Raw genomic sequence first — 54,314 nt, forward strand, 5'->3', positions numbered from 1 at the left:
GCTGGTTGCCTGAACACGCAACCAACGCCAGCAATGGTGGCTTTAGCCCGGGTGTTCACCTCTTCCCATTCCGAACAGAGTCGTTAAGCCCCGGTGCGCCTATGGTACTGCCTTCACCGGTGGGAGAGTCGGTCGCCGCCAGCCTTTTTCAGTAGACCCTATTTGTGTTGCTTTTACCAGCGACCAAATAGGGTTTATTATAAAATTAAATATTTGCCATTGGTTCTGTAGCTCAGCTGGTAGAGCAGTACACTTTTAATGTACGGGTCCTGGGTTCGAATCCCAGCGGAGCCACGAAAGGGCCATACTCTTGAAAGAGTATGGCCCTTTTCTTATTCTGTACGCTCCTGAATCGAGCGTAAATTATGAGTAATGAAAGGAGGAACTTTCATTAGACTACACTGGATTCAGTCCGGTAAGCTGACGCAACAGGCCAATAATAAACGCTTCAACGTTTTCTTTCGTCGCGAGTTGCTCGATACCCACCTGTTTCGCTCGCTGGCCCATCGGTAATTCCTAAGTGAGTGGATGCACAATTACAATACTTAACAGCCCCAATAGGCCTGGAATTTCATGACGTTCATCGACTTTAAGTAAGCTGGTTAATATCTGATAACTAATAACTTGCCGAACGGAAAGGCGTATAAAGGCACTTCTGGCGTTTGGGATGGGTGGATAATACTGAGGCCTCAAGTTAATTTGACTGCGTGCTACGAAGCTGAAGCTACTGAGCGAGCCAGCGGCGAATAAACCGTAAGCTGGTAGTGGTAGAATGAGTGAAGCGAAGTTGGGGGCGGGTGGGCCGTACATCCGCCGCCCGTAAGATGGTGGTAGTAAAATGAGTGAGCCGGCGCGGAGCTCAGTCGAATGGCTAAGGCACGAAAAAATAATTTGCTGGAGATTTCGGTTTATATTAAAATCATTATTATGATTTTAATATTTAGTTTGAATATTAGAATAAAATGAATCATGTGTGTTGAATCAGCTTGGTAGTGTGCAAATTCTTAATTGTAAAGGCACTCACCAAACTGTTAGTCTGGTTTCGCTATGTTATTGTGCAATAAAAAAGTTTTGCGAACAAGATAAATAATTGTGGTAGTGATTATTAAGTTAGAATAATGCTGCTACACGGTTGTAAGCTATCCTGGTAGCACGGTCGAATTTCGACCCTTTTTAACGCGATAAGAGGTATGAAAACCAGCTTTTGGAGGCGTGATGGGGTATGGCTATAGCTGCAAGGGCCCGTCCAGACGGATAAAGCTCAGCTAATCAAAGCAGGTAGTTTATTGTTACACGGCTGTGCTTTAACTTTATACCTTTTCTGGCTATCTATATTATACATTAGCTATGATGTCTACTCCTGCTTCATTGCTACCTCCTAATGAAAATAAGCGCCTGGAAACGCTACGGGCCTATGACATTCTGCACTCGTTAAAAGAGCCGCTTTTTACCAGTGTGGTGGAGGTAATTGCTACCCTATTTAATGTGCCTATTTCACTGATTGCCCTTGTAGATGCTGACGAAGTGGTGTATAAGGCTACCCACGGCCTACCCGACCTGCGCCGCCAGCCTCGCGCCGAGGCTATTTGTTCGATGGCCGTGGGGCGGCAGGAGGCGGTAGTGTTTAGCGACCTGCGCCATACTCGCTCGCTAACGCCGGAGGCTAAAGCCGCTGCACAAGCCAAGGGACTGTTATTTTACGCCGGTGTGCCTCTGTGCATGCCCAGCCGCCACTGTATTGGCACGCTTTGTATTATCGACCACGCGCCACGGGCGTTTAGCGCGCCCGAGCAGGAGGTGCTGGAGCAGTTTGCGCACGTAGTCGAGCGCCTTATCGCCGTGCGCCAATATTGCGGAGCTGGCCAAGCCCGTAGCTCAGACCATTGGAGTGTGGTTTGTGCCGAGCTAGTGCAACAGGTGCAGGCTGTGATGAAGCTGGTGCAGCAGCGCGATAGCACCGGCGTGAGCAGCCAAGTGCCTGCCGACTTGCTGGAGATAGTTGACCAGCACCTCACGGCGCTACGCTGGATGTTGGCCGACTATTGCAGCGGCCCGCTTTAGGCAGGTGCGGGGTACTAGTACATGCCCACCGCGTGCCTGAGAAAAGCCGGCAGTTGCCAAAGGCACTTTATTACTGCGGCCCGTCGTTGTAGATGGGCAGCGCATTACTAAGCGTGTGCTCGGTTAATATATTTTTACTTATTCTGCGGCCTTTTTTGAGGAGGTTAGCCGGTGCTATTTTTTAATCTGAAAACACCAGCGTAGCGCATTTAATAGCAAGATGCGTAGCGCTTTTTGGATTTAATAGCTTCCAGCATTGCCAAAACAGCAAACGGCGCAAGCCTCAGGCCGTATATAACTTGAGTCCAATAACCCGCCCTCTGCATGAAGAGCAGCGGGGTGGTTGCTAAATAGTATTATTTACGCTACATTAGCAGCCGTTATGGTCTTTTGCTATAACGTTTTCCATAAGTTGGAGAGCTGCATAGCTCGTTCTGTCGTCATCCATTCCCACCCACTAGTACTATGTACAAGATTCAACCAACAGGCTGCGCCTGGGTGCTGCTTGGTCAATCGTTGGTGCTTTTGCTTCCCATTCTTAAGCTGCTGCAAGTGCCAGGCATCGCCGACTGGCCTTGGCTAGGCGTGCTGACCCCAGTGTGGGGGCCCGGCATTTTGCTAGCGTTAATTTTGGGGGTCGAACACCTAATTAGCTCCATCAAGAAGGTGCATGTTCGTTACCCTAAGCAGGCTATCGCACAAGAGCTGCATAACGCCTGATAGGTGTCGGCTCTGCTATAACTGAAATGCCCGTGGCTAGGCGGCGTGCTGGTAGCTCGCCGCCTAGCCACGGGCATTTTATATGGGTTTAGACGAAAAGGTGGCCGCAAAAGCCTTAGTGCTCGCGGTGCACGGTGGTCGGGCTGAAAGCCGGCACGCACACCGACCAGTATTCGCACTCCGCATCAAAGGGGTTGGAGTAGCGCACTCGCGCCCCGGCCCGGATGAGCAGCGACTCGCCGGCCTGGAGCTCCACTACGTCGCCGTCGATTTCGAAGCGCTTGCGCCCACGCACCACAATAGTTATTTCGTCAAACTCGGGGCGCTGGTGCGGCTCGCTCCATTGCGGCGGCGCTACCATGTGGGCCACGCTATACTGACCGGTGCCGGTGCTGGCCAGCCCCACGTGCTCTTCGATGAGCTTGCCATCAGTGGTGGGCACCTGAAACGGATACAAATTGCGGAAGTAGTTTTTGGCAGAAGGCATACGCTGAGGAGGTTAGGGGGCAGCCGTAGGGCACGGGCCACTGGTGTAGCTGCGCACGCCCGCATTGCGAGCCACGCAGGGGTTGGAGTAGGTCTGGCCGTTGCAGCCGCACACAGGGTTGTAGTCCATGGTGCAGATGCCGTTGGGGTTGACCTTGGTCGGGTCGATGCAATCGCTGGTGATGGCAGTAGCGGGGGCCGTGCGCTGGCAGCCGCTGCCCAGCCCACTACCTACGCACAAGAGTAGCAGAGTCGCTCGGGATAAATAAGCCATAAGCTAAAAAGAAGGTAACGGGCAAGTAAACGGCGAGGAGTAGGAAATGGCTGCGCAAACCGAAAATTTATCCGGCCCGCCCAACCCGTAAATGCTCGCCCCGTATAGCTGCCTATACAATGGGCCGAGGGGCACCCTCAGCCTCACCTTTCAACACCTCATCACCTTTCTTTTACTTCTCATGGCTTACCGCGAAGAAGATAATAACGCAGGCAAAATCGTTCTCGCCGCCCTCGCTGGCGCTAGCGCTGGCATCTTGGCTGGCATTTTGCTCGCTCCCGATAAAGGCTCGGTTACCCTCGAAAACTGGAAAAGCACCGCCAAAGACTACGGCACCAAGCTAGGCGACCAGTACAAAGAATACAGCGCCGAGCTGGAAATCAAGTTCAAAGGCCTCACCGACAAGCTCGAAGACCTCGGCATCACGTCGGGCGGTAGCCTCAACATTGGCGGTAACTGGGACGAAATCAAAGGCAAGCTGAAGCAGCAATATGCCTCGCTGACCGACGAAGACCTGACCTACGCCGAAGGCAAAGGCGACGAGCTTGTGGGCAAGCTGCAAGAAAAACTGGGCAAAGGCAAAGCAGAGGTTACCAAAATTATCAACGACCTGACCGGCAAAGGCAATGATTTGGCTAGCAAAGCCAAAGATGCCGTGCGCGATGGCGCCGACAAAGCAAAAGATGCCGCCGACAAAGGCGCTGATGCTGCTAAAGACGCCGTGAGCTAAGTTTAGCCACCGACTTACTACTCAAAAGCCTCGTGCCGCCCGGCACGGGGCTTTTTCGCGTCGGGCCCTAACCACCAGTGGCTTTTCGCCGTTAGCCAGCTGCTATCTTCCTTCACTTTTAAACGTATTTCACTCATGCCCAAAGACAACGGAAAAGTCATCTTGTCGCTGCTGGCCGGCGCTACGGCCGGCATCGTAACGGGCCTGCTGCTGGCCCCCGAAACCGGCGAAGACCTGCGCAAAAGCCTGCGCGAAGCGGCCGGCAAGTGGGGCGGTAGCTTCGGCAAGCTAGCCCAGGATGCATTAGGTAAGCTGCAACACGACCAGCCCGGCCACACCAACCCCGACGCAGCCGTGAGCGAAGACCGCAATGCTGCCGATGCGCTTTTCAACTCGATGAGTGCTGAAAACACCGAGCCCGGCGACCTCGCCACCAGCGCTACCGGCAACGGCCGCTCGATAGGGGGCGACGCCCACCCCGCTGAGCACAACAGCCTCGACTATGACGGCGATGGTAGTGACGGTCGCCATCGGGGTCTTGGGACTGTATAGCAAGTAGTTGTCAAAAGGGCGCGAAAATAATTGAATTATTTTCGCGCCCTTTGTAACCCCCAATGCCTCGCACCGTTAAAGACTATACAAACGGCTTAAGATTCAGACCTTAGGACGTTGGTCGTAAAATTGCCGACTATAGGAGCTTCTGCTGGTAAGTGGTTTAACATGCCAGTCGTAAAATCAGATAGTCCATCGCAAGCTTCTGCCAACTAGCTCTGGTTTAGACTTGGTTAGCTGTTTCAAAGAAAAGCCCGGTACTTTTGGTACCGGGCTTTTCGACTTTTAGGACTAATCATAAGTAGTAGCGCGAACTTTATAGGTCGCGTTTGCCAGCGGCCAGCTAGCTAAACGCGACCTATAAAGTTTGCGCTACTACTTATAGTACTTCCGGCCGCATTTGCGGGAAGAAGAGCACGTCCTGAATTGAATTGGAATTGGTCATAATCATGCTCAGGCGGTCGATGCCGATGCCCAGGCCCGCCGTGGGCGGCATACCATACTCCAGGGCGCGCAGGAAGTCATCGTCGAGCACCATGGCTTCGGTGTCGCCGCGCTTGCCGAGCTCCAGCTGGTCCTCGAAGCGCTGGCGCTGGTCGATAGGGTCGTTGAGCTCCGAGAAGGCGTTGCAGATTTCCTTGCCGTTGCAGATGGCCTCAAAGCGCTCGACGAGGCCGGGGCGGTCGCGGTGCTTCTTAGCCAGCGGCGACATCTCGACGGGGTAGTCGGTGATGAAGGTGGGCTGGATGAGCTTGGGCTCAACGTGCTCGCCGAAGATTTCATCGATAATTTTGGCTTTGCCCATGCTGGGGTCGAGGTGCACGTTGAGCTTGGTAGCGGTTTCGCGCAGCGCCGCCTCGTCCATCTCGCCGATGGCCACGCCGGTGTACTTCTCGATGGCCTCAAACATAGTATAGCGCTGCCAGGGCCGCTGAAAATTGATGAGGTTGGCACCCACCTGCACTTCGGTTTTGCCGTGCAAAGCCATGGCCACGCGCTCTACCATTTCCTCCACCAGGTCCATCATCCAGGCGTAGTCTTTGTAGGCCACATAGAGCTCCATCTGGGTGAACTCGGGGTTGTGGAAGCGCGACATGCCCTCGTTGCGGAAATCCTTCGAGAACTCGTACACGCCATCAAACCCTCCCACAATCAGGCGCTTGAGGTACAGCTCGTTGGCAATGCGCAAATACAGCGTCATGTCCAGCGTGTTGTGGTGCGTCTTGAATGGCCGCGCCGCCGCGCCGCCGTACAGCGGCTGCAAGATGGGCGTTTCTACCTCCAGGTAACCTTTGTCATTCAAGTAGTTGCGCATGGCCTGCACCAGCTGCGTGCGCTTGATGAACGTCTCACGCACGTGCGGGTTCACTACCAGGTCCACGTAGCGCTGGCGGTAGCGTAGTTCGGGGTCGGTAAAGGCGTCGTAGGTAACTTCTTCACCGGTAGTTTCATCCTTTACGCGGCGCACCACCGGCAGCGGGCGTAGCGACTTGGCCAGCAGCTTCAGCTCGGTTACGTGTATCGACGTTTCGCCGACCTGCGTCTTAAACACGTGGCCTTTCACGCCGATGAAGTCGCCGAGGTCGAGTAGCTTCTTGAAAACGGTGTTGTACAGCGTCTTGTCTTCGCCGGGACAAATCTCGTCGCGGTTGACGTAAATCTGAATGCGCCCCGACGAGTCCATGAGTTCGGCAAAGGCAGCCTTACCCATGATGCGTACCGACATCAGGCGGCCGGCCAGCGCTACCTCCTGAAAGTTATTCAGCTCGGGGTGGTAATTGTCGAGAATTTCCTGCGCGTAGAAATTTACGTCGAACAGTTCCGACGGATACGGCTCAACGCCAAGCTCTTGCAGTTGCGTCAGCTTCTGGCGGCGCAGCTGCTCTTGTTCGCTTAAATGGACCACAGATTCAAACGGATTTTTAGGATTTAACGGATACGCCCGCCTGCGGCGGGCTGGCTAAGCCAGGCTCATGGCGGAAATGAAGGCACAGCCTGTTAGCATCCTTTTTAACAACCAGTGAGTAAGTACTGCCCACGGCGGAGATGAGATGCGATAGCAGCGCAAAAGTAAGCCCAAAAAAAGGCCGCTCCGAAAGGGAGCGGCCTTTTAACCAACCCAACTAGCCAGCCCGCATAGCGGGCGTATCCGTTAAATCCTAAAAATCCGTTGGAATCTGCGGTCTAGGCGGCCATTTTGAGTTCGCGCTCGGGCTCGGCACCGAGCAGCGTGGGCTGCACCCGCGTGCGCAGGCGCTCCTGCACGAATGTACCCTGCAAGTGGCTGGGCAGCTCGCGCACCAGCTGCTCGTAGCGCTCCAGGCCCAGGGCCTTGGCCACGTAGGTTTCGTGCACGCCGTTGAGGTAGCTCACGATGTTGAGCAGCGAACTGTGGAACAGGCGGAAATCAATGTCAGCCTCCACGTAGCGCTCAATCTCGCGGCTGCTTTGCGAGATGCGCAGGCGTCCCAGCAGGTCGAAGATGGTAGTGTAGCCCAGGCGCCAGGTAATCTGCTGCCAGTGGGCGGCGGTCCACTTGTCGAGCGGGCGGCCGGTTTTCTGGCTGCGGATGGCCGTGTTGGGGTTAGCCTGCACATGCTGGCGCACCGCGATGGCCTTCTGCTTGCGCGTGGTGCGTAGAAACTGGCCAATCTGGGCCTGCGCGTCAATCTCCTGCGAAGCAATGTGCAGGCCGGCTTTGTAGCCCGCCAGCGGCAGGCGGTGGATGTTAAAGTCGCCATACGCCCCAGCGGCGTAAAACGAAACCGGGCGCGGGTAGGCGTTCTTCACTACCAGGCGGCCCACTTCGCGGCTGATAACCTGCGCGTTAGTAGAACGCACGCCGGTAGTGTACAGAAAGGCTTGCAGGCCCGACAAAATGGTGTGGTAGGCCTGCGGAAACGTCCAATGCAGGGCATTACGCAGGAAGGCTTCGTCACCGAGTTCGGCAGTGGCGCGCAAGGCATACTCGGTGCTCCAGCAGGTGTGCAGCAGTTTGGTGAGGGCCGCCGTATCGGCCTCGGTCAGCTCGGCCTGGTGCTGGCGGAAATAGGGTAGGTGCTGTAAGCCCCCCAGCGGGCCATCGCCCTCCTGCAAGTGGTAGTTAATAGCAAAAAAGTAGTTGAGAAACACCTGCGCCGGAATCGAGCGGCGCCAGGTTTCGTCGGCTACGCGCTGCTGCTCCTGCTCTTCGGGCGTGAGCACGGCTTCGGCAGCTGAAATGGTCATCGGAGCCTGATAAGGCTCGGTAGGGATGAGCGGGATAATGCGGGCTTCGGCTTTCATTGTCATACCAGATAAACTAAAGGCCAATAAAATTAGTTGCCATTTGCTAAAAATAATCGCTGATTTTTGCTGATTTAGCAGATGACGCTGATTCAGGCATGGAAATGACTTCCAAAGGTCAAAAAGGCCATTTTAGGAACAGAAAAAGAGCCCGCGCCAGCCATAAGACTAACCAAAGCTACTGTTTCCAATCAACTGAGCCAGTAGGGCGATTTGCTAAAAATATAAGCAATAAAAAAGGCTGCCACCAGGCAGCCCTTCTCATAACAACTATACTCTTTCCTTAGCCAGCCCGCGCAGCGGGCGTATCCGTTAAATCCAACAAATCCGTTTGAATCTGCGGTCTACATCTGGTCTTTCAGCACGTTCACGGCTTCGCCGAGCGTGATGTCCTTGTTCAAGCCGCGCGTGAAGCGCATCGAGCGGTTTACCTTCACGGTATCGCCGGTCAGTGTTTTTGTGTCGGCGGCCAGCGGCTTGATAACGAGCGGCGTAGCCGTTTTCTGAATAGCCTCGTACTTGTCCGACTCCGCTTTCAGTAACTGCTGCTGCGCGCGGTAGTTGCTGAGTTTTAGCGAAACTACGGTTTCGTCTTTGCGCTTACGCAGGCTCTGCACTAGCTCGTTCATCTGCTTGAAGCTGGGGCTGGCGGCCACGCGTGTTTTGCTGGCGGCTTCGAGCTTGGTATAGTTGGGCTGCTGGTCCCAGGCGCGGAAGGCGGCGGGCTTTATTTCGTCCCACTTCAGCGGGTAGTCCATCTCCTTTTCGCCCTGGTCGAGGTAGGAGTACACGTCGGGCAGCACGATGTCGGAAGCCACGCCCTTAAACTGCGTCGAAGCACCGGTGATGCGGTAAAACTTCTGCATCGTGAACTTGAGCGAGCCGAAGGGCTTGAGCGAATTGAGCTCGGCGGGCAGCGTCTCGTCGAGGTCTACCACGCGCTGCACGGTGCCTTTGCCGTAGGTGCTGGTCGAGCCCATGATGATGCCGCGCTTGTAGTCCTGCACGGCAGCGGCCAGAATCTCGGAGGCCGAGGCGCTGTACTTGTTCACTAGCACCACGAGCGGGCCGGTGTACTGCACGCGCGGGTCTTTGTCGTTCAATACGTTGGTGACGCCGCGGCTGTCGTGCACCTGCACCATCGGGCCGCTGGGCATAAAGAGACCAGCCATCTCCACGGCATCGGTAAGCGAGCCGCCGCCGTTGGTGCGTAGGTCAAATACGATGCCCTGCACGCCCTCAGCGTTGAGCTTGGCGAGCTCCTTCTTCACGTCGTCGGCCGACGAGCGGCCGCCGTTGTTGTTGAAGTCGGCGTAGAAGCCGGGCAGGCGCAGGTAGCCTACTTTTTTGCCGCTCGGGTCGTTGATAACGGCCGACTGCGCGTAGGTTTCCTCGTTAATCACCACATCGCGGATGATAGGAATGACCTTAGTCGAGCCGTCAGGTTTTTTCACCGTCAGGCGTACCTCGGTGCCCTTTTTGCCCCGGATGAGCGTCACGGCTTTCGGCGTGTGCCAGCCCTCAATGCTCACGGGTTCGGCCGCGCCCTGCGCCACGCGCAGAATGGCGTCGCCCTTCTTGAGCTGGCCCTGGCGGAAGGAAGCCGAGCCGGGCACGATTTCCTCAATGTAAATCAAGCCATCCTTTTCGCGCAGCGTGGCGCCGATGCCTTCGAGCCGGCCCGTGAGCTGATAGTCAAACTCTTCCTTGTCCTTCGGTGCGAAGTACTCGGTGTGCGGGTCGTAGGTATTGGCGATGGTGTTGGCGTAGTTGGCCAGCGTATCGCTGGCGTTGGGCAGGTCGGCAAACTGCTCGTCGTAATACTTGAGCACACGCTTGCGGGCCTCTACCTCCATTTGGGCAGGGGTGCGGTCGGGCTCGGCGGTTACGGGCTCTTTAGCCTGGCTGGCAGTTTTGGCGCGGTCGTGGCGCTTGTCCTGCTCGTCCATCATCTCGGCCACGCGGGTCATGGTCTCGTACTTGAGCAGCTTGCGCCACTGCTCGCGCTGGTCGGCGGCGTTGGCGGGGAAGGTCGCCTTCTCGAAATCGGTCTGGAGCGTTTCGTCGGCGTCAAAGGTGAACGGCTGGGCCAGAATCTCGTGCGTGAGCGCCTGCACCTGTTTGGTACGCTCAGCCATGAGCTTGGTGCTCAAGTCCAGAAAGCCGTGGGTGCCGGCCTTTGTTTCGTCGTCAATCTTGGTTTCGTACTGGCGCAGCTGCGCCACGTCGGACTGCGTCAGAAACTTCTTGCGGTAGTCTATCCGCTTGAGATACAAATCAAATACCCGCTTGCTAAAGGCATCGTCGATGCGCTCGGGCTGGTAGTGGGCCGAGGAAAGGCCCTGCACCAGCGTGCCCACGAGTATCTGCTCTTTGCCGGGCAGCGCGGTAGGGTCGTTGTGCCGGTAGAAGCGGTACGAGGCCAGCCCAAACACGGCCCCGACTGCCCCCGCGTACATACCTATTTTAAAACGGGAGGAAAGCATCTAGAGAGAAACTAAAATAATGAAGAAGCCAAATGTAGGGGGCAGGCTCGAACCCGGCACTATTTACGGCAAAAACGCTGCCAGAGGCCGAAATAGTGCCGACGAAACGCTCAAATAACCCGCCCGGCTTTTGGGGGTTGCACGTGGGCGGCGGGCCAGGTTGCGGGCGTTTACTTTGCGGCGGTTATTTCGCTAAAGTTACCGCTGTGATGTCTGATTGCAATGCTCCCGCTTCGCCGCTCGCCGCTGCGGCCCGCGCCGCCTTGCTGGGCCTGGCCGTGGGCGACGCCCTGGGCGTGCCCGTCGAGTTTATCGGCCGCGAGGCCCGCCGCCGCGACCCCGTGGTGGACATGCGCGCCTATGGCACGCACCACCAGCCCGCCGGCACGTGGTCGGACGACTCGTCGCTCACGTTTTGCCTGGCCGAAACGCTGGCCCGGCCCGGCGGCCGCATCGGCACGCCCGACCTCGCCGACTTTGGCCGCCGAGCCATTAATTGGTTGGACATGAGCTACTGGACGGCCCACGGCGAGGTTTTCGACGTGGGCAATGCTACCCGCTATGCTATTCAGAACCTGCGGGCCGGCGTAGCGCCGACCAAGGCCGGCCCGCGCTCGGAAACCGATAACGGCAACGGCGCGCTGATGCGGATTCTACCACTTGTTTTCCACGAAACCTGGCGGGCTGAAAGCCTGGATTTAAACGCCGCCTGGGCACTGACGGAAGCCGTGGCCAGCGTGACGCACGGGCATCCGCGCTCGTCGCTGGGCTGCTTTTTGTACCTGCTGGTGGCGCGGGGGCTGTTGGCCGGGCTGTCGCCCATAGCGGCTTACAGCCAGATGCAAGAGTTGGCCACTCCTTGGCTGCAAAACGGCACTATCCCAGCCGTAGCGGAAGACAAGCACTACCAATGGTGGGTGCTTTCGGGGAAGCTGCCCGCGCAGCCAGAAGGCCATATAAAGTCCTCGGGCTACGTGGTGCATACCCTCGAAGCGGCGCTGTGGTGCCTGCTCACGCACGACACCTACGCCGCTACCGTGCTGGCTGCCGTAAACCTCGGCGACGATACCGACACCACCGGCGCGGTGGCCGGTGGCCTGGCCGGGCTGGCGTATGGCGAGGCCGCCATTCCGGCCGGGTGGCTGGCCGTGCTGGCCCGCCGCGCCGACATCGAAGACCTGGCCGCCCGTCTCGCGCGGTAAGCTTTAGCTTGTCGCTTATCAAAATCCCAAAAAGATGCCTGCCACCCAGCCCCGTCCGCTCCCTAATTCCTACTGGGCCACGCCGCACCTGCTGGCCTGCGAGTACCCCGGCGCGCCCACGCCCGCCGAGGCCATTCCCAAAATCGATGCCCTGCTGGCCGCCGGCATCCGCGATTTCTACGACCTCACCGAGGCCGGTGAGCTGGTACCCTACGAGGCGCTGCTGCGCGAGCGGGTCGCGCACGTCGGCCTCGACCCCACGGCCATTCACTACCAGCGCTTTGCGGTGCGCGACCTCGACCTGCCCACGCCCGAGCGCCTGGCCGAGGTGCTGGCGGCCATAGCCGCCAGCGAAGCCGCCGGACGCCCGGCGGCCGTGCATTGCTGGGGCGGCATTGGGCGCACGGGTACCGTAGTGGGCTGCCATTTGGTGCAGCAACATGGCCTGAGCGGGGCCGAAGCGCTGGCCTACATTGCCCGCGAGTGGCAAACGGTGGCCAAGCGCGCCCGCGCCCCGCGCTCGCCCGAAACGGGGGCACAACTTGCCTTCGTGCGCAACTACCAGCCGATGCAGCCGCCGCGCTAGAAGTCGCTGGCTGCCTTGCGGGGCTGGCGCACGGGCTCGGCGGGCACTACGAACGGCACGGGTTGCAGGGTCATGGCGGCCTGCAGGTCGGCTACCAGGCGGCGCGCGTCGCGGGTGGCGTCTACCTTGAGCTCGTCCCAGGGCTTGCGGCTGCCCAGGCCTGCGTAGCCAAACAGGCTGGCGTGGTCTTTTTCCAGTGCTCCTCCCGAGCGCAGGCTGGGTACGCCAGTGGCATCGTGCGTCAGGTTGGTGAGCACGTATTTGTAGCGGCCGTCTTTCACATAAATAGCCAAGGTGTGGTGCACTACGCCGGCGTAGCTGCCGCGCGGCACCCCGCCGTAGGTAGTGCGCAGCTGCACGATGCGCCGGCCCTGCACGTCGAGCTCGCCGGCGGCCGGCTGCGGCTTCACTTGGTCGGTGGCATTGTAGGTGCGCGCGGCCCAGGCGGCGGCGCGGGCGTACAGGTCGGCCTGGCTGACGCCTGCCACCGGCACCACGCCCTGGTAAGTAATGAGCTGCGTATCAGCATCAATGGGCAGCGGTGCGGCATCGCCCGCGTCGTAGTCGCTGAGCTTGCTGACCGGCGTAACGTACATAAAGCCCTCGCGCTTGACGACCACCCAGCGGGGCGAAAACCGGCCCACCACCACTACTTCCGACTGGCTCGGCAGCAGTAGGCTCGGCTGCCGCAAGGTGTCGAGGCCGCTGTAAAGCGGGGCCTTGGTCAGCCCCACGTGGTAGGTGATGGGCGGCAGCGTGGCAACCAGGCGCTGGGCCGGTGCCAGCAGCGGTAGCCCGAGCGCGCAGCAAAAAAGGGCAGCTTTCATGTAATTATTTTGGCAGAGGGTAGTCTTCGCGCTGGCCGTTACGCCATCTTATTTGAGGCGGCCCAGCAAAGCCATCGCAAATTACTACGCCGGCTGGCCCCGCCTGCACTGCTGCGGGTGCATAGGCACTACGGGCTTGCCTTGCTGGTGCCACCTCGGCGAGCTGGCCGAGGAACAAACGAATTATCTGCTGCTTTAAAAAGGAAAGCGGCTAAGCGAATTACCTGCTGAAACCAGGAAATCCGCAATTGCTCATAACTTTAAGAAGGACTATATAGCTAATGCGCCGCCAAGGCAGGATAGACATGAAAGAGAAGCTAATTACCTTGTCTTATCTCAATAGGTAGTTGTGATTAGAGCCGTGGTATCGTCGCCGGGGTAGCTAAAGCTGGCTTACTACTAAAGCAGCCCCGAAGAAATGATGCTGGTAATCGCTGCCATGTTACGCAGGGCATAGCGCACAAGGCAGCTCGCCGGCCCAGGCAAGCAGGTTGTAATGAATTAATTACCTTGGGTTAAAAGGAAGAAGAAAATCACTGATTTTATAAGTTAAGGCCAACTAAAAAGCCCGTTCGGTTAGGAATGGGCTTTCTAGAATTATTCGGTCTTACTTATTTGCTGCGGCCCGGCTTGTTCTTGGGCGTACCATCTTTTTTGCGGCCGTAAGGGGCTTCGGGGTCAACTTCAGCATTAGCTTCTGAAGCGGCGCGTGGCGTGCGGGCTTTGCGCTCTTTCGTGGTCGGCGTGTAGTCGTCGCTCATCATGGCTTCGGCATCTTCCAGTGCAGTTTGCAGATTGCCCAGCGCGGAAGACACTTTCTTCAACGCGCGTTTTACATCAGCTTTGAAAGCATCGGCTTTCTGCGCGCTGTCAATTACCTGCTGAAAATGGGTGAGGTCAATAGCCATTGGTGAAATTGGGAAAACAAAGGTGTAGGTGAATGATAAGACAAATTAACAAGCTACTTGTCTTGAAAGCAAATTACGTATTAAACTACCCGAAGGATACGGATGCCGCATCGTGGCGAATTACTAAAGTAAAGAGCCCGGTGCGGAATGAGCGCTAAGGAGTAAAGCAGCTTTTCAGGTAAATCGGATTACCGAAAAGCATCACTGAAAGCCGCTGGGCTAATTACTAAATAGTGTAGCGCTGACAGCGGCTGATGCGCGTAAGCAATAGCCTGCTACTGCTTTTTAGTGAAATCAAGGTTATAGGATAAATTCAGCGTGAGGCCGTGGTTTAGCTCGACTACCGCCTGGCCGCTGGCGGGGTCGGGGTCGGCATGCGAGCGTATCTGGTAGAGGTAGTTGAGCTCGGCTTTGGCGTCGCTGGTTAGCTGAAAGCCCAGGCCGCCCGACAGCCGGTTCTGGTTGAAGACGTTCAGGCCTACGTTTTGCCCAAAGCTGATAAACAGCTCATCGAAACCGGCCAGGTAAAACTCGCCGTCGTCGAGGGTGGGGCCTTGCAGCGGGTAGGTCGCGGCCAGCTGGTAGCGAATGCGGTTCTGGTACTCCCACTGCTGCACCGGGCCCTGGCCATCGGCGGCGCGGGTGCCCAGCCAGCGCTGCTCGAGACGCAGGCGCTGCTGCAAGCCCAGGCGGCCCAGGCGGTCACGCAGCGTCAGGTCTTCGTAGAGGCGGTTTTCGGGCTCGGCGCGGCCGGGCACTTCAGCGTAGGTGCCGTAGCGATGGGTTTGCATATAGGTGTAGCCACCCGATACCCGCACCCGCTCGCTGAGCGTGTGCACCAGCCCGAGGCGCGCCATCTGCTGCTGCGGGGTGCGCAGCCAGTCTACCCGCCGCAGCTGGTACTCGGTGTGCACGGCCCATTTTGGAGCTACCCGGTGGTCGCCCACGTACACGAGCCAGCCCAGCGAGTGGGAGTCGCGCAGGCGGGGCAGCTGCCCGAAGCTGGAAGTACTTAGGAGGAAGAAGGCGCTGGTAATTAAAAATCTGGCCATGAAGAATGCCGCAAGAGAAAGCTGGCACGCTTGCAAAGGGCCAACTGGCCTTCATACGCTGAAAAAGCCGCCAAGGCGAAAGCCGGCTCTCAAATGACTCACCGACAGGCAGTATGCCGCCGAGAGGGGTATAAAAAAAGGCTCTGCAATTGCTTGCAGAGCCTTTTTAAACGGTGCGGTCTGGACGGGACTCGAACCCGCGACCTCCGCCGTGACAGGGCGGCATTCTAACCAACTGAACTACCAAACCGTTTGCCGAGGCGAAAGACCGTTGCCGTTTTCCGCTTTGGTGCTGCAAAGGTAGGGAAAAGTTTCTTGATTTCCCAAGCAGTTGGTAAAAATTTGGTAAAGTTTCAGAAAGAATAAATTAGCCGGTGGGGCAAGGCGGCGGCGATTTTTGACATACTGCCAATTATGGCTCATGTCGAATTTGAATTACTAACTAGTAGCCAGTGTTTTGCGTGTAGTTTGGGTTGACGGCTATTTGCTGGTTGGGAATGGGGTAGACGAGGTACTTGGGGTCGCTGCTGGTAGGCCCCTGCTGAATCGGCCCCAGAAAGGTGCTGAAGCGTACCATGTCCTGCCGCCGCCATTGCTCCAGGTATAGCTCACGACCTCTTTCATCATAAATGTTGGTCAGGTTGACGCTGGTGAGGGCGCTGGCCCCGCGCGAGGCATTAGTGCGAATAGCGTTGACCAGCGCCAGCGGCGTGCTACCATAGGTACCCGCCACCGTGCCAGTGCCGCCGCGCAAAATAGCCTCGGCTTTCATCAGCAGGATATCGGGTAGGCGTAGGTGCACCATGTCATTATCAATCGTACCGGCCCCGTTGTTGGTGAAGTCAGGCGGGTATTTCATCGGGCGAATACCCGTGCGCTCCAGCGTTTTAGGGTCGGTTTCGATAATATTGACGGCAGCGGTAAGAACCAGCGGCGCGCCGGTGCGGTCGACAAGCGGCGCATCGGTTTGCAGATTATACTGCTGGCCGATGAGGAAGCCCACGTTCACGCGGTTGCCGGGGTTGGCGGGCCCGTTGGTGTAGCGGTATACCTGGCCCCGGCGCAGGTCGCTGGTTTCAAACTTATTATAAAAATCTGACAGGGCAGTGGGTCCGTTATAGCCGGTTGGTGTCATGTTGTAGTGCGAGATAAAGCGCCACAAGTCGTACTGCGCTCCGCTGCTCACGCCACCCTGATTCAGCTCCGTAAAAATATTCTCCGTGCCAATGTTGCTGTTGTCGGGGGCAAAGTTGTCGAAGTAGTTGCTTGCGAACCGATAGCGCCCACTACTGATTATCTGGTCGGCCAGGCTGATAACCTGGTTCATATCGGCCGCTGCAAACGTGGGCGTCTGCCGGTTGGCGTACACGCCCCGGTTGAGGTAGCACTTCATGAGCAGGCCGCGGGCCGCGTCCTTGGTGGCCCGGTTTACCGGCGCGTCGGGCAAATTGCCTAGCACTGCGTTAACCTCGCTCATAATGTAGTCGAGCGCGGCCGTGCCTTTGCGCACGCGCGAAGCTTCAATCACGCTTTCGCCGGGGTCGCGGTAAGGTATCTGGTCGTAGAGGTCCAGAATCCAGTACATGGCCCAGGCGCGTAGAAAGCGGGCCTCGGCTTGCTGCTGCGTCGTAGGGTTGTAGCGCAGCATGTCGGTAGCGGCATACACGATGCCGTTCAGGTTGTTGAAGGCGTCGCGCACCTCCTGGTGGTCGGCGTCCCAGTTGTGCTGGTGCAGTTGGCGCCACTTACCGTTGTCGTCCCAGTCGCCCCCGCGGGTGGGCATCAGGCGCTCGTCGGTGCTCACTTCCGACAAGGCAAACACCTGCGTAGCGCCCTGAAACGGGCTGCGCATCGCATTGTACACCCCTTCGAGCAGGGCCGCCGTGTTGCCACCGCCGCTGCCGCCTACCTGGCTGGTGGTCAGGCTTCCCTGAAGGTCTTCGTTGATTTTGCAACCATTGGCTAGCTGAAGCACGGCCACCATAGCCGCCGCGTTAAGAATCTTTCTCATAAAAACAGACAAGCTAAAATAGAGGGGATTACAGCGAGAAATTGACGCCAAATGTGAATGTGCGCGCCGAGGGATAGCCGGTGTAGTCGATGCCCGCCGAGGGCACCCCGTTGAAGGCCTTGTTGGTGTTGATTTCGGGGTCGAAGCCCGAGTAGTTGGTGAGGACAAACAGGTTTTGCCCAATCGCGTAGAGGCTGGCCCCCTTGAAGATTTTACCAAAATCGCCCAACGCGTACGACAACGTCAGGTTGGTAAGCTTCACATAGTTGCCGCTCTCCAGAAAGCGGGAGGAGGCCGTCAGCGGGTTGGTCGTCGATTCCTTAATGGGCGACTCGTAGTTGGACAAGGCGATGTTTTTACCCGTCAGAATCTGGCCCACGTTAAGCACGCTATTGAGCGTGTTGTTGTAAATCACGTTGCCGAATACGCCGTTGAAATTGGCAATCAGCGACAGTTTCTGGAAGCGGAACGTAGTGCTGAGGCCCGCCAGGGTGCGAGGATTGGGATTGCCCGAGTAGAAGGTGGGCGAGCCATTGTCGGCGTACGAAGCCTGCCCGGTAGTGGGGTCGATGCCTTGGTACTGGCGGGTGAAGAAGCCGTTGATGGGGTAGCCGCTCTGAATGCGCTCGACCGTGACGCCCGACAAACCCTGGCCGCTGAGCGTGCCCGTGGGAATGGGGGCGGCCAGGCCCGACACGTTGTTGCGGATGAAGGTAGCGTTGGCGTTGAAGCTCAGGCCAAAGCGGGCGTTTTCTACGGCCGTTACGCCCAGCACCAGCTCCACGCCTTTGTTCACCACCGAGCCATCCAGGTTTATCCAGCGCACCACCGAGCCGGGAGGGGCGGGCTGAATGGGAAAGCTCGGAAACAGCAAATCGGTTGTTTTCTTGTAGAAGTAGTCGGCGGTCAGCGTCACGCGGTTGTTGAACAGCGACACGTCCACCCCCGCGTTATACTGCTCATCCGATTGCCACTTCAGATTGGGGTTGGGGTTATTGCTCTGGGCCAGCGTTCCGTTGTTGGAAAATACGTACTGCCCCTGGGCGGAGCCCGCCGGGAATTCCTGATTGCCGGTGCGGCCGTAGCCGACGCGTGCCTTCAGCTGGTTGATGGCTTCGACCTTGAAGAAGCTTTCCTGGCTGACGTCCCAGGCCGCCGAAGCTGAAGGGAAATAGCCATACTTGTTGTTAGCCCCAAACTTCGTGCTGCCATCGGCGCGCAGGGTGGTCGTCAGCAGGTAGCGGCCTTTATAATTGAGAATAGCCCGGCCAAAAACCGACTGGAGCTCGGTAACAGGGTCTACGAATGAAGTAACCGTGCGGGCCGAGGCATTGGAGAACTGGATGTAATTGGTGTAGTCCAGCCCAAAAGTGCCAAAGCCGTTGGGCGGCCCCAGCGCGCTGATGGTCGACCCCGAATTAGCAAACTTGGTATACTCGTAGCCCACCAGCGCGTTCAGGTTAAAATCGGCGCCGAGCTTCTTGTTGAAGTTCAGCGTGTGCGTCATCTGCTGGGTCAGCAGCTCATTATTGGAAATGGCGGCGTAGCCGCGCCCGAAGTAGTCTTCGATGTTGAGGCGCTGGTCGATGGAGGTGCGCCGGATGCCCGTGCTGTAGGTGGCCGCAAGCAGGACCCGGTATTCCAGCCAATCGGTAAACTTATAGTAAGGCGAAATCGAGGCCAAAGCGGTGCTCACCCGCGAGTTATCATTGTAGTAGGCCTGCTGGGCCACCGGGTTGATGATGGTGCCGCGCCGCACGAAGGGGCTACCGTCGCGGTTGTAAAGCGTATCGGTGGGGTTGTATTGTAGCGCCTGGCCGATGAGGCTGCCCCGGAAGTCGCCGTTGTTGCTGATAGGGGCCAGCTGCTCGCGAAACTGGCTGGCCGTGATATTCACGTCGACCCCCAGGCGCTTGCTTTCCAGAAACTTGACATTGGTAGAGAAATTAGCGCTGTACTTCTGGAAGCCGGTTTTTTTCACAATGCCCTTCTGGTCGAGGTAACCAATCGAGAGGCGGTAGCGGCCGTTTTCGCCGCCGCCGCTCACGGCGGCCGTGTAGTTTTGCAGCGGCCCGGTTTGCAAAATGGCATCCAGCGGATTGTTGCTGAGCCCCTTGTCGTTGGTTTGCGGCGCCCCGTAGTACGGCAGCGCCGCCCGAAACTGGTCGGCCGAGAGCACCTTAATGCGCCGCATAATGGTCGAAAAGCCCCCCGAGGCCCCGATATCGAGCCGGGGCTCACCGGTTTTGCCGCGCTTGGTGGTGATGAGTACGACCCCGTAGGCCGCCCGTGAGCCGTAGATAGCCGTGGCCGAGGCATCCTTCAGAATGTCGATGGACTCGATGTCGGCCGGATTCAAAAAGTTGAGCGGATTGCTATCGGGGCTGTCGCCAAGCGAAGTAGTGAGGCCGGGGCGGGCCGAGCGCCCGTCGAGCGGCACGCCGTCCACCACATACAGCGGCTGGCCGGTGCCCGTCACGGCCGAGTTGCCCCGAATGCGGATAGTAGAGGCTCCGCCCGGCTGCCCGCTGTTCTGCGTCACCTGTACCCCCGAGGCCCGGCCCTGCACGAGCTGCTCGGGCGAGGTGAAGGTGCCTTTGTTAAACTCTTTCGGGCCGAGGGCGCTCACGGCGCCCGTCAGGTCGCTTTTCTGTACGGTGCCGTAGCCCACTACCACCACATCGCCCAGCGCCTGGGCGTCGTCTTTCAGCGTCACTTGCACCGTGTTGCGGCCCGTTATGTCAACCGTTTGAGTGGCGTAGCCCACGAATGAGAACGAGAGCTTGGTGGCCGTAGCGGGCACCGTCAACTGGAAATTGCCGTTGCCGTCGGTGCCCGTGCCGTTGGTAGTGCCCGGCACGATAACCGTGACGCCGGGCAGGCCGCCGCCCGTGCCGTCGAGCACTCTACCCGTCACCTGCCGGGCCGTTTGCGCGTAGCCGGCGATAGGCAGAAAAAGGGTTAAGAGCAGTAGCTTACCACTTAGTGCAGACCGGGAGGCCGGCCGCTCAAAGGCGTAAGAACTTGAGTAATTGTGATTACGCATGGGTTAAAAATGAAGAGGTGGGAAAAATAGCGAGTAGTAAAAAGAGCTTATTAGCAGGCAAATGCGTTGCAATCGTTTCCGGAAAAAACGCCGATAATTTGGCAGCTTTTTGAGCGTAGCCATTGGCATTGAAAAGAGCTAATTCAGCGGCAGCACCACTGCCTGCCAGGGCTGCAAGGCCAGCACCGGGCCGGCCGCCAGGGTGGGGTAGTTGTTGAGCCAGGGCTGCCCGCTGGGCGTGAGGCCCGCCGGCACCGCCCACGAACGGGGTGCCGATGAGAAGTTGAGCACTACCAGCGCCCGCTCGCCGTCCAGCGTGCGGGTGTAGGCGTAGATGTGCGGGTTGGTCGCGTCGAGTAGCTCATACTGCCCGTAGGTCAGTACCTTATGCCGCTGCCGCACGGCCGTAGCCCGCCGAAAATGATGCAGCACCGAGCTGGAGTCATTTTCCTGCGCCGCCGCATTGATGGTGGTATAGTTCGGGTTCACCGCCAGCCAGGGCGTGCCCGTGGTAAAGCCCGCCTGGGCCGTAGCATCCCACTGAAAGGGCGTGCGGCTGTTGTCGCGCCCGAAGCGTGCCAGGCCGTGCATAAAAGCTGGCAGGTCGCCGCGCTGCTGCTGCACCAGCGCGTAGCCGTTGCGGGCGGCCACGTCCCGGTAGTCGGCGATGCCTTTGAAGGTGCTGTTGGTCATGCCCAGCTCGTCGCCGTTGTAGCAGTAGGGCGTGCCGCGCATGGTTAGTAGAAAGGTATTCAGTAGCTTAGCCGACGCGGCCCGGAAAGCCGGCCGGTCGTCGCCAAACTTGCTTACCATGCGCGGCTGGTCGTGGTTGCCGAGGTCGATGGCCTGCCAGCCTTTCTGGGCAAAGGCCTTGTCCCACTTCGTGAATACCTGCTTGAGCTCGGTGAGCTTATACGTATCGCTGCCGCTGCCCACGCCCACCCCCTCGAAGTGGTAGGTCATGTCGAGCTCCTGCCGCGCCGGGTCCACGAACAGCATGGCTTCCTGGGGGTTGCGGCCCGCGCCTTCGGCCACGGCCATCAGGTTGTACTTGCTCAGCACCTCACGGTTTATTTCGTGCAGGTAGTCGTGCAGGTGCGGGCCGTGGTTGTAGGCGTTGGCGTAGTTCTGCTCCGTGAGGCCCGGCATGGGCGGGAAGCTCGGGTCTTTGGCCACAAACTGAAAGGCATCCATGCGAAAGCCATCGATGCCCTTGTCGGCCCAAAAGCGCATCAGGCTATACACTTCCTGGCGCAGCTTGGGGTTGTTCCAGTTCAGGTCGGGCTGCTTTTTAGAGAAGTAATGCAGGTAGTAGCTCTTGGTGAGCGAGTCGTACTGCCAGGCATTCTTCTTGACGTCGAACGTACTATAACGCGCTGGCGGCGTGCCCTTTTCGGCGGGCCACCAGTAGTAGTAGTCGCGGTAGGGGCTGGTGCGCGAGCTGCGCGCCGCCTTAAACCACGGGTGCTCGTCGCTGCTGTGGTTCACCACCAAGTCCATGACCAGCTTGAGGCCGCGCGCGTGCATCCCGCGCAGCAGCTCATCAAAATCCTGCATCGTGCCAAACTCCGGCTGAATCTGGCGATAGTCGCTGATGTCGTAGCCGTTATCATCATTGGGCGAGGCGTAAATTGGGTTCAGCCACACCGTGCCCACGCCCAGCCTCTTGAGGTAGTCGAGCCGCCGGATGATGCCGCGCAGGTCGCCCACTCCGTCGCCATTGCTGTCCTGAAAGCTGCGCGGGTAGAGCTGGTACACGATGGTTTCTTTCCACCAGCCCGGCTTTTTGGCCAGGCCCGACGTGGCGGTATCGCCCTGGGGCGGCACCGCCGCTGCGCGCTTCTCAGTGGCGGTGGTGTTAGCCGCGCCGTCTTCTTGCTTAGCCGCTTGCTGGCAGGCCGCCAGCGAGCCGAGGGCTACTAGCACCAATGCCCGGCCAGTCAGTCGCCACCACGGCCCGGCCACCGGAGAGAGGCCAGGGGCGGCGGGCGAGGTAGCAACTGGGCAAGAGCGATACTGGGAGGAAAGATGTAGCATAAGTAGAAAAACAGGCCCCAGGCCGGCCAAATACCGAAATCGTTTGCAGGTGATTTTTGCAAAAGAATCTGCTACCTGAGCATTCCCCAAGACTATATGACAAGGCTCAGAAAAAATATCAATCTTATTTTTAGATAAGATATTGATGATTAAAATTTTGTGCATAAAAAATAGCTGTAAAATATAGCCTATTTATTAGGCATAAACTGGAATAAACCAAAGAATAGGTATGAAATTTCCGCTTTGCCAGGCCATACCTACCTGCCACAAACAAGAGCCAAAACGGCTCAAGCGTGCGCGGCTGCTGGCCCTTAGAAGACGCCTCTGGTAAGGCGCTGGTTATGAAACAGGCAGCCGCCGTATCTTGGCCTCATTAAAGCTGCACGCTTTTTCACTTCTGCTTTCCCACCCGTGCCTTTTCCTTTTTGCTGCCGCGTCGCCTGGCTGCTGGGTTTGTGTAGCCTACTGCTGCGTGGGCTGCCGGCCCTGGCGGCCCCTGGCGCGGCCGATAGCCTACTGCGGGTGCTCGACCAAACCCTTACGCAGCAACGCAACTACGACCAGCAGCGCTGCGCCCGCTTGGCCGGTTTCACGGCCGAGTTCCTGGCGGATAAGACCGACACGCCCGCCCGCTACCAAACAGCGCTGCGGATTTATGATGAATATCAGGTTTTTAAGTATGACTCTGCGTTTGCCTACAGCCTGCGGCTAGCCGCGCTGGCCCGCCGCCTGCACAGCCCCGCCCGGCTACAGGCCGCCCGCATCCGGCTGGCGTTCACGCTGCGCTCGGCGGGCTTGTTTAAAGAGGCGTTCGATACGCTCAACGTTATCAATCCCCGGCACCTGGCCGTGCCGGACAAGGCTGATTTCTATGAGATGTACAACATCGTGTGCATCGAGCTGGCTGAGTATGAGCCCAATGCCTATTACACGCCGCTGTATTTGAAGAAGGCCTACGCCTACGCCGACACGGCCGCGCGCTACTCGCGCCCCGGCACCTACGTGCAGCTGGCCCGGCTGCTACTTAAGGCCCGCGAGCAACACGACCTGGCCGCCGGCCGGGCCGCGTATGCCCGGCTGCGGCAACTGCCCCTCACCGCGCACCAGTTGGCTACTACCTCCTGCAACCTTGGCCGGCTCTACGAGTACGCCGGCCAGCCCGAAGCCGCCTTGCAGCTAATGGCGTTGGCGGCGATAAACGACTTGAAATCATCGACTAAGGAAGGCATTGCGCTGTACTTGGTAGCGCAGTACTGCTACGAGCGCGGCGACCTGGAGCGGGCGCACCGCTACATCGGTGAGGCCCGCCAGGCCGCTACTTTCTTCAACACCCGGCAGCGCCTGATGCAGATGGCCCCGCTGGCAGCACTGATTGACGGCCAAAAAATAGCCTCAGTAGAAAGCCAGCGCCAGCAAGCCCGGCGCTATACGCTGGTAGTTAGTGTGCTGGCCATGATGGTGTTGGGGTTTGCCTGCCTCAGCTACGTGCAGCTGCGGCGGCTGCGCCGGGCCGGTGCGCTGCTGACTGCCAGCAACCAGGAACTGCACAATAAAAACCGCAAGCTGCGGGTACTGAATGAGCAGCAGCAATTGCTAAACCAGAAGCTGAAAGAGCTGAACCAAGGCCTCAACGAAGCCAACCGCATCAAGGAAGAGTACATCGGCTACTATTTCAACAACACGGCGCGCTACATCGACAAGCTCGAAAGCCTGAAGAAAAAGCTGACCACTATGCTAGCCACCAAGCAAATAGCCGTGGCGCAGCGAATGGTTGAGGAAATTGATATCAAGTCGGAGCGCATCGACTTGTTTAAGGGCTTCGATACGGTATTCGTCCAGCTTTTTCCCAACTTCGTCACCGAGTTCAACGCCCTTTTCACCGAGGCCGACCGCATTCACCTGGCCGATACGCAACTGCTCAATACCGAGCTGCGAATCTTTGCGCTCATTCGGCTGGGGATAACTGACAGTGAGCAAATTAGCCGTATTCTGGGTTATTCCATCCACACGGTATACGCCTATAAGACGCGGGTCAAAAACCGCTCTTTCCTGCCCAATGAAGCCTTCGAGGCGCGGGTGCTTGCCATCCAGGCCAATTAAAACTGTAAAGCGGAGTGCCACTCCGTTTTACACTACCAGCTTTCCACTCTGCCATGTCCGTTTCCACCCGTCTCCAGCCAAAAGCTTGCCTTTGGGCGCTATTCCTGCTACTTACGCACTTGCCGCTGGCCGCCCAAACGCCGGACCCCTGGCGCATTACGGCCGCAAAAATTGACCCCAGCAACTACTACGGCGTAACCGTGGCCAATGGCATGATAGGGCTGGTGTCGTCGCCGGTGCCGTTTCAGCTGAAAAGCGTGGTGCTGGCCGGGGCCTACGACCAGTACGGCCGGGGCCGGGTCAGCAACTTCCTCAACAGCTTCAACCTGCTGAATATGTACCTGGAAGTGGACGGCCACCGCCTCAACGCGCAGGACGCGAGCAACTTCCGGCAGGAGCTGGATATGCAGCGGGCGGCCTTCACCACTACCTTCGACTACCAGGACAAGGCCAGTATCAGCTACACCTACTACGCCCTGCGGCACCTGCCCTACACGGTGCTGCTCGATGTCAGTATTACGGCCAAAAAAGACGTGGCCCTCACCGCCGCCAGCGTGTTGGAAACCCCCGACGCCCTGCGCGACGCCCAGAACTATTACAACGAAATCGACCGGCCGCACGCCACGCTGAGTTTGCTCACGTCGTCGGCTAAAAGTCCGACGGGCAAGCTGTTGCTGTGCGCCAGTACCAGCTTTTTATTTGCCGAGCCACACGGGCAGGAGCCACGCATTATCCATGAGATGTGGGACAATAACATGCACCTCATGAAGTTTGGCAAGGCGCTGAAGGCGTGGCAGACCTACGCCTACTCGGTGGCGGGCTCCAGCATCACCTCGGCCCACCACCCCGACCCGCTCAACGAGGCCGAGCGGCTTACCATTTTTGCCCGGCTGGAGGGCCGGCAGCGCCTGCTCGACTTTCACCAGAAAGCCTGGCAGGAGCTGTGGCAGAGCGATATAACCATAGCCGGCGACGCGCAGGCCCAGCAGGACGTGCATAGTATGCTGTACCACCTCTACAGCTTTTCGCGGGCCGGCACCGACTACTCGCCCTCGCCGATGGGCCTCTCGGGCCTGGGCTACAACGGCCACGTGTTCTGGGACAGCGACCTGTGGATGTTTCCGGCCCTGCTGGTACTGCACCCCGAGCTAGCTAAATCATTGATTGAGTACCGTTTACGGCGGCTCGACCTGGCGCGGCGCAATGCCTTTGCCCACGGCTACCAGGGGGCCATGTACCCCTGGGAAAGCGCCGACACCGGCGTGGAGGAAACGCCCGTGTGGGCCCTGAGTGGGCCATTTGAGCACCATGTATCGGCCTGCGTGGGCCTGGCCGCCTGGCAGTACTACTGCGTGACCCAGGACAAGGACTGGCTGCGCGAGAAAGGCTGGCCGATGCTCTCAGCCACGGCCGATTTTTGGGTTAGCCGCGTCGAGCGCAACGGCCCCGGTCACTACGATATCAAGAACGTGGTAGCGTCCGATGAATGGGCCGAAAACGTAGATAATGACGCCTTTACCAACGCCGCTGCCCAGGCCAACCTGCGCGCCGCCACCGCCGCCGCCAAGCTGCTCGGCCTGCGCGCCAACCCCGATTGGGCGGTGGTGGCCCAGAATATTCCCCTCCTGAAAATGCCCGACGGCGTGACCCGGGAGCACGCCACCTACCACGGTGAGGGCATCAAGCAGGGCGACGTGAACCTGCTGGCTTACCCGCTCGGCACCATCACCGACCCCACCCAAATCAAAAAAGACCTGGCCTACTACGAGACCCGCGTGCCCAACGAAGGCACGCCGGCCATGACCCAGGCCATTTTTGCCCTGCTCTACGCCCGCCTCGGCGACGGCGGCAAGGCGCAACACTTCTTCCAAGATGCCTATTTGCCCAATCTGCTGCCGCCCTTCCGCGTTATCGCCGAAACCAAGGGCGGCACCAATCCTTATTTCGCCACCGGCGCGGGCGGCGTGCTGCAAGCCGTACTCATGGGCTTCGGCGGGCTGGAAATCACGCCATTGGGTATTACGCAGCGCAAAACAACCTTGCCCACTGGCTGGCATTCGGTGAAAATAACCGGGGTAGGCGCGGGGCGGAAAACGTATTCAGTCGGCAAGTAGTGAAAGCAGCCAGACGGTAGGTTTGCCTAAAAAGTCTGTCATTGCGAGCGCAGCGAAGCAAGGACGGGCGTAGTTTAGAGCTATAGCTCAATAATTTACCATTTCATAAAGCACCGACTCAAAGGCACTCGCATCGACGCTGAACTCGCCTCGGAACGGATTGTCCATGGCGGCGGTGACGAACAGCAGCGCCCCGAGCAGCAGGGCAATGAGGCAGGTGAGGGCCGTTTGGTGAGTAGTGTCCTTGGCGAAGAAAAACCAGGAGATGGCCACGTTGATGGCCGCGCCCAGGATGAGTACCCACCACAGGAGATTGGGCAGGTTGGCCTGGTCGCCGCGCAGGCGCAGGCGGTGCGCCAGTAGCAACTCGTTTACTTGGTTGATAGCTTGGCCGTGTACTACTTGCAGGCGGGCGTCGGTCGGCACGAAGGCTAGGAAATCGTTCTTAAACAGACGTAGTAGCTTACTGCTTTCCTGCGGCACAATGCCCTGGTGGTGCTCGGGCCAGTCTACGTTAATCACGGCCCGCACGTAGGCTTTCAGCTCTTGCTGATAAAGCCGCCGGGCGGCCGGCGGATAGGTAGCCATGTCCTGGTACAGCGCCGCCGTGATGGTAGCCTCATTATCAACCTGGCCCGACAGCGCCTGTGAATTGCTCCAGACGCCGGCGGCTACCAGGCCTAGCAGGATGCCGTAGATGACGCCCGACACGCCCAAAAAGTAGCTAACCAGGTCGTTGTGCTCGGCCGAATCCTGCACGTGAGCGCGCACCCACGGCCGCAGCAGCACCATGCCTGCCAGTGAGAAAATCAGCGTGGCGCTGCAACAGGCCACGAAAAGAACCCAGTTGGGTACGGCGTAAATCCAATCCACGGCGCAGGAAAAAGCGCCGGCCCGGCGCAAGTACCGGGCGAAGGTAGGCTACGGCGCAGCTTTGGCGGGACAAGGGCTGCGCCAATCAGCGCCTAGCGCTATAGCTCGCGCACCCAGATGTTGCGGAAGCTCAGCGGTTCGCTTTTGTCGCCGTGCGCTTGCAGCTTGATGGGCGACGGGCCGTGCGCCTGTTGGTAGCTGGCCTTGCCGATGTATTGCGTGGGGCCATCGAGCGCCACGTTATTCTGCACCACCACGCCATTGAAGAGCACCGTGACGCGGGCCGGCGACTGCACCGCGCCATCGCTTTTGAAGACTGGGGCCGTCCAGACTACATCATACGTCTGCCACTCGCCGGGCTTGCGGATGGGGTTGGCCAGTGGGATGCGCTGCTTGTAGATGCTACCCGCCATGCCGTTGACGTAAGTCTTATTCTGGTAACTGTCAAGAATTTGTAGCTCGTAGCCCAGGTCGCCCTGGCCGATGGAAGCCAGAAAGACGCCGCTGTTGCCGCGCACCTGTCCAGTACCCGTAATGTTGGCCGGCACGCGCCATTCGAGGTGCAGCTGGTAGTTGGTGAAGGTGCGCTTGGTTTCGATGTTGCCTTGTGCCTTGTCCACGGTCAGCAGGCCGCCGGCCACTTTCCACTTGGCCGGCGCCTTGCGGTCGGCCACCGCTACCCACTCACTCAGGTCTTTGCCGTTGAACAGCACCACCGCGTCGGAGGGCGGCGCGCTGGGGGTGTAGGGGCCGGGCGTTACCGTTTTAGGCACTGGCTCATACACTTCGGTGTCTTCCGGCTTGCCGGTTTGCTGGGCGTGGGCCACGGAAAGGAGGATGAGCGAAAATAGGGTGGGGAGGAGGGCGCGTTTCATGAGTTTGGGTAGTTAGGGATTCAACTGTCATTGCGAGCGCAGCGAAGCAATCGCATCAGGACGGGCCGTTTGGGTGCCGCGCTGGTGCGATTGCTTCGCTGCGCGCGCAATGACAGCCATATTTCCTTATCAGACGTCGCACAGCTGCACCGCCTGGCGCAGTGAAGCCAGCTTATCGGCCTGGCGCGGCATAAATTCCTGCGCCACGAAGCCCTGAAAACCAGTGGCTTTGATGGCCCGCATGATAGCCGGGTAGTTAAGTTCCTGCGTATCATCGAGCTCGTGGCGGCCGGGCACGCCGGCCGTGTGGTAGTGCGCGATATACTGGTGATTATCCGTGATGGTGCGAATGACGTCGCCCTCGTCAATCTGCATGTGGTAGATGTCGTAGAGCAGTTTGAAGTGCTCGGAGCCCAGCTTTTTGGCCAGCGCCACGCCCCAGCTGGTGCGGTCGGCCTGATAGTCGTGGTGGTCGATTTTGCTGTTGAGCAGCTCCATTACGAGCACTACCTTGTGCTTTTCGGCCAGGGCCATTAGCGGTTGCAAGCCCTTCACGCTGTTGGCTAGGCCTACTTCGTCGCTCATGCCGCGGCGGCTGCCGCTAAAGCAAATGAGGTTGGTGTAGCCCGCCGCCGCCACCTTCGGAATCATCTCGGCGTACTGCTTTTGCAGCCGGGCGTGAAACTGCGGGTCGTTGAAGCCATCGGTGAGGTTGATTTCAGCCCCGTTGCACATGGGCGAGTCGAGGCCGTGCTTTTTGAGCGTGGGCCAGTCGGCCGGCCCCACGAGGTCGATGCCCCGGATGCCCATTTCCTTGGCCGCGATGCACAGCTTTTCCAGCGGCATATCCTGGAAGCACCAGCGGCATACCGATTGTTTGATATTGTTTTTCAAGGTCTTGGTTGCTTGAGCAGGCTTGTCGCCGGGCGCGTAGGCGCTGGCGAAACCCAGCGCGCCCACCGTGGCGGTGCTGGTGAGGATGGTTTTGAGGGCCGTGCGGCGGTTGTAAACAGGCATAAAAATAGAAGGCTAACCGGGCACTACGGTAGAAGCTTCGCCATACGGCACGGCGGCCGTAGGCGCGGCGGGCGAGGTAGTGCGCTCCCGAAAAAACAGCAGAAACAGCAGCAGTACCAGCGCCGCGATGCCGGCCGGAATCAGCCAAATCATGCGCCAGTCGTGGGTGCCGCCCGCCAGCTGGTACTGGTCGAAAATGCGCCCCGACAGCAGCGTACCGATTAGCATACCCACGCCATAGGTCGCCAAGGTAATGAAGCCCTGCGCCGCGCTCTTGAACTGCTCGCCAGCCAAGTTGTCGGTGTAAATCTGGCCCGTGACGAAGAAGAAATCGTAGCAAACGCCGTGCAGCACGATGCCCGCAATGAGCATCCAATAGCTGCTTGCGCCGTCGCCGTAGGCAAAAAACAGGTAGCGCAACACCCAAGCCGCCATGCCGATAGCCAGCATCTTCTTTACGCCCAGCTTCTTGAAAAACAGCGGAATGGCCAGCATGAACAGCAGCTCCGATACTTGCCCGAGGCTCTGCACACCAGCCGCCGCCTTCATGCCCACCTCGTTGAGAAAGGGGTTGGTGAAGCCGTAGTAAAACGCCAGCGGAATGCAAATGGCGATGGACGCCAGAAAGAAAATCAAATACGAGCGGTTGCGCAGCAGTCCGATGGCTTCGAGCCCCAGCATGTCGCCTACTGAGCTGCTTTGGCCGTGTTTCACGGGCGGGGTGGCGGGCAGCGTGAAGCTGAACACGCCCAGCAGCGCCGCCGCGCCGGCCGCCATCAAGAAGGTGGCTTGTAGGCCGTTGCTTTGCTCCCAATTCAGCCAGCCGATGGTGAGGCCCGCCACTATCCAGCCCAGCGTGCCCAGCACCCGAATGGGGGCAAATTCCTTCTGCGGGTCTCGCATTTGCCGGAAGGCGATGGAATTGACCAGCGCCAGCGTGGGCATGTACAAGACCATATAGGTCAAGATATTGGGGTAGAAGCTGTCGAAGTCGGTGGCCGTGCTGGCGTGCCACAGCAGCGCCGCGCCCGCCAGGTGTAGCACCCCGAGTATTTTCTGCGCCGAGAAAAAGCGGTCGGCAATCAGCCCGATAATAAACGGGGCCACGATGGCCCCGATGGACTGCGTGAGAAAGGCCACGCCCACCTGCGTGCCCGTCGCGTGCAGGTTGCGCAGCAAGTACGTGCCCAGCGTCACAAACCACGCACCCCAGATGAAAAACTCCAGGAACATCATGAGGGACAGCTTTATGCGAACGGCGGTAGTCATGCGGGTGGGAGAGTAGCGCGGGCTTTCAGCCCGCGAGTGAGACAGTTTGGATAGGCATTGAACGGCGTAGAGACGCAATATTTTGCGTCTGACGTCTGGTAACGTATCCTGACGCAAGACGCAAAATATTGCGTCTCTACACGTTGCTACGCTCAAAGCTAACTGCAACTACTTCAGTGTCAGAATATACTTCACCATTTCCTTGGCGTCCGATTCCGACAGCCCCGGGTGCGGCGTCATCGCAATGTCGCCCCAGTTGCCCTTGCCGCCGCTGATGACTTTCTTACCCAGCATAGCCACGTTGGCGGGCGTGTTAGGGTATTTCTCGGCAATGGCCACGTAGGCCGGGCCAAGCAGCTTCTCACGCTCGCGGTGGCAGCTGGCGCAGTCCGACGAGGCCATGAGCTTGGCACCCTGGCTGTTATCGGCTACGCCGGTGGGGGAGGTGCCGATTTTAGAAGTAGATGTATCGACTTGCAGCTGGTGAGCCTTGGCCGCCACGTTGGTAGCCGTTACGCTGTCGGGGGCCGAAGGGGCTTCGTTGGCCTGCTGGGCGGCTTTTGGGGCGTTTACCTGGTCGGGGCCGTCGGGCTTGTAGCCCGAGTCGCAGGCCGTGAGCAAGGTCGCCGCGCCGAGGTAGAGAACTAGCTTTTTCATGGGTGGGAAAATCGAAGGTTAAAGTCCTAGTAGCTTTCTATTCTGCGCGTTGTCGACGCCCGACGCCGCGAAGTCGTCAAACGTGCGGTCGGTGACGCGGATGAGGTGGTCCTTGATGAATTGCGCGCCTTCGCGGGCCCCGTCTTCGGGGTGCTTGAGGGCGCATTCCCACTCCAGCACCGCCCAGCCGGGGTAGTTGTACTGCGCCATCTTGCTGAACACGGCCTTGAAATCGACCTGCCCATCGCCCAGCGAGCGGAAGCGTCCGGCCCGCTCCAGCCAGGGCTGGTAGCCGCCGTACACGCCCTGCCGCCCGGTGGGGTTAAACTCGGCGTCCTTGACGTGAAACGCCCGGATGCGCTCGTGGTAAATATCTATATACGCCAAATAGTCAAGGCATTGTAGCACGAAGTGCGACGGGTCGTAAAGTAGGCAGGCGCGCGGATGGTCGTTTACTTCCGTCAAAAACCGCTCGTAGCTGATGCCGTCGTGCAGGTCTTCGCCGGCGTGGATTTCGTAGCACAAATCCACGCCTTGCGCGTCGAATTTATCCAGGATCGGCCGCCAGCGGCGGCCCAGCTCCGCGAAAGCTTCCTCTACCAGCCCGGCCGGGCGCTGCGGCCAGGGGTACACGTAGGGCCACGCGAGCGCCCCGCTGAAGGTGGCGTGCGCCGCCAGCCCCAGCCGCCGCGAGGCCTTGGCGGCGTACACCAACTGCTGCGTTGCCCACGCCTGCCGCGCCACCGGGTTGCCGCGCACCGCCTCGGGTGCAAAGCCGTCGAACAGCGTGTCGTACACGGGGTTTACGGCCACCAGCTGCCCCTGCAAGTGGGTCGATAGCTCGGTTATCTCCAGCCCCGCCGCCCGCACCGTGCCGCTGAGCTCGTCGGCGTAGGTCTGGCTTTCGGCCGCCAGCTTGAGGTCGATAAAGCGCGGGTCGAGGGTCGGCAGCTGCACGCCTTTATAGCCCAGGCTGGCCGCCCATTCGCAGCTGGCCTTCAAACCGTTGAAAGGTGCCTGGTCGCTGATAAACTGCGCCAGAAAAATACCGGGGCCTTTGATAGTTTTCATACTTGGTGCTTAGTGCTTGGTTGTTCGTACTTGGTATTAAAGTTTTGTATTGTTCAAAGACTTGATGTACATGCTTCTAAGCACCAAGCACTAAAACCTAAGCACTAAAAGCCGTCCATTTTTGCTCGCTACGGCCCGAGGCAATGACGCTTTCAATGAACGCCATTCCGCGCACGCCTTCCTCAATACCCGGAAAATCAAGCATTTTAGGCGAGGGCGTTTCGCCCGCCAGCTCGGCCTGCAAGGTCAAAGCGAAGTTGCGGTAGATGTTGGCGAAGGCTTCAATGTAGCCCTCGGGGTGGCCGGGGGGCACGCGGGCGTTGTGGCGGGCGGCGGCGCTGAGGTAGGGCGCGTTGGTGCGCAGGGTTTCGGTGGGGCGGTCCAGGTGCTTCAGCAGCAGCGTGTTGTTGTCGGCCTGCTGCCAGTCGAGGCCACCTTTTTCGCCGTACACGCGCAGGCGCAGGTTGTTTTCTTCGCCGGCCGCCACCTGCGTAGCTACCAGCACCCCACTAGCCCCGTTGCTGAGGCGCAGCAGCACCGCGCCATCGTCGTCGAGCTGCCGGCCGGGCACTACCGTATTGATGTCGGCGCAGAGCTTTTCTACTTGGAGGCCAGTAACATACTCCAGTAGGTTGAAAGCGTGGGTACCGATGTCGCCCATCGCGCCGGCTACGCCGCTGCGGGCGGGGTCGGTACGCCAGCCGGCCTGCTTGTTGTCGGCGTCACCTTCGGCGAAGGTACTCAGCCAGCCCTGCGGGTACTCTACGTACACCTTGCGGATGGAGCCGAGCGCGCCGTCGGCTACGCGCTGTCGGGCCTCCTTCACCATCGGGTAGCCGGTGTAGGTGTGCGTGAGGGCCAGGCGGCGGCCGGTGGCCTGCACCACGGCGGCCAGCTCCCTGGCCTCGGCCAGCGAGAAGGTCATGGGCTTGTCAACGATAACGTCGAAGCCGCTTTCGAGCGCTAGCTTGGCGGGCGCAAAATGCAGGTAGTTAGGCGTTACGATGCTCACGACCTGCACGCGCTCGGTTGCCGGCCGCGCCTTTTCCTGCTCAATCAACTCCTGGTACGAACCGTACACGCGCGCCGGGTTCAGACCTAATTGCTGCCCGGTGGCGTGCGAAGTTTCGGGGCGACTGCTGAAAGCGCCGGCCACCAGTTCGTAGTGGCCATCGAGGGCGGCAGCCAGCCGGTGTACCGCGCCGATAAAGGCACCCTGGCCGCCGCCAATCATACCGAGGCGTAGTTTCATGAAATTAGCTATTTGTAAATGATGCTACCCAAACGCGGGCGCCTCACCCCCCGGCCCCCTCTCCGAAAAGGAGAGGGGGAGCCTGACGACTACTCAGCGACTGCTTGCGTTGGCTTGCGGTCGGCTCCCCCTCTCGTTTTCGGAGAGGGGGCCGGGGGGTGAGGTGCCCGCGTTAAAGAGAAAATGCTTAGCTCGTAGCCCAGGCCTTGTCACCCTTTTTATACGGGACGTTCCCATCGTACCTACCCGGCACGGGCAGGTAGCGCAGCGCCTGCGTGGCCCCCACTTCCGACGTGAAAAAGCCCAGCAGCGTCAGCTCCTTTAGCATGCGGAAGTAGTGGTTGGGCTCCTCTACTTTCTTGGTTTTGCTGTACTGCTTCTGCTCGGCGTCGAGGGCCGTGAGCAGGGCCGTGCGCTGGGCCGGCGTGCTGTCCAGGAAGCCTTTGCCGTTCTGCTTCTGGCTGGCGGCTTCCAGTTTATCAAAACCTTCCATGAAGATTTTCTGGTCGGCGGGGGCGTAGCAGTCGCGCACCATCACGGCCATGAAGCTGCCGACTTTGGCGGCTTTCGCGCCGGGGCTTTTGGTGGGCGGCAAGATGGTGTCGCCCACTTCATCGAGGTAGGCTACTTGCTTCGCATCAAGCGGCTTAAAATCGCTGCCCGGCGCTTTCGTTTCGTCCTTAGCGGTGTCCTTATTAGAGGTAGAGGGGCCGCAGCCCGTCAGGAACACATCGGCCCCGATAACGGCCCCGCCCATGAGCAGCGCCACGCGGGTCAGGGCATCTCTTCTGTTCATCATATCCGTAAATACTAGGAAGTTAGACGTTCTGCTTTTTCAATTCGCTCACGGCGTGGTCCACGGCGCGGGCCGTGAGGGCGAGGTAGGTGAGCGAGGGATTCTGGCAGGCGGCCGAGGTCATAGCAGCCCCGTCGGTCACGTACACGTTGGGGGCGTCCCACACCTGGTTGTACTGGTTGAGGACCGACGTTTTGGGGTCGCGGCCCATGCGGGCGGTGCCCATCTCATGGATGCCGCCGCCCATGTTGTACGGGTTGTTGTAGGTCTTAACGTTTTGCAGGCCAGCGGCTTCGAGCATCTCCTTGGCGTCCTGCATCATGTCTACCCGCATCTTCAGCTCGTTGTCGCGGATGGTGGCGTCCATCGCCAGCACGGGCAGGCCCCATTTGTCTTTCTTGGTTTTGTCGAGCATGATGCGGTTGTCGTGGTAGGGCAGGGTTTCGCCGAAGCCCAGCAACCCCATCGACCAGCCGCCCGGCTCGGTCAGCGCGTCCTTGAAGTCGGCCCCAATGCTCATTTCCGCGATTTCGCGGCCCCAGCCCGCGCGGCCCGCGCTGCCCTGGTAGCCGAAGCCCCGCAGGTAGTCGCGCTTTTCGCCGTTCATGTTGCGGAAGCGCGGCACGTAGATGCCGTTGGCCCGCCGCCCGTACACGTACTTGTCCTCGTAGCCCGGCATTTCGCCCTGCGCGCCGGCCCGGAAGTGGTGGTCCATCACGTTGTGGCCCAGCTCGCCGCTGCTGCTGCCCAGGCCGTCGGGCCACACGTCGGTAGCCGAGTTCATCAAGACCCAGGCCGAATTCAGGGCCGAGGCGTTGAGGAAGATGATTTTGGCGAAGTACTCGTAGGTCTTATTCGTCTCCGCGTCAAGTACTTCCACGCCTTTGGCGCGCTTGGTGTCCTTGTCGTAAATGATTTTGGTAACGATGGAAAACGGCCGCAGCGTGAGTTTGCCCGTGGCCATGGCGGCCGGCAGCGTGGCCGACTGCGTGCTGAAATACGCCCCAAACGGGCAGCCCAGCCAGCACTTGTTGCGGTACTGGCAGTTCACGCGGTTGTTGTGCGGCTGCGTGATGTTGGCCGTGCGGCCAATGACCATGTGGCGGTCCTTGAAGTGCTTTTTGATGCGGGCGGCCACATCTTTTTCCACGATGTTCATCTCCATCGGGGGCATAAACTCGCCGTCGGGCAAATGCGCGATGCCGTCGCGGTTGCCGCTGATGCCCGCGAATTTTTCGGCGTGGCTGTACCACGGGGCCAGGTCTTTGTAGCGGATGGGCCAGTCCACGGCGATGCCTTCCTTGGCGTTGGCCTCAAAGTCGAGGTCGCTCCAGCGGTAGCTCTGGCGGCCCCACATCAGCGAGCGCCCGCCCACGTGGTAGCCCCGAAACCAGTCGAATGGCTTGGTTTCCACGTAAGGGCTTTCTTTCTCGTTAACCCAGTAGTCGAGGTTGGTTTCGTTGAGCGTGTAGTCGCGCCGCAGCACCGGGTAGTCGGCTATCATCTGCTGGGTTTTGCCGCCGCGATGCTCAAATTCCCAGGGGTTTTTGTTCGCATTCACGTAGCCCTTGATGTGCTCTATGTTGCGGCCCCGCTCCAGCATAATGGTTTTCAGGCCCTTCTCCGTCAGCTCCTTAGCGGCCATACCGCCCGAAATACCCGAGCCAATGACGATGGCGTCGTAGGTGTTAGTATCCATGATATAAGTTGGGTGGGAAATAGATGAGGGGTAGCGGATGACGCCCATCCGTCATGCTGAGCGGAGCGGAGTCGAAGCATCTCTACCGCTTCGTTGCTGACGCTAGGGGTTACTATGCTAAAGAGATGCTTCGACTTCGCTACGCTGCGCTCAGCATGACGGGCGTAACCAGGATTGGCGATTACAAACCAATACCTTTCAAGTAGCCGATGCTCTGCTTGATGCTCACAAACGGGTCGCCGGGCGTGCGGTCCTGCTCCACGAAGAAGTACTGCATGCCCGCCAGCTGCCGGGCGGCGAAGATTTTCTTGAAGTCAATGACCCCGTTGCCGACCTCCGTAAAATCCTTCTTCTCCGTCTTGTCCATGTCCTTGACGTGCCAGAGCGGGAAGCGGCCGGGGTGCGCCTTGAACAAAGCCAGCGGGTCGTGCCCGGCCTTGGTGACCCAGTACAGGTCGAGCTCCATTTTGAGCAGGTTCTTGTCGGTTTCCTTCAGCAGGATGTCGTAGGGCAACTGGCCGCCCTGAGCCGCAAACTCGAAGTCGTGGTTGTGGTAGCAAAGTTGGATACCCGCCTTTTGGCAGCGCTCGCCGGCTTTGTTGAGGTGGGCGGCTATCTGCTTGTAGTGGTCGAGACTGCCGCGCTCGCTGTCAAATAGATAAGCGCACACCATGTACTTGGCGCCCACCTGGGCCGCGTCGTCCACGGCCTTGTCCCAGCCGTGCAGAATGGTGCCTTGGGTGGGCTGGCCGTTATTCAGCGCCTCGCCCAGCACGTAGTGGCTGCTGGGCATGAGGAGGCCATGCTGCTTGAGCACCTTGGCGAAGGCAGCCGGCTCCATCCCGTAAAATTTCTGGCTGCCGGTGTAAGTCGCGCCTTCTACCGAGTTGTAGCCCAGCTGCGCCACCTTGGCCAGCGTGCCGGCCGGGTCTTGCTGCATGGCGTCGCGCACGGTGTAGAGCTGGAGGCCAATGTACTTTTTGGCTGGGGCGGCGAGGAGGGCGGGGCTAACCAGCGCGCCCGCCGAGAGCAGAGCAGCCGATTTGACGAAGGCGCGGCGAGAAGCCATAGGAACGGGAGTGGGTGGGAAAAGACGGGCCGGTAAATGGGCCGTAAGGTTGCTACCCGCTAAGGTATTGTAAAGGGCGGCTAATCTGAACAGGTTTGGGCGGCCGGCTTTCGCTGTGCCAGGTAGTCTGCTATACGCTTAAAGCACACGCCAACTTTCTGCTGAAGACCGCTGGCGCACCCTGCAAGGCACTTTAGGGAGAGTAGTTTCGTGTTAAAGAACAAGAAAAAATTGTATTTCGGCGGCTAACTATTTTTTCGGCGGCAGGCGATAAGCAGCCGTTAGCCGTTAGCGCATGGGCGGCGCGGCGCGCCTGGCGGGCCGGAAACCTCATTCTGGTCTGCGCGTTTCAGGCGGGGGGCGGGTGGCCACCCGTCTTTAGTAGCCTTCTCCACGGCTTTCTCTTTACTCTTTTCTCTTATCGCCGTGGATGCTCTTGCCCAGGCCTTTTTCGACCTTGCGCCCGCAGCCTTGCTGCTACGGCCCGTGTACGACGCGCGGGGCGAGCTCACCGACTTTGCCTGCGACCACCTGAATGCCGCCGCGCAACTGCTGCTGCGGCAGCCCGCGCGGCCGGGGCCGGCGTTCTGGCCGCTGCCCGCGCACCCGGCGGCAGTGGGCCTGCTGGCCTTTTACCGCGAGGCTTTTTTAGCGGCGGCCGACCGCCGCTGCCAGGCCGACTACCCCGACCACTCGGCGCGCTACCAGCTCAGTGCCCGGCGGGTCGGCGAGCAGTTGGTCGTGACCCTCGCTGCTGCGCCCGCCGCGCCTACGCTACCCGGGCAGCTGGCGCTGCTGAGCTTGATACTGGGGCAGGTGCCCGCCGCTATTGCCACGCTCAGCGGCCCCGAGCACCGCTTTTCGTTTGCCAATGCGCAGTACCAGCAGCTGGTGGGCCAGCGCGCCGAGCTGGGCCGCACGGTGGCCGAAACGATGCCCGAGGTGGGCGAGCAGGGCTTTATCGACCTGCTCGACCAGGTGTACGCCAGCGGCCAGCCCTACGTGGGCACCGAGATAACCCTGATGCTGACGCAGCCCGATGGCGCGTTTACGCAGCGGTATTTCAACTTCGTTTACCAGCCGCTTTTCAGCGGCCAGGGGCAGGTAGAAGGTATTCTGGTGTTTGCCCTCGAAGTGACCGAGCAGGTGCGCACCCGCCGCCAATCCGATACCCTGCAGGCGGCGCTGCTGGCGGTGGCCCAGCGCCAGGCCCGCGAGCGCCTCGAACTGCTACACATTTTTGAGCAGGCTCCGGTAGCCATTGCCCTGCTGCGCGAGCCGGAGCACCGCCTCGACTACGTGAATGCGTTGTTTAGCCATTTTTTACCGGCCGCGCAGCCCGGCCTCACCATTGCCGAGGCTTTCCCAGCTATAAAAACCAGGGTGCTGGCCCGGCTCGACCACGTGTTCAACACCGGCGAAACGCACCAGGAAGTGGAGCTGCGCCTGCCCGGCCCGGCCGCCGAGGCGCCGCGCTACGTCACGCTCACGTGCCAAGCCTACCGCGAGCAGGAGCACATTGTGGGGGTGGCCGTGCTGCTATACGACGTGACCGACCAAGTGCGGGCCGGCCGGCAGGTGCTGGCCCTCAATGCCGAGCTTACGGCCAGCAACCACCAACTGCTGCGCACCAACGCCGAGCTCGACAGCTTTGTGTACGCGGCCTCGCACGATTTGAAAGCGCCCATCGCTAACCTGGAAGGGCTGCTGCTGGCCCTGCGCCAGGACCTGCCCGCCGGGGTGCCCGCCGCGCCGCGCGTGGCGCACCTGCTGGGACTGGTGGACAACTCGATTGGCCGCTTCCGGCAAACCATCACGCAGCTGACCGACGTGGCGCGCCTCTCGCAGGATGCCGACACTCCGACTGAGCCGGTAGACCTGGCCGCGCTCGTCGAAAGCGTGCGCCAGGACCTGGCGGCCGAGCTAACCGAAACCGGCGCGCAGCTCACCGTAGAACTGGCCGCCGGGCCGCCGGTGCGGTTTGTGCCGGCGCAGCTGCGCTCCGTGGTTTACAACCTGCTCAGTAATGCCCTGCGCTACCGCGCCCCCGGGCGCGTGCCGCAGATAGCCCTGCGCACCAGCTACGCGGCCGGCCGCTTGGTGCTGGCGGTGCAAGACAATGGCCTGGGCCTCGATGCCGAGCAGCAGGGCAAGCTGTTTCGGCTGTTCAAACGCCTGCATCCGCACGTACAAGGCTCGGGCGTGAGCCTCTATGCCGTGAAGAAGGTAGTGGAAAATGCCGGCGGCACTATTGGCGTGCAAAGCGCTGTCGGCGTGGGCTCTACCTTTACGGTAACGCTGCCCCTGCGGCCGGGCGGAACGCCCGGCCGGTAAGCCGTTGTTTCAAATTCGTTATTCTCTTTTCTATCCCCATGACCAAGCCCTTCCGCGTGTTGCTCATCGACGATGATGCCACCAATAATTTTTTGACCGAACGACTTTTTCAGCGCCTGGGTGTGGCCGATGAGGTGCGCGTGGCCGAAACCGGCCAGCAAGCCCTCGACCTGCTGGCTGCCCCCGGCGCGCCCGTGCCCACGCTCGTGCTGCTCGACCTGAACATGCCCGGCTTGTCGGGGGCCGAGTTTTTGACCCGCTACCAGGCGCAGGAGCCCGAGGCGGCCGACCGGCCGGTTATCGTGGTGCTCACTACCTCCACCAATCAGCAAGACCTCACGCTCATCAAGCAGCTGCACATCGATGGGCTGGTAAACAAGCCCCTCACCGAAGAAAAGCTGGAGCACCTGTTGCAGCTGCACTTTCCGGCGCTGCTGCCTGCGCAGTCTTAGCATACCGCGCGCCCAGCTATGCCTGCCCGCTCTTCAGCCCCCGCGCCCAACCCCTTTGCCGCCGACGAGCGCCTGCGCTGGGTCGAGCGCGTGGCCCGGCTCATGGACAGCCAGTTTCAACTGCCCGGCACGCGCTTCCGCTTTGGCCTCGACCCGCTGCTGGGTTTGGTGCCCATCGTAGGCGACCTTTCCGCCACCGCCGTGTCGGTGGCCCTGTTGCTGACCATGCTACGGCACGGGGCCAGCGGCGCGGTGGTGGTGCGGATGGCGCTCAACATCCTGCTTGATACTGTGGTCGGGGCCATCCCGCTCATCGGCAACGTGTTCGACTTTGCCTACAAAAGCAACGAGCGCAACGTGGCCCTGCTGCGCCGCCACTACGCCGAGGGCCGCCACCCGGGCAGTGGCAAGGGTTTAATAGCGCTGGTGCTGCTGGGTTTTCTGGTGGTGGCCGGGCTGGTGGCCTGGGGCGGCCTCGCGCTGCTGGGCTGGCTGTGGCACCACTTGGCTGCCGCCTGGGCCAGCTAAGCGGTGCCACGCCCAACTGCGCTACTGCTTGGTGGGCGCTACCGGGGCAGCCGGCGCGGGCTTGCTGTCGCGCAGCATCTTCTGGCCGAGGGCCTCGGTGCTTTTTACCACTTTAGGGCCTTTGTAGGCAGCGGCGCGGCGGTCGGCGGTTTTGCGGGCGGTAGCGGCGGGGTCGGTGGTGTTCACCGGCTTGGCCGTGACCTTGGGCAGCGGCGAGGACTGGGCCTGGGCCGTGAGCAGCGGGGCGGTAGCCAGCAGGCCGCTGGCCAAAAGGAGGACAGTTTTCATGGGAATAAATGAAAAAGCAGTAGATGGCCTGCTAATACGTGCTAGGCGAAAAACCGGCTTGCTGGGTTACTATCCACAGGGCGCAAACCCGGAAGTCGGATATGAAAAAAGCCCTTCCTGCGAGCAGGAAGGGCTTTTTTAAACGGTTGCGGTCTGGACGGGACTCGAACCCGCGACCTCCGCCGTGACAGGGCGGCATTCTAACCAACTGAACTACCAAACCGTTTACCGAGGCGGAAGAGCGTTGCCGTTTTCCGTTTTGGTGTTGCAAAGGTAGCACCCCAAAAATGGCCCCTGCAAGCCCAGAGGCCAAAAAAGTGCCGATTGGCGCGGCCGGCGGGCGTTGCGGGTTGGCAATCAGGGCCATTATTTTTAGCCAGGGGCGCGGCCGGGGTTTGGCGCTACCTTTGCCGCCCGGCTTTGGCGGGCGCGCGGGCTAACTTGCCCGGCGTTTGCGAAAGCGCTTTTTCCCGTCAGGCATTTTACATCGTTGCTTATGCTACTTGATTTTGAACAACCCATCGCCTCGCTCGAAGGCAAGCTTCAGGAAATGCAGAAGCTGGCGGCCGACAGCGACGTGGACGTGTCGGAGGCCGTGGCGGCCCTCGAAGCCAAAATCAAAACCCTCAAGGTTGAAACCTACGCCAACCTCACGCGCTGGCAGCGCGTGCAGCTGTCGCGCCACCCCGAGCGCCCCTACACCCTCGACTACGTGCAGGGCATGGCCGATAAGTTTGTGGAGCTGCACGGCGACCGCACCGTGCGCGACGACAAGGCCATGGTGGGCGGCTTTGCCGAAATCGGCGACCGCACTGTCATGATTATCGGCCAGCAAAAGGGCCATAACACCAAGCAGCGGCAGTTTCGCAACTTCGGGATGCCCAACCCCGAAGGCTACCGCAAGGCCCTGCGCCTGATGAAGCTGGCCGAAAAATTTGGCAAGCCCATCGTGACCTTCATCGACACGCCGGGCGCTTTCCCCGGCCTCGAAGCCGAGGAGCGCGGCCAGGGCGAGGCCATTGCCCGCAACCTCAAGGAAATGTTTATGCTCAAGGTGCCGGTTATCTGCGTGATAATCGGGGAGGGCGCGAGCGGCGGGGCGCTGGGCATCGGCATCGGCGACCGCGTGCTAATGCTGGAAAATACCTGGTACTCGGTGATTTCGCCCGAAAACTGCTCGACCATCCTGTGGCGCTCGTGGGACTACAAGGAGCAGGCCGCCGAAGCCATGAAGCCCACCGCCACCGACATGCTGCAAGCCGGCCTGGTCGATGGCATCGTGAAGGAGCCGCTGGGCGGGGCGCACACCAACGCCGAGGAAATGATTGCCATCCTGAAGGATACGCTGCTCAGCACGCTGGCCGAGCTCGATGCCATTCCGGCCGCCGAGCGCATCTCGCAGCGCATCGACAAGTTTTCGGCAATGGGCGTGGTGGTAGAATAGGTTTTCGCGCAGGGTTTCGCAGTGTTAAAAGCGCAGTGCCCGCAGTGCGTCTTTAACACTGCGGGACACTGCGCTTTTAACACTGCGAAACCCTGCGCGAAATTTCAAATGAAAATCCATTCCTTAGATACCGGCTTATTCAAGCTCGATGGCGGGGCCATGTTTGGCGTGGTGCCCCGCAGCATGTGGCAGAAGGTGAACCCGCCCGACGCCAACAACATGTGCACCTGGGCCATGCGCTGCCTGCTCATTGAGGACGGCAACAAGCTGACGCTCATTGATAACGGCATTGGCGACAAGCAGGACGAGAAGTTTCGCGGCCACTTCTACCTACACGGCGACGACACGCTGGAAAAGTCCTTGCGCAAGCTCGGCTTCACCAGCGCCGACGTCACCGACGTGTTTCTCACGCACCTGCACTTCGACCACTGCGGCGGCTCGGTGGTGCGCCGCCCCGATGGCGCGCTCCAAACCGCCTTCGCCAACGCCACCTACTGGAGCAACGCCGCGCACTGGGACTGGGCCACCCAGCCCAACGCCCGCGAAAAAGCCAGCTTTCTGGCCGAGAACATTCTGCCCATTCAGGAAAGCGGGCAGCTGCGCTTCGTGGACCCCGCCGCCGGCGTGCCGGCCGGGCTGCCCTTCAGCGAGCTCATCTTTGCCGACGGCCACACCGAGAAAATGATGGTGCCGTTGATGCAGTACAAAGGTCGCACGCTGGCCTACATGGCTGATTTGCTGCCCAGCGTGGGCCACCTGCCCTTGCCCTGGGTGATGAGCTACGACGTGCGCCCGCTCGTCACGCTCGGCGAGAAAGAAGTTGTGCTGCGCCGCGCCGCCCAGGAAAACTGGGTGCTGCTGCTCGAGCACGACGCCACTAACGAAGCCTGCACCGTGCAGCTCACCGACCGGGGCGTGCGCCTGGGCGATACGCTGCGCATCAGCGAGTTGTAAAACGGAGTGGCACTCCGTTTGGCGTCTGGTTATGTCCTAACGCGAAAACGGAGTGCCACTCCGTTTTACAGTTTTGCAACGCTAGCCTATGACAACCACAAGTAGTTCGCCCCAACCCACCAGCCTCAGCCTGGCGCTGTCGGGCGGCGGCGCGCGCGGCATCGCGCACCTGGGCGTGCTGGCCGCGCTCGATGAGCTGGAGCTGCCGGTGGGCGCGCTGTCGGGCGCCAGTTCGGGCGGCATCGTGGGGGTGCTCTACGCGGCGGGCTTCGCCCCGCGCGAGGTGCTGCGGCTGCTGCAAGGTACTAGTATTCCGCGTCTCACGCGGCTGGCTTTCAGCCGGGCGGGGCTGCTGGGCATGGAGGCCGTGGCCCAGCTGCTGGCCCGCTACCTGGGCCCGGTGCAGCGCTTCGAGGACTTGCAAATACCGCTCACGCTGGTGGCTACTGACCTGGAAGCCAGCGAGTCGGTGTATTTCAGCCAAGGCGAGCTGCTGCCGCCGCTGCTGGGCTCGGCGGCGGTGCCCATCATGTACCGGCCCATTGCCTACCAGGGCCGGCAGCTGGTCGATGGTGGCCTGCTCAACAACCTGCCCGTAGAGCCGCTGCTCACGCTGGGCCGGCCGGTGGTGGGCGTGCATTGCAACCCGCTGCCTCGCGAGGCCCCGCTGCCCACGCTGGGCCGGGTAGTCGAGCGCACCCTCCAAATCGCGCTCAGCGCCAACGTGGCCAGCCGCAAGGCGCAGTGTGCCTTGCTGGTAGAGCCGCCTGCCCTGCGCGGCTACCGCCCGCTCGACTTCCGCAAGGCCGACGAGCTGTTTGAAGTCGGCTACCGCTACACCCTGGGCCGGGCCGCCGAGCTGCACGCGTTGCTGGCCGGCGGGTAGGCCCGTAGCGCGGACTTTGTAGTCCGCCGCCAGGTTGCTACCGCTGCTTGCGGGCTAAAAGCCCGCGCTACGCCTATCCTGGTTTTTGCCTAGCTTTGGGGTTCACAACTTTGCCCCTATACATGGCCGCCCGCAAAACTTCTACCTTCTGGTACTACATCGCTAAAGCAATTTTCGGCGTGGCCGGCTGGAAGCAAACCGGCGCGGTGCCGCCCGACATCAAGAAGTGCATGATGATAGCGGCCCCGCACACCAGCAACTGGGACCTCATCATGGCCCGCGCCGCCTTCTACATTATGGATGTGGACGTGCGCTTCACGGTGAAAAGTGAGTGGACCGAAAACCCCGTGCTGGGCTGGCTGGTGAAGGCCATCGGCGCGCTGCCCGTGAACCGCAGCCGCAACAATAGCCTCGTCGATGGCATGGTGCGCTTGTTTCAGCAGCACGAGGAACTGGTGATTCTCATCACCCCCGAAGGCACCCGCGCCTACCAGCCCAAGTGGCGCAAAGGCTTCTACTACGCCGCCCTCGAAGCCGGCGTGCCCATTGTGCTAGGCTTCCTCGACTACTCCAAAAAGGAAGCCGGTGTAGGCCCAGTAGTGTGGCCCACTGGCGACTACGAAAAGGATTTGGAAAAAATCAAAGCCTTCTACCGTAATAAAAAAGGTCGCTTCCCCGAGAAAGGCGTGCGCTAGGCACCGCCAGCCGCCACGCAAAACCGCCGCTCAAACAACCTTCGCGGGCTGTTTGAGCGGCGGTTCTTGCGTGGTGAGTTTTTGCCGGTGGGTGTAGAGACCATACTTGCGTCTCGCGTTATTCAGCTCGTCTGACGCGAGACGCAAGTATGCGTCTCTACCACTTGCACACTAACTTAGAAACTGCTATAGGTTAGGAGCGGGGCTCGCCCCCGCACCCTACTGCTAGTGAGCCGTTTCGGTAGTTACCTCAGCGGGCAGGGCTTCCTTAGCCTTGTTGCGCTCCTGCGCCACTTCGTCGCTAAGGTCATAAATCTGCTGGATGTTGTGCAGGATGTGCTCGTAGTCCAGCTTCAGGTCTTTAAGTAGGCCGGTGCGCAGGTCAAACACCCAGCCGTGCACCACGGGGATTTTATGCAACAGGTATTGCTCCTGTACCACGGCTGATTTCAGCACGTTCACGCACTGCTCCTGCACGTTGAGTTCGACCAGGCGGTCGTAGCGGGCGTCTACGTCGGCGATGGCGTCGAGCTCGGCGTGGTGCAGGCGGTACACGTCGCGGATGTTGCGCAGCCAGGGATTCAGAATGCCCAGGTCTTTGGGCTGCATGGCCGCCTTCACGCCGCCGCAGCCGTAGTGCCCGCACACCACGATGTGCTTCACGTGCAGGTGGCGCACGGCGTATTCCAGCACCGACAGCGAGTTCAAGTCGTTGTTCACCACCATGTTGGCGATGTTGCGGTGCACGAATACCTCGCCGGGGGCCGCGCCCATCATCTCCTCGGCCGTCACGCGGCTGTCGCTGCACCCGATGTAGAGGTAGTCGGGCGCCTGGCTAGCCGCGAGCTGGGTGAAGAAGTCGGGCGCGCTGGCCGAGTGCTCGGCCACCCATTTCTGGTTGTTCTCGAATATCTGCTGGTAGCTGGTCATGATGAGGTTTGGGTGAAGAAAGATTGGGCCGGCAAGTTAGCACGGGTTTCAGGCCCGGCCGGGGGTAAGCTCCGCCGTTATACGTTTTTCGCGCCGCGAAAGCCGAAAACCGGCCGTCATGCAGAGCATTCTGCGCATCAAGCAGAGACGAAGCATCTCGCGTGGCGCAGCAATTCCTAACGTAGGAGATTACTGCGCCACGCGAGATGCTTCGTCTCTGCTTGATGCGCAGAATGCTCTGCATGACAACCAGTTTCAACTTAAAAACCAGCTAATCCTGCGTCAGCGCGTAGCTCACCAGATTCGCCCCCATGCGCAACGCTGCATCGTGGGTAGCGGGCGTGTCTTCGGGGTAGGTGCCCACATCTTCCCAGCCGTTGCCGAGGTCGCACTCGAAGGTGTAGAAGCACACCAAGCGGCCTTTATACATCAGGCCGAAGCCCTGCGGGCGCTTGCCATCGTGCTCGTGTACCTTGGGTAAGCCTTTGGGAAACTGGTACTTCTGGTGGTAGATGGGGTGCGAGAAGGGCAGCTCCACAAACTCCAGCTCGGGGAAGACCTTCTTCATCTCGGGCCGGATAAACTTGTCGAGGCCGTAGTTGTCGTCGATGTGCAGGAAGCCGCCGCCGACGAGGTAGCGGCGCAGGTTCTGGGCCTCCTGGCTGCTGAAGCTCACGTTGCCGTGCCCGGTCATGTGCACGAAGGGGTAGGTGAGCAGCTCGGGCTGGTCGAGCTCCACGGTGGCCTCGTCGGGGGCGAAGTTGGTGTGCAGCGCCTGGTTGCAGAAGCCGATGAGGTTGGGCAGGCTAGTTTTGTTGGCGTACCAGTCGCCCCCGCCGCCGTAGTGCAGCTTGGCCAGCTGGTAGCTGGGCGCGGCGGGCGGCGTGGCCGCGGTGGTGAACAGTAGGAGGGAGGCGGCGAGGAGGTTGCGGAGCATGAAGTAGAAACTGAGCTTGTCGACTAATTGTGCAAAGAAGGGAACAAGACAGGAAGTTTCTAGGAAGAGTGCAGAATAACAAAACCATATCTTCGCCGAGGGATAATAAAAAATTTCATTCAGTCATGAAAACCATTGTTGCCATCTCGGGTGCCGCTAGCAAAGGGAAATCATCCACACTACGGGAATTTGCTAATGTCCTGCTTACAGCATATCCGTCTTATAAACCACTCTACCCCGTTCCAGCGTCTGTACCGGCCAACGGAGATTTTCGGCTCATCATTGAAGTAAACGGCAAGATTATCGGTATCGAAAGTAAAGGTGACCCAAATACTGGGCTACGCGGCAGATTGGAAGACTTAGCTGTCAATCACCACTGTGATATTATCTTCTGCTCAACAAGAACAAAGGGTGATACAGTAGATGCAGTTAATAGTATATCGTATCACAAATATTTTCAAAGGATTTGGACATCAACCTACCAAATAGCTTCCAGCCAAAATTTGGCTAATCAAGCAAAAGCAAGGCATCTGCTTGACCTTCTACAATCGCTTGGTTTGATTTAGCAAATTTTAACTCGAAGAATAATTAACAGTCAGCTTACCCATGACCACCGGCAAAGACCTCCTCGACCTCGGCTTCAAATCGGGCAAATGGTTTAAGGAAGCCCTCGAACACATCAACGCCCACGGCCTCGCGGGCGAGGCCATGCTAGCGTATCTGCGCGAGGTAGGCCCGCCGCCCGCGCTGCCGCTGCTGCCCGCGCCGCAGCCGTTTTTTGAGAATATCCGGGCCGATACGGCCGTGGAGCAGCAGAACATCGACTACGTGCGGCTCTCGATGCAGCAGCTCATGCGCACGCCCACGGTGGTGACGGGCGCCGTGATGCCCGACGCCTGCCCGGCCGGGCCGCCCGGCACCATCCCGGTGGGCGGCGTGGTAGTGGCGCGCAACGCTATTCACCCCGGCATGCACTCGGCCGACATCTGCTGCTCGGTGATGCTGACCAACCTGGGCAAAGCCGACCCCAAAACGGTGCTCGACGTGGCCCAGCGGGTGACGCACTTCGGGCCGGGCGGGCGGCCGCCCGAGCGGCAGTACCCGCTGCCCGCCGCGCTGCGGGCCGCGCTGGCGGCCAACCCGTTTCTGAATTCTGAGAAAGACCTCAGCCTGGCCCAGGAGCACCTGGGTACGCAGGGCGACGGCAACCACTTCCTCTACGTGGGCACCTCGGCCGCCACCGGCGACACGGTGCTCGTGACGCACCACGGCTCGCGGGGCGTGGGCGCGCGCCTCTACTCGGCCGGCATGAAGGTGGCCGAGCGCTTCCGCCAGCAGCTTTCACCCGAAACCGCGCCCGCCAATGCCTGGCTGCCCGCCGACTCGCCCGAGGGCGAATCATACTGGGCCGCGCTCCAGCTCGTGCGCCAGTGGACCAAGCTAAACCACCAGTACCTGCACGACGACATTGCCGAGCGCCTGCAAGCGTCAGTGCAGCAGCGGTTTTGGAACGAGCATAACTTCGTGTTCAAGGCCGGCGACCTCTACTACCACGCCAAAGGCGCCACGCCGCTGGCCGCCCACTTCCTGCCCGACGCCGCCGATGCCCGGCGCATTATCCCGCTGAACATGGCCGAGCCCATTCTCATCGTGGAGGGCGACGTGACGGCCAACAACCTGGGCTTTGGGCCGCACGGTGCGGGCCGCAACCTCAGCCGCACCGGCCACAAGCGCAGCAAGGCCGACAAAACCAAGGAAGCGTGGTTTGCTGAAGAAACGCGGGGCATCGACGCCCGCTTTTTCTTCAACGAAATCGACATCTCGGAGCTGCCCAGCGCCTACAAAAACGCCGCCGAGGTCAAGCGTCAAATCGCCGAATTCGGCCTGGCCCGCACCGTAGACGAGATTCAACCCTACGGCTGCATCATGGCCGGCGACTGGGAGGTGAACGCGCCCTGGCGCGTGAAGAAGCGGCAGGAGAAGTAATGGGCTTTTGGAGCTACCTCTTTGGCAAGCCGATAAAAATAGGCGATGCTTTCTTTGGCGAGATGCAATGGATAGAGATTGCGAATGACCCATCGAAAAGCTATTTCGAATGCGCGCGTTATTTCAAGCCTACTGGGAAGAAGATTAGCTTGCTTGTTACTGGAACGTTTCATGGCCCAACGCAACATCAGAAAGACTTTTTCACGCAGGTAGAAGCGAATTACCCCTTGTTGGTCGACAAAATTGTTCCCATCATTGAAGCCGAATTCGGGGCCTGGATGCCATTGCCAGTTATCAAAAACTTTGTCGCAGAATTTAAGCCAACTGGCCTGGAAATACCGCTCTGCGACCAGCAGCCAATAGAATGGGAAATTACGTTTGATACCGTTCACGACCCTAGTCATATTGTTACGGTAGGAATGCTAGGCTACGAGCCGCAGTACGTGCGTGTAGACGGCTAAAGCTCGCGCACTACCTGCGCCGTGAACACGGCCGCGAGCGCCGCCGTCTCCGTCCGTAACCGCGACGCGCCCAGCGTCACCGGCCGCACGCCCCGGCTGAGGGCCGATTCAATTTCGCCGGGCGAGAAGTCGCCCTCGGGGCCGATGAGCACGCAGCAGCGCGGCGCGGCCCCGATAACCTGGGCCAGGGCAGTGCGCTCGCCGGCTTCGAGGTGGGCAATGAAGGTAGTGGCGGGGTCAATTTCCTGCATAAACTTCTCGAAGTCAATCAGCTCATCGAGCTGGGGCAGCCAGGCCTGCCCACTTTGCTTGAGGGCGCTGACGGCGATTTTTTCGAGCCGGTCCAGCTTGAGGTCGCGGCGCTCGGAGTGGGCGCAGCGCAGAAAGGTGAGGCGCTCGATGCCCACTTCCACGGCTTTTTCGACCAGCCACTCCATGCGGTCGAGGTTTTTGGTGGGGGCCACGGCCACGTGGGTGTAAGTAGGGCGCGGGGGCACGGCCTCGTGGCCGGCGATGCGCAGGGCGCAGCGCTTGGGGTTGGCGTCGGCCACGGCGGCGGTGTAAAAGTGGCCGCGGCCGTCGAGCAGCGTCACGGCATCGCCGGGGGCGAGGCGCAGCACGCGCACGGCGTGCTTGCTTTCGTCTTCGGGCAGCAGGTAGGTAGTGTGGCCCGGCGTAAGGTCGGGGGCATAAAAGGCAGGCATGGGCAGGTAAGAAAACCGGAGAATACTAAGTCAAAATAAGAGTTTGCCGGCCGGGTGTCCAAAAAAATAAAAAATTAAACGCGACAGTAGAAAATACGTAACTACCCGTATATTTGAGGAAAGTTTGGCACTTTAGAAGGCCAGGCTACCAATAAATCTTTTCCAAATACCTTTTTTTTGCCCCTCTGCTATGAACACCAAATCACTTTTTGCGTTGGCTGCCACCCTGCTACTGGCCGGTGCCGCCCAGGCTCAGACCCCAGGCATAACTGCCCTCGGCCACGACCCGGCCGTGACGGTAATGACGCGCAACATGAGCAACCGCATGCGCCTCAATGAGGGCCAGTACGTGAAGCTTTACAGCATCAACCGCGTGCGCATGACCCGCCAGCACGAGATTGAGCGCGCCGCCGATGCTGCCACTCGCACCGCCCAACTGGCTGAGCTGCAACAGCAGTACGAGCAGGAATGCGCTCGCATTCTGACGCCCGTGCAACTCGCGCAGATGCAGCAGGAGCCGGCGCAGTTTGCCGTTAGCGGCGGCCGGGGCTAAGGCTGCCTGCATTAGGCCTAAGTCGTACAGCGCCAGTCAGTAGTTCTGACTGGCGCTGTTTTTTTGACGCAAGCGCTCAGGTTGGACGCTATAATGAACTGCCGGTAGAGCGGCTCCGGCTCCGGCATGAAAAGGTATCAGGAGTCGCTGTTGCGTGGCTTGTGGGCTGCGCTACCCGGCCGGGGTGGGGGCGCTGGTGGGCAGCGGGTCGGCAAGCACCTCCGTTACCGTGCCTAGCGGGCCAAAATGCAAGCTCAGGCGCGGGCCGGCCGTGCGGGGGTGGCGCGGGCCGCACTGCGCGCCCGGCACCAGGTAGTAATGGTATACCTTCTCGGTATTAGCCTGAAGCTCTTCCTCGTCGGGCGCGCCGAGCAGGGCCGTGACATCGTCGGCGCGGGCCTCGTAGAGCTGGGCGCGCGCCGCCAGCAGCGGGGGCAGCAGCAGTGCCCGCCGGCCCCGGCAGGCGTAGGCGTCGGCCCGCCAGGCGGCGGCCTCAAAGCCCGCTACTTCGGGTAGGGCGTGGCCGCAGCCACCGAGCAGCAGGGCCAGGGTAGCACCCGAAAAAACTGGAAAAAGAGAACGCGGCATACAAAGCAAGCGGCCCGTACCGGGCCCGGATGTGGCGGCGAAGCTACGCCGCTATGGCTAGCCGCGGTAGGTAGCCGCCTGGGCTTGCATGGCCGCATCGGGGGCCGGCTCGTCGAGCAGGGCGGCCAGCAGTTCGTCGAAAGGGTGCGCCGTGGTAAAGCAAGGCTCCTGCAAGGGGTTGCAGCTGAGGCGGATAAAAAAGGGCTGGCCGTCGACTTGCACCAGGTCGAGCGTCACGAGGCCATAGCGCTGATTGCAGCGGCCGCTTTGGGCGCAGTCGGTAGGGTTGGGCTTGAAAAGCTGCTTGTAAGTCGTTTCGTGGTGCTGGGCGCAGTGGCGCTGGCGCTGGTCGTGGCAGGCACGGTGGTAGCCCAGGCTGGCGATGCGCTCGCCGAGCAGCTCGTAGACGTGCCGAAAGTTGCCCGGCCCGATGCTATCGTCATAATATAGCAGCGCGCCCTGGCGGCCGGGCTCGCGCAGCAGCTCCACGCGCAGGCCCCGGCGGCCGGCAGCCCCGCCCTTGCGCAAGTGGTAGGCCTTGTAGTAGGGCCCGAGCCAGTTGCGATACACCTTTTCGGCCACCCAGGCGGCATGCTGGCGGGCCTGCCGGGGCGTGGCGCACCGGGCCGGCTGCCAGGCGGCCGCATCGGTGCCGGCGGCCGTGCGCCGCCCAAAAAGCTGTTGAAGAAAATGAAGCACCCTGATAGAAGTTCGATAAGCCGGACTGCGCAGAAAACACTGCCTAGGGCAAATAGTTTCGGCACCTAGGTTCGCTCAGACGAAAAAAAGCGCCTTTCCCGTTCAGGAAAGGCGCTTTTGGCGAAGAGGCATAGTGTGCGGCCGGGGCTATTTCACCCGCGTCCAGGTCTGCGACTTGCCGATGAGTGAGAAGCCGATGTAGCCCTTGACCTCCATCTTGTTGGCGCTTTCCATCTTCATGTAGCACGAGTAGGTTTTACCGCTTTCGGGGTCGTAAATTTTGCCGTTGTCCCACTTGCTGTCGCCGTCGTAGCCAAAACCTTGCATGAAAACCATGCCTAGGCGGGGGCGGGTGCGCAGCTTGGGCTCGGGGTTTTTGGTATCGAGCTTGGGCTTGCCGGTTTCGGGGTCGTTGGGCACGGTGAGGGTAATAATCTTGCCGCAGAGCTTGTCGCCGCACTTGTATATCTCAAACGTGGCTTTCTTTTCCTCGTTGGTCCACACGCCGAGCGGCGAGAGGGTTTGGGCCTGGGCCCGCTGGGTAGCCACGCCTAGCCACAGGGCCAGCAGCAACAGCACTGATTTGTACATAACGCAAAAGGTGTAGATGAAGTGAAGGTGGGGAACTGGCCAGCAAGCTAAGCTAAAAAAACGGCTTGCCGATGGGGCAGGGCAAGAATACGGCCAGTTTCAAAAATGGATTTTTTGCCAGCCGAGCTAAAATTAATAGCCTTGACTTTCAGCCTAGTGCCGTGCCCAAGCCCCAAGGCCACCAGAAAATGCGGGTTTTGCATTGAACCTAAGCCCCGGCAATTAACTTTACCAATCAGTAGCGAGTGCTACGGCCCCCTTCAAGCAGCCCTAAGGTGCTGGGAGGCGCGATGGGGGTTATGTCGAACGTAAAGAAAGGAGGTACAAAATGTCTAGTAGTCCCAACCAAATCCTGCCGAGCCTGTCCAATGTAGTACGCCTCACCGCCGTACTCGCCTAACACACAGCTCGGCGGAGGGCACTGCGGTATCGCGGCTCCCTTTCGTTGGACAGGTCTTACTGTGAGACGTCGGCGCTGTACCCCAGCGCAGCCGCTCGGTAAGATTTGAAGGATTAGATGCCCGGCCGGCCCGATGGCGCACGTGAGTGCTCCGGGGCCAGCCGGGCATCGTTTTTTCATTTAACATTCATCAATTAACATTTAACAGCCGCTCAATGACTGCCATCTTGGAGGCATTGAGCGGCTGTTAAATGTTAATTGATGAATGTTAAATGACGCGCCGCACCTGCATAAAGCGCCGCTCGTAGCCCGAGCCCTCGACCTGGCTGATTTTCACGCCCGACTCGCGCTTGGCCGACGACGAATGCACGAAGCGCAGCGGTACCTCGCCCGCCGCCGAAATAACGATGCCCGCGTGCCCCGGCGTGGTGCTACCAGCCGCCGTGCCCGTAAACACTACGATATCGCCGGGCCGGGCCTGGGCGCGGGGCACCAGCCGCCCCGCGCTGATGAGCAGCGCCGTAGCGTGCGGCACGGCCACGCCAAAGCGCGTAAACACGTATTGCACAAAGCCCGAGCAATCGAAGCCCGTGCTGGGGCTCGTGCCCGCGTAGCAATAGTTGGTGCCCAGCTGGCGCAGCGCAAACCGCACGATGCTATCGGCGCGGGGCGCGGGTGGGGCAGGAGCGGCCCGCCGCTCGACCACCGCGATGATGTGCGGGGCGGGTGTCTCTGCCACGGCCAGGGGCGCGGCCACGGGCTGGTGCAGCCGGTAACCGATTAAAATAGCCGTTAGCAACGCTCCGAAAACTACCCAGACAACACGCATAAGCTAAAGGGGAAAAAACCGTAGTCCGCCTAACGGCGGGGCGGCGGTGGGAGTTTGGGCCGGCGGGCGGCGGGGCGAACTTGGGCGCGCATGGTTTTCTTTGTGATTATGCTAAAAACTGCTTCCGCTTTGGGCCGCGCCGCGCTGGTGGCGGGCCTGCTGGCGGCCGTGCCGGCCGCCGCCCAAACCAAGGTTAAAACCAAAACTAAAACCAAGAGCGCCACGGCCAAAACTACCGCCGCGCCCGCCGAAAACTACGGGGCTGCCAGCCTGCGCTACACGCTGGCTATGCCCCAGCCCCAGACGCACTACTTCGAGGTGAAGATGGAGCTGCGGGGCTTCGACAAAGATTACACCGACATCAAGATGCCGGTGTGGGCGCCGGGCTCGTACCTGGTGCGCGAGTTTGCGCGGCACGTCGAGCGCCTGCAAGCCACGGCGGGCGGCCAGCCGCTGGCCGTAGAAAAGCTTGATAAGAACACTTGGCGCGTGCGCCATGCCGGCCAAAGCAGCTTCCAGGTGAGCTACGGCGTGTATGCCTACGAGCTGAGCGTGCGCACGAGCTACATCGACGCCGACCACGGCTTTGCGCTGCCCAGCAGCGTGTTTATGTATCCGGCTGGCTACAAGGGCCTCAGCAGCCAGGTAACGGTGCAGCCCGCCGCCGGCTGGAACGTGGTGAGCACCGCCCTACGCCCCGCGCCCGGCATGCAGAAGTTCGTGTACCAGTCGGCCAACTACGACGAGCTGGCCGACTCGCCCATCGAAATAGGCTCGCAGAAGCTGCTCAATTTCACGGCCAACAACACGCCGCACCAGATGGCGATGTTCGGGAATTATACTATCCCCGACGAAGCCCGCTTCCTGGCCGACATGAAGCGCGTGACCGAGCAGGCGCAGCGCGTGGTGGGCCAGAACCCCCTGGACCACTACGTGTTCATCGTGCACCACACCGAGGCCGGCGGCGGCGGGCTGGAGCACCTGTACTCGACCACGCTGG

Annotated in this window: 48 protein-coding genes, 3 tRNA genes, 1 rRNA gene and 1 pseudogene; 21 read left to right on the forward strand and 32 right to left on the reverse strand. The window is 60.2% G+C overall.

Annotated elements, in window-relative coordinates; translation table 11 throughout:
* Positions 1-32 precede the first annotated feature (32 nt).
* The 4 genes from rrf to VFO93_RS21160 all read left to right on the forward strand — a co-directional run bounded on the left by rrf (position 33) and on the right by VFO93_RS21160 (position 2,781).
* A 5S ribosomal RNA gene (gene rrf / locus VFO93_RS21145) occupies positions 33-144 on the forward strand.
* A gap of 77 nt (positions 145-221) precedes the next feature.
* Positions 222-294 (forward strand) — tRNA-Lys (locus VFO93_RS21150).
* Positions 295-1,350: 1,056 nt separating this feature from the next.
* On the forward strand, positions 1,351-2,061 hold the full coding sequence (locus tag VFO93_RS21155) for a GAF domain-containing protein (RefSeq protein ID WP_325136414.1): 711 nt from the start codon (positions 1,351-1,353) through the stop codon (positions 2,059-2,061).
* A 465-nt stretch (positions 2,062-2,526) separates the two neighbouring features.
* Positions 2,527-2,781: a hypothetical protein gene (locus VFO93_RS21160; RefSeq protein WP_325136366.1), complete on the forward strand. Its 255-nt coding sequence runs from the start codon at positions 2,527-2,529 to the stop codon at positions 2,779-2,781.
* A gap of 115 nt (positions 2,782-2,896) precedes the next feature.
* On the opposite strand, the gene VFO93_RS21165 is transcribed toward VFO93_RS21160, so the two are convergent.
* On the reverse strand, positions 2,897-3,268 hold the full coding sequence (locus tag VFO93_RS21165) for a cupin domain-containing protein (RefSeq protein ID WP_325136368.1): 372 nt from the start codon (positions 3,266-3,268) through the stop codon (positions 2,897-2,899).
* 12 nt (positions 3,269-3,280) lie between these two features.
* Positions 3,281-3,541, reverse strand: coding sequence for a Kazal-type serine protease inhibitor domain-containing protein (locus VFO93_RS21170; RefSeq protein ID WP_325136369.1), 261 nt, complete (start codon positions 3,539-3,541; stop codon positions 3,281-3,283).
* 181 nt (positions 3,542-3,722) lie between these two features.
* Here VFO93_RS21170 and VFO93_RS21175 point away from each other — a divergent pair, with 181 nt between their 5' ends.
* Both VFO93_RS21175 and VFO93_RS21180 read left to right on the forward strand, forming a co-directional pair.
* Positions 3,723-4,271 carry a CsbD family protein gene (locus VFO93_RS21175; protein WP_325136370.1) on the forward strand — a complete coding sequence of 183 codons (549 nt, stop codon included), beginning with the start codon at positions 3,723-3,725 and terminating at the stop codon, positions 4,269-4,271.
* A gap of 135 nt (positions 4,272-4,406) precedes the next feature.
* Positions 4,407-4,823: a YtxH domain-containing protein gene (locus VFO93_RS21180; protein WP_325136371.1), complete on the forward strand. Its 417-nt coding sequence runs from the start codon at positions 4,407-4,409 to the stop codon at positions 4,821-4,823.
* Positions 4,824-5,202: 379 nt separating this feature from the next.
* Here the strand turns inward: VFO93_RS21180 and lysS are convergent, their stop codons facing one another.
* From lysS to VFO93_RS21195, 3 genes are all read right to left on the reverse strand, one after another.
* On the reverse strand, positions 5,203-6,729 hold the full coding sequence (gene lysS / locus VFO93_RS21185) for a lysine--tRNA ligase (protein ID WP_325136372.1): 1,527 nt from the start codon (positions 6,727-6,729) through the stop codon (positions 5,203-5,205).
* A gap of 278 nt (positions 6,730-7,007) precedes the next feature.
* Positions 7,008-8,108 (reverse strand): hypothetical protein, encoded by a 1,101-nt coding sequence (locus VFO93_RS21190; protein ID WP_325136373.1) that lies wholly within the window; start codon positions 8,106-8,108, stop codon positions 7,008-7,010.
* 344 nt (positions 8,109-8,452) lie between these two features.
* A complete protein-coding gene (locus VFO93_RS21195) occupies positions 8,453-10,594 on the reverse strand; it encodes a carboxy terminal-processing peptidase (protein ID WP_325136374.1) in 2,142 nt (713 codons plus the stop codon).
* Positions 10,595-10,803: 209 nt separating this feature from the next.
* Between VFO93_RS21195 and VFO93_RS21200 the strand changes: the two genes are divergently transcribed.
* Positions 10,804-11,796, forward strand: coding sequence for an ADP-ribosylglycohydrolase family protein (locus tag VFO93_RS21200; protein ID WP_325136375.1), 993 nt, complete (start codon positions 10,804-10,806; stop codon positions 11,794-11,796).
* Positions 11,797-11,830: 34 nt separating this feature from the next.
* Positions 11,831-12,382: a protein-tyrosine phosphatase family protein gene (locus VFO93_RS21205; RefSeq protein WP_325136376.1), complete on the forward strand. Its 552-nt coding sequence runs from the start codon at positions 11,831-11,833 to the stop codon at positions 12,380-12,382.
* Here the strand turns inward: VFO93_RS21205 and VFO93_RS21210 are convergent.
* From VFO93_RS21210 to VFO93_RS21240, 7 genes are all read right to left on the reverse strand, one after another.
* Positions 12,379-13,209 carry a DUF4468 domain-containing protein gene (locus VFO93_RS21210; protein ID WP_325136377.1) on the reverse strand — a complete coding sequence of 277 codons (831 nt, stop codon included), beginning with the start codon at positions 13,207-13,209 and terminating at the stop codon, positions 12,379-12,381. The two genes, VFO93_RS21205 and VFO93_RS21210, sit on opposite strands and share 4 nt — an antisense overlap.
* A gap of 611 nt (positions 13,210-13,820) precedes the next feature.
* Positions 13,821-14,117, reverse strand: coding sequence for a hypothetical protein (locus tag VFO93_RS21215; protein ID WP_325136378.1), 297 nt, complete (start codon positions 14,115-14,117; stop codon positions 13,821-13,823).
* A gap of 275 nt (positions 14,118-14,392) precedes the next feature.
* Complete coding sequence (locus VFO93_RS21220; protein ID WP_325136379.1) at positions 14,393-15,169, reverse strand: DUF2490 domain-containing protein; 777 nt, start codon at positions 15,167-15,169, stop codon at positions 14,393-14,395.
* Between the two features lie 176 nt (positions 15,170-15,345).
* Positions 15,346-15,419 (reverse strand) — tRNA-Asp (locus VFO93_RS21225).
* 192 nt (positions 15,420-15,611) lie between these two features.
* Positions 15,612-17,180: a RagB/SusD family nutrient uptake outer membrane protein gene (locus tag VFO93_RS21230; protein ID WP_325136380.1), complete on the reverse strand. Its 1,569-nt coding sequence runs from the start codon at positions 17,178-17,180 to the stop codon at positions 15,612-15,614.
* 28 nt (positions 17,181-17,208) lie between these two features.
* Positions 17,209-20,226: a SusC/RagA family TonB-linked outer membrane protein gene (locus tag VFO93_RS21235; protein WP_325136381.1), complete on the reverse strand. Its 3,018-nt coding sequence runs from the start codon at positions 20,224-20,226 to the stop codon at positions 17,209-17,211.
* 138 nt (positions 20,227-20,364) lie between these two features.
* Complete coding sequence (locus VFO93_RS21240) at positions 20,365-22,263, reverse strand: alpha-glucosidase (protein WP_325136382.1); 1,899 nt, start codon at positions 22,261-22,263, stop codon at positions 20,365-20,367.
* 411 nt (positions 22,264-22,674) lie between these two features.
* Here VFO93_RS21240 and VFO93_RS21245 point away from each other — a divergent pair, with 411 nt between their 5' ends.
* The gene (locus VFO93_RS21245) at positions 22,675-24,363 is read left to right on the forward strand and encodes a DUF6377 domain-containing protein (RefSeq protein WP_325136383.1); all 1,689 of its coding nucleotides are present in this window, start codon (positions 22,675-22,677) and stop codon (positions 24,361-24,363) included.
* A gap of 53 nt (positions 24,364-24,416) precedes the next feature.
* The gene (locus tag VFO93_RS21250) at positions 24,417-26,477 is read left to right on the forward strand and encodes a glycoside hydrolase family 65 protein (RefSeq protein WP_325136384.1); all 2,061 of its coding nucleotides are present in this window, start codon (positions 24,417-24,419) and stop codon (positions 26,475-26,477) included.
* An 87-nt stretch (positions 26,478-26,564) separates the two neighbouring features.
* Here VFO93_RS21250 and VFO93_RS21255 read toward each other — a convergent pair whose 3' ends face one another.
* The 10 genes from VFO93_RS21255 to VFO93_RS21300 form a co-directional block, all read right to left on the reverse strand.
* Positions 26,565-27,350 carry a hypothetical protein gene (locus VFO93_RS21255; protein ID WP_325136385.1) on the reverse strand — a complete coding sequence of 262 codons (786 nt, stop codon included), beginning with the start codon at positions 27,348-27,350 and terminating at the stop codon, positions 26,565-26,567.
* A gap of 98 nt (positions 27,351-27,448) precedes the next feature.
* Positions 27,449-28,225 (reverse strand): DUF1080 domain-containing protein, encoded by a 777-nt coding sequence (locus VFO93_RS21260; protein ID WP_325136386.1) that lies wholly within the window; start codon positions 28,223-28,225, stop codon positions 27,449-27,451.
* Positions 28,226-28,354: 129 nt separating this feature from the next.
* Positions 28,355-29,242, reverse strand: coding sequence for a hydroxypyruvate isomerase family protein (locus tag VFO93_RS21265; protein ID WP_325136387.1), 888 nt, complete (start codon positions 29,240-29,242; stop codon positions 28,355-28,357).
* Positions 29,243-29,254: 12 nt separating this feature from the next.
* Complete coding sequence (locus tag VFO93_RS21270; protein WP_325136388.1) at positions 29,255-30,511, reverse strand: nucleoside permease; 1,257 nt, start codon at positions 30,509-30,511, stop codon at positions 29,255-29,257.
* 168 nt (positions 30,512-30,679) lie between these two features.
* On the reverse strand, positions 30,680-31,168 hold the full coding sequence (locus VFO93_RS21275; protein WP_325136389.1) for a c-type cytochrome: 489 nt from the start codon (positions 31,166-31,168) through the stop codon (positions 30,680-30,682).
* Between the two features lie 18 nt (positions 31,169-31,186).
* Positions 31,187-32,239, reverse strand: a complete 1,053-nt coding sequence (locus tag VFO93_RS21280; protein WP_325136390.1) for a sugar phosphate isomerase/epimerase — start codon at positions 32,237-32,239, stop codon at positions 31,187-31,189.
* Positions 32,240-32,336: 97 nt separating this feature from the next.
* Positions 32,337-33,491 (reverse strand): Gfo/Idh/MocA family oxidoreductase, encoded by a 1,155-nt coding sequence (locus VFO93_RS21285; RefSeq protein WP_325136391.1) that lies wholly within the window; start codon positions 33,489-33,491, stop codon positions 32,337-32,339.
* Positions 33,492-33,678: 187 nt separating this feature from the next.
* Positions 33,679-34,290: a gluconate 2-dehydrogenase subunit 3 family protein gene (locus tag VFO93_RS21290; protein WP_325136392.1), complete on the reverse strand. Its 612-nt coding sequence runs from the start codon at positions 34,288-34,290 to the stop codon at positions 33,679-33,681.
* A 19-nt stretch (positions 34,291-34,309) separates the two neighbouring features.
* Positions 34,310-35,986: a GMC family oxidoreductase gene (locus tag VFO93_RS21295; protein WP_325136393.1), complete on the reverse strand. Its 1,677-nt coding sequence runs from the start codon at positions 35,984-35,986 to the stop codon at positions 34,310-34,312.
* A 181-nt stretch (positions 35,987-36,167) separates the two neighbouring features.
* Positions 36,168-37,055 (reverse strand): sugar phosphate isomerase/epimerase, encoded by an 888-nt coding sequence (locus tag VFO93_RS21300; protein ID WP_325136394.1) that lies wholly within the window; start codon positions 37,053-37,055, stop codon positions 36,168-36,170.
* Between the two features lie 426 nt (positions 37,056-37,481).
* On the opposite strand from VFO93_RS21300, the gene VFO93_RS21305 reads away from it, so the two are divergent.
* Genes VFO93_RS21305 through VFO93_RS21315 form a run of 3 tightly spaced genes read left to right on the forward strand, consistent with a single transcriptional unit; the run spans position 37,482 to position 40,369 of the window.
* Positions 37,482-39,389, forward strand: coding sequence for a sensor histidine kinase (locus VFO93_RS21305; RefSeq protein WP_325136395.1), 1,908 nt, complete (start codon positions 37,482-37,484; stop codon positions 39,387-39,389).
* A gap of 38 nt (positions 39,390-39,427) precedes the next feature.
* Complete coding sequence (locus tag VFO93_RS21310; protein ID WP_325136396.1) at positions 39,428-39,841, forward strand: response regulator; 414 nt, start codon at positions 39,428-39,430, stop codon at positions 39,839-39,841.
* An 18-nt stretch (positions 39,842-39,859) separates the two neighbouring features.
* On the forward strand, positions 39,860-40,369 hold the full coding sequence (locus tag VFO93_RS21315) for a DUF4112 domain-containing protein (protein ID WP_325136397.1): 510 nt from the start codon (positions 39,860-39,862) through the stop codon (positions 40,367-40,369).
* 21 nt (positions 40,370-40,390) lie between these two features.
* Here VFO93_RS21315 and VFO93_RS21320 read toward each other — a convergent pair whose 3' ends face one another.
* Complete coding sequence (locus VFO93_RS21320) at positions 40,391-40,657, reverse strand: hypothetical protein (RefSeq protein WP_325136398.1); 267 nt, start codon at positions 40,655-40,657, stop codon at positions 40,391-40,393.
* A gap of 149 nt (positions 40,658-40,806) precedes the next feature.
* Positions 40,807-40,880, reverse strand: a tRNA-Asp gene (locus VFO93_RS21325).
* A 273-nt stretch (positions 40,881-41,153) separates the two neighbouring features.
* Here VFO93_RS21325 and VFO93_RS21330 point away from each other — a divergent pair.
* From VFO93_RS21330 to VFO93_RS21345, 4 genes are all read left to right on the forward strand, one after another.
* Entirely contained in the window at positions 41,154-42,101 is a 948-nt protein-coding gene (locus VFO93_RS21330; RefSeq protein ID WP_325136399.1) for an acetyl-CoA carboxylase carboxyltransferase subunit alpha, read from the forward strand.
* Between the two features lie 108 nt (positions 42,102-42,209).
* Positions 42,210-43,055, forward strand: coding sequence for an MBL fold metallo-hydrolase (locus VFO93_RS21335; RefSeq protein ID WP_325136400.1), 846 nt, complete (start codon positions 42,210-42,212; stop codon positions 43,053-43,055).
* An 88-nt stretch (positions 43,056-43,143) separates the two neighbouring features.
* Entirely contained in the window at positions 43,144-43,941 is a 798-nt protein-coding gene (locus VFO93_RS21340) for a patatin-like phospholipase family protein (RefSeq protein ID WP_325136401.1), read from the forward strand.
* Between the two features lie 122 nt (positions 43,942-44,063).
* Positions 44,064-44,636: a 1-acyl-sn-glycerol-3-phosphate acyltransferase gene (locus tag VFO93_RS21345; RefSeq protein WP_325136402.1), complete on the forward strand. Its 573-nt coding sequence runs from the start codon at positions 44,064-44,066 to the stop codon at positions 44,634-44,636.
* A 225-nt stretch (positions 44,637-44,861) separates the two neighbouring features.
* Here the strand turns inward: VFO93_RS21345 and VFO93_RS21350 are convergent, their stop codons facing one another.
* Positions 44,862-45,566, reverse strand: a complete 705-nt coding sequence (locus VFO93_RS21350; RefSeq protein ID WP_325136403.1) for a carbonic anhydrase — start codon at positions 45,564-45,566, stop codon at positions 44,862-44,864.
* A 271-nt stretch (positions 45,567-45,837) separates the two neighbouring features.
* Positions 45,838-46,503 carry a DUF4159 domain-containing protein gene (locus VFO93_RS21355; protein WP_325136404.1) on the reverse strand — a complete coding sequence of 222 codons (666 nt, stop codon included), beginning with the start codon at positions 46,501-46,503 and terminating at the stop codon, positions 45,838-45,840.
* Positions 46,504-46,628: 125 nt separating this feature from the next.
* Between VFO93_RS21355 and VFO93_RS21360 the strand changes: the two genes are divergently transcribed.
* Both VFO93_RS21360 and VFO93_RS21365 read left to right on the forward strand, forming a co-directional pair.
* Positions 46,629-47,069, forward strand: coding sequence for a hypothetical protein (locus VFO93_RS21360; protein WP_325136405.1), 441 nt, complete (start codon positions 46,629-46,631; stop codon positions 47,067-47,069).
* Positions 47,070-47,109: 40 nt separating this feature from the next.
* The gene (locus VFO93_RS21365; RefSeq protein ID WP_325136406.1) at positions 47,110-48,489 is read left to right on the forward strand and encodes an RtcB family protein; all 1,380 of its coding nucleotides are present in this window, start codon (positions 47,110-47,112) and stop codon (positions 48,487-48,489) included.
* Here VFO93_RS21365 and VFO93_RS21370 read toward each other — a convergent pair.
* Entirely contained in the window at positions 48,417-48,881 is a 465-nt protein-coding gene (locus VFO93_RS21370; protein ID WP_325136407.1) for a hypothetical protein, read from the reverse strand. The genes VFO93_RS21365 and VFO93_RS21370 overlap by 73 nt on opposite strands.
* Before the next feature lie 65 nt (positions 48,882-48,946).
* Entirely contained in the window at positions 48,947-49,654 is a 708-nt protein-coding gene (locus VFO93_RS21375; RefSeq protein WP_325136408.1) for a 16S rRNA (uracil(1498)-N(3))-methyltransferase, read from the reverse strand.
* A 190-nt stretch (positions 49,655-49,844) separates the two neighbouring features.
* Here VFO93_RS21375 and VFO93_RS21380 point away from each other — a divergent pair, with 190 nt between their 5' ends.
* A complete protein-coding gene (locus VFO93_RS21380) occupies positions 49,845-50,207 on the forward strand; it encodes a hypothetical protein (protein ID WP_325136409.1) in 363 nt (120 codons plus the stop codon).
* Between the two features lie 171 nt (positions 50,208-50,378).
* Here VFO93_RS21380 and VFO93_RS21385 read toward each other — a convergent pair whose 3' ends face one another.
* The 4 genes from VFO93_RS21385 to VFO93_RS21400 all read right to left on the reverse strand — a co-directional run bounded on the left by VFO93_RS21385 (position 50,379) and on the right by VFO93_RS21400 (position 53,314).
* Positions 50,379-50,795: a hypothetical protein gene (locus VFO93_RS21385; protein WP_325136410.1), complete on the reverse strand. Its 417-nt coding sequence runs from the start codon at positions 50,793-50,795 to the stop codon at positions 50,379-50,381.
* A gap of 57 nt (positions 50,796-50,852) precedes the next feature.
* On the reverse strand, positions 50,853-51,494 hold the full coding sequence (locus VFO93_RS21390) for a hypothetical protein (protein ID WP_325136411.1): 642 nt from the start codon (positions 51,492-51,494) through the stop codon (positions 50,853-50,855).
* 147 nt (positions 51,495-51,641) lie between these two features.
* On the reverse strand, positions 51,642-52,085 hold the full coding sequence (locus VFO93_RS21395) for a DUF2147 domain-containing protein (RefSeq protein ID WP_325136412.1): 444 nt from the start codon (positions 52,083-52,085) through the stop codon (positions 51,642-51,644).
* Between the two features lie 668 nt (positions 52,086-52,753).
* Positions 52,754-53,314: a C40 family peptidase gene (locus tag VFO93_RS21400; RefSeq protein ID WP_325136413.1), complete on the reverse strand. Its 561-nt coding sequence runs from the start codon at positions 53,312-53,314 to the stop codon at positions 52,754-52,756.
* 108 nt (positions 53,315-53,422) lie between these two features.
* On the opposite strand from VFO93_RS21400, the pseudogene VFO93_RS21405 reads away from it, so the two are divergent.
* Positions 53,423-54,314, forward strand: a pseudogene (locus VFO93_RS21405) (hypothetical protein); the annotation flags it as partial.

This window comes from Hymenobacter sp. (assembly GCF_035709525.1).
Taxonomy (GTDB): Bacteria; Bacteroidota; Bacteroidia; order Cytophagales; family Hymenobacteraceae; genus Hymenobacter.

Bases quoted from the DNA above. Each gene is read 5' to 3' on its own strand.
- VFO93_RS21375 (WP_325136408.1), bottom strand. From the start codon at position 49,654: ATGCCTGCCTTTTATGCCCCCGACCTTACGCCGGGCCACACTACCTAC.
- VFO93_RS21395 (WP_325136412.1), bottom strand. From the start codon at position 52,085: ATGTACAAATCAGTGCTGTTGCTGCTGGCCCTGTGGCTAGGCGTGGCT.
- VFO93_RS21320 (WP_325136398.1), bottom strand. From the start codon at position 40,657: ATGAAAACTGTCCTCCTTTTGGCCAGCGGCCTGCTGGCTACCGCCCCG.
- VFO93_RS21165 (WP_325136368.1), bottom strand. From the start codon at position 3,268: ATGCCTTCTGCCAAAAACTACTTCCGCAATTTGTATCCGTTTCAGGTG.
- VFO93_RS21205 (WP_325136376.1), top strand. From the start codon at position 11,831: ATGCCTGCCACCCAGCCCCGTCCGCTCCCTAATTCCTACTGGGCCACG.
- VFO93_RS21215 (WP_325136378.1), bottom strand. From the start codon at position 14,117: ATGGCTATTGACCTCACCCATTTTCAGCAGGTAATTGACAGCGCGCAG.
- VFO93_RS21345 (WP_325136402.1), top strand. From the start codon at position 44,064: ATGGCCGCCCGCAAAACTTCTACCTTCTGGTACTACATCGCTAAAGCA.
- VFO93_RS21235 (WP_325136381.1), bottom strand. From the start codon at position 20,226: ATGCGTAATCACAATTACTCAAGTTCTTACGCCTTTGAGCGGCCGGCC.
- VFO93_RS21400 (WP_325136413.1), bottom strand. From the start codon at position 53,314: ATGCGTGTTGTCTGGGTAGTTTTCGGAGCGTTGCTAACGGCTATTTTA.
- VFO93_RS21260 (WP_325136386.1), bottom strand. From the start codon at position 28,225: ATGAAACGCGCCCTCCTCCCCACCCTATTTTCGCTCATCCTCCTTTCC.
- VFO93_RS21250 (WP_325136384.1), top strand. From the start codon at position 24,417: ATGTCCGTTTCCACCCGTCTCCAGCCAAAAGCTTGCCTTTGGGCGCTA.
- VFO93_RS21300 (WP_325136394.1), bottom strand. From the start codon at position 37,055: ATGGCTTCTCGCCGCGCCTTCGTCAAATCGGCTGCTCTGCTCTCGGCG.
- VFO93_RS21310 (WP_325136396.1), top strand. From the start codon at position 39,428: ATGACCAAGCCCTTCCGCGTGTTGCTCATCGACGATGATGCCACCAAT.
- VFO93_RS21290 (WP_325136392.1), bottom strand. From the start codon at position 34,290: ATGATGAACAGAAGAGATGCCCTGACCCGCGTGGCGCTGCTCATGGGC.
- VFO93_RS21180 (WP_325136371.1), top strand. From the start codon at position 4,407: ATGCCCAAAGACAACGGAAAAGTCATCTTGTCGCTGCTGGCCGGCGCT.
- VFO93_RS21355 (WP_325136404.1), bottom strand. From the start codon at position 46,503: ATGCTCCGCAACCTCCTCGCCGCCTCCCTCCTACTGTTCACCACCGCG.
- VFO93_RS21190 (WP_325136373.1), bottom strand. From the start codon at position 8,108: ATGAAAGCCGAAGCCCGCATTATCCCGCTCATCCCTACCGAGCCTTAT.
- VFO93_RS21315 (WP_325136397.1), top strand. From the start codon at position 39,860: ATGCCTGCCCGCTCTTCAGCCCCCGCGCCCAACCCCTTTGCCGCCGAC.
- VFO93_RS21385 (WP_325136410.1), bottom strand. From the start codon at position 50,795: ATGCCGCGTTCTCTTTTTCCAGTTTTTTCGGGTGCTACCCTGGCCCTG.
- VFO93_RS21275 (WP_325136389.1), bottom strand. From the start codon at position 31,168: ATGAAAAAGCTAGTTCTCTACCTCGGCGCGGCGACCTTGCTCACGGCC.
- VFO93_RS21195 (WP_325136374.1), bottom strand. From the start codon at position 10,594: ATGCTTTCCTCCCGTTTTAAAATAGGTATGTACGCGGGGGCAGTCGGG.
- VFO93_RS21365 (WP_325136406.1), top strand. From the start codon at position 47,110: ATGACCACCGGCAAAGACCTCCTCGACCTCGGCTTCAAATCGGGCAAA.
- VFO93_RS21200 (WP_325136375.1), top strand. From the start codon at position 10,804: ATGTCTGATTGCAATGCTCCCGCTTCGCCGCTCGCCGCTGCGGCCCGC.
- VFO93_RS21285 (WP_325136391.1), bottom strand. From the start codon at position 33,491: ATGAAACTACGCCTCGGTATGATTGGCGGCGGCCAGGGTGCCTTTATC.
- VFO93_RS21335 (WP_325136400.1), top strand. From the start codon at position 42,210: ATGAAAATCCATTCCTTAGATACCGGCTTATTCAAGCTCGATGGCGGG.
- VFO93_RS21210 (WP_325136377.1), bottom strand. From the start codon at position 13,209: ATGAAAGCTGCCCTTTTTTGCTGCGCGCTCGGGCTACCGCTGCTGGCA.
- VFO93_RS21160 (WP_325136366.1), top strand. From the start codon at position 2,527: ATGTACAAGATTCAACCAACAGGCTGCGCCTGGGTGCTGCTTGGTCAA.
- VFO93_RS21220 (WP_325136379.1), bottom strand. From the start codon at position 15,169: ATGGCCAGATTTTTAATTACCAGCGCCTTCTTCCTCCTAAGTACTTCC.
- VFO93_RS21380 (WP_325136409.1), top strand. From the start codon at position 49,845: ATGAACACCAAATCACTTTTTGCGTTGGCTGCCACCCTGCTACTGGCC.
- VFO93_RS21330 (WP_325136399.1), top strand. From the start codon at position 41,154: ATGCTACTTGATTTTGAACAACCCATCGCCTCGCTCGAAGGCAAGCTT.
- VFO93_RS21170 (WP_325136369.1), bottom strand. From the start codon at position 3,541: ATGGCTTATTTATCCCGAGCGACTCTGCTACTCTTGTGCGTAGGTAGT.
- VFO93_RS21240 (WP_325136382.1), bottom strand. From the start codon at position 22,263: ATGCTACATCTTTCCTCCCAGTATCGCTCTTGCCCAGTTGCTACCTCG.
- VFO93_RS21350 (WP_325136403.1), bottom strand. From the start codon at position 45,566: ATGACCAGCTACCAGCAGATATTCGAGAACAACCAGAAATGGGTGGCC.
- VFO93_RS21360 (WP_325136405.1), top strand. From the start codon at position 46,629: ATGAAAACCATTGTTGCCATCTCGGGTGCCGCTAGCAAAGGGAAATCA.
- VFO93_RS21175 (WP_325136370.1), top strand. From the start codon at position 3,723: ATGGCTTACCGCGAAGAAGATAATAACGCAGGCAAAATCGTTCTCGCC.
- VFO93_RS21155 (WP_325136414.1), top strand. From the start codon at position 1,351: ATGTCTACTCCTGCTTCATTGCTACCTCCTAATGAAAATAAGCGCCTG.
- VFO93_RS21270 (WP_325136388.1), bottom strand. From the start codon at position 30,511: ATGACTACCGCCGTTCGCATAAAGCTGTCCCTCATGATGTTCCTGGAG.
- VFO93_RS21265 (WP_325136387.1), bottom strand. From the start codon at position 29,242: ATGCCTGTTTACAACCGCCGCACGGCCCTCAAAACCATCCTCACCAGC.
- VFO93_RS21230 (WP_325136380.1), bottom strand. From the start codon at position 17,180: ATGAGAAAGATTCTTAACGCGGCGGCTATGGTGGCCGTGCTTCAGCTA.
- VFO93_RS21295 (WP_325136393.1), bottom strand. From the start codon at position 35,986: ATGGATACTAACACCTACGACGCCATCGTCATTGGCTCGGGTATTTCG.
- VFO93_RS21280 (WP_325136390.1), bottom strand. From the start codon at position 32,239: ATGAAAACTATCAAAGGCCCCGGTATTTTTCTGGCGCAGTTTATCAGC.
- VFO93_RS21340 (WP_325136401.1), top strand. From the start codon at position 43,144: ATGACAACCACAAGTAGTTCGCCCCAACCCACCAGCCTCAGCCTGGCG.